This window comes from Paraflavitalea sp., from assembly GCF_059502485.1.
Window position 1 is genome coordinate 1 of the sequence record NZ_JCACET010000009.1, and the last position, 57671, is coordinate 57671.

General features: G+C 45.1%; 54 protein-coding genes and 1 tRNA gene (1 of these 55 running past the window's edge). 21 read left to right on the top strand and 34 right to left on the bottom strand.

The genetic code is table 11. The features are described 5' to 3' along the window. Nucleotides 1-645 precede the first annotated feature (645 nt). The 5 genes from AC5JBY_RS15830 to AC5JBY_RS15850 are packed head-to-tail and all read right to left on the bottom strand — an operon-like array spanning nucleotide 646 to nucleotide 7694. Nucleotides 646-1056 carry a DUF2846 domain-containing protein gene (locus tag AC5JBY_RS15830; RefSeq protein ID WP_495905592.1) on the bottom strand — a complete coding sequence of 137 codons (411 nt, stop codon included), beginning with the start codon at nucleotides 1054-1056 and terminating at the stop codon, nucleotides 646-648. A gap of 36 nt (nucleotides 1057-1092) precedes the next feature. Then, complete coding sequence (locus tag AC5JBY_RS15835; protein ID WP_495905593.1) at nucleotides 1093-3552, bottom strand: mechanosensitive ion channel family protein; 2460 nt, start codon at nucleotides 3550-3552, stop codon at nucleotides 1093-1095. Nucleotides 3553-3564: 12 nt separating this feature from the next. Next, nucleotides 3565-4416: a hypothetical protein gene (locus tag AC5JBY_RS15840; protein ID WP_495905594.1), complete on the bottom strand. Its 852-nt coding sequence runs from the start codon at nucleotides 4414-4416 to the stop codon at nucleotides 3565-3567. A 59-nt stretch (nucleotides 4417-4475) separates the two neighbouring features. Next, entirely contained in the window at nucleotides 4476-6659 is a 2184-nt protein-coding gene (locus tag AC5JBY_RS15845) for a GAF domain-containing protein (protein WP_495905595.1), read from the bottom strand. Nucleotides 6660-6662: 3 nt separating this feature from the next. Continuing rightward, nucleotides 6663-7694, bottom strand: a complete 1032-nt coding sequence (locus AC5JBY_RS15850; RefSeq protein ID WP_495905596.1) for a DUF4421 family protein — start codon at nucleotides 7692-7694, stop codon at nucleotides 6663-6665. 201 nt (nucleotides 7695-7895) lie between these two features. On the opposite strand from AC5JBY_RS15850, the gene AC5JBY_RS15855 reads away from it, so the two are divergent. After that, complete coding sequence (locus tag AC5JBY_RS15855; protein WP_495905597.1) at nucleotides 7896-9188, top strand: spondin domain-containing protein; 1293 nt, start codon at nucleotides 7896-7898, stop codon at nucleotides 9186-9188. Between the two features lie 134 nt (nucleotides 9189-9322). Here AC5JBY_RS15855 and AC5JBY_RS15860 read toward each other — a convergent pair whose 3' ends face one another. After that, the gene (locus AC5JBY_RS15860; protein WP_495905598.1) at nucleotides 9323-9598 is read right to left on the bottom strand and encodes a hypothetical protein; all 276 of its coding nucleotides are present in this window, start codon (nucleotides 9596-9598) and stop codon (nucleotides 9323-9325) included. Between the two features lie 216 nt (nucleotides 9599-9814). Between AC5JBY_RS15860 and AC5JBY_RS15865 the strand changes: the two genes are divergently transcribed. The 4 genes from AC5JBY_RS15865 to AC5JBY_RS15880 all read left to right on the top strand — a co-directional run bounded on the left by AC5JBY_RS15865 (nucleotide 9815) and on the right by AC5JBY_RS15880 (nucleotide 14060). Next, on the top strand, nucleotides 9815-10504 hold the full coding sequence (locus AC5JBY_RS15865) for a response regulator transcription factor (protein ID WP_495905599.1): 690 nt from the start codon (nucleotides 9815-9817) through the stop codon (nucleotides 10502-10504). 11 nt (nucleotides 10505-10515) lie between these two features. Further along, nucleotides 10516-11226, top strand: coding sequence for a haloacid dehalogenase type II (locus tag AC5JBY_RS15870; RefSeq protein ID WP_495905600.1), 711 nt, complete (start codon nucleotides 10516-10518; stop codon nucleotides 11224-11226). 85 nt (nucleotides 11227-11311) lie between these two features. Then, nucleotides 11312-11755, top strand: a complete 444-nt coding sequence (locus AC5JBY_RS15875; RefSeq protein WP_495905601.1) for a multicopper oxidase domain-containing protein — start codon at nucleotides 11312-11314, stop codon at nucleotides 11753-11755. Between the two features lie 88 nt (nucleotides 11756-11843). Next, entirely contained in the window at nucleotides 11844-14060 is a 2217-nt protein-coding gene (locus AC5JBY_RS15880) for a bifunctional alpha,alpha-trehalose-phosphate synthase (UDP-forming)/trehalose-phosphatase (RefSeq protein WP_495905602.1), read from the top strand. On the opposite strand, the gene AC5JBY_RS15885 is transcribed toward AC5JBY_RS15880, so the two are convergent. From AC5JBY_RS15885 to nhaA, 3 genes are all read right to left on the bottom strand, one after another. Next, nucleotides 14050-15369, bottom strand: coding sequence for a TIGR00341 family protein (locus AC5JBY_RS15885; RefSeq protein WP_495905603.1), 1320 nt, complete (start codon nucleotides 15367-15369; stop codon nucleotides 14050-14052). The genes AC5JBY_RS15880 and AC5JBY_RS15885 overlap by 11 nt on opposite strands. A 229-nt stretch (nucleotides 15370-15598) precedes the next feature. Further along, nucleotides 15599-15940 (bottom strand): four-helix bundle copper-binding protein, encoded by a 342-nt coding sequence (locus AC5JBY_RS15890; protein ID WP_495905604.1) that lies wholly within the window; start codon nucleotides 15938-15940, stop codon nucleotides 15599-15601. A 76-nt stretch (nucleotides 15941-16016) separates the two neighbouring features. Next, nucleotides 16017-17207 carry a Na+/H+ antiporter NhaA gene (nhaA, locus tag AC5JBY_RS15895; protein WP_495905605.1) on the bottom strand — a complete coding sequence of 397 codons (1191 nt, stop codon included), beginning with the start codon at nucleotides 17205-17207 and terminating at the stop codon, nucleotides 16017-16019. 115 nt (nucleotides 17208-17322) lie between these two features. On the opposite strand from nhaA, the gene AC5JBY_RS15900 reads away from it, so the two are divergent. Further along, complete coding sequence (locus AC5JBY_RS15900; protein ID WP_495905606.1) at nucleotides 17323-18252, top strand: sodium:calcium antiporter; 930 nt, start codon at nucleotides 17323-17325, stop codon at nucleotides 18250-18252. Nucleotides 18253-18276: 24 nt separating this feature from the next. Further along, on the top strand, nucleotides 18277-19410 hold the full coding sequence (locus AC5JBY_RS15905; RefSeq protein ID WP_495905607.1) for an alpha/beta hydrolase: 1134 nt from the start codon (nucleotides 18277-18279) through the stop codon (nucleotides 19408-19410). A gap of 52 nt (nucleotides 19411-19462) precedes the next feature. On the opposite strand, the gene AC5JBY_RS15910 is transcribed toward AC5JBY_RS15905, so the two are convergent. From AC5JBY_RS15910 to AC5JBY_RS15935, 6 genes are all read right to left on the bottom strand, one after another. After that, nucleotides 19463-21931, bottom strand: coding sequence for a PAS domain-containing protein (locus AC5JBY_RS15910; RefSeq protein ID WP_495905608.1), 2469 nt, complete (start codon nucleotides 21929-21931; stop codon nucleotides 19463-19465). Between the two features lie 469 nt (nucleotides 21932-22400). After that, complete coding sequence (locus AC5JBY_RS15915; protein WP_495905609.1) at nucleotides 22401-23360, bottom strand: NAD-dependent epimerase/dehydratase family protein; 960 nt, start codon at nucleotides 23358-23360, stop codon at nucleotides 22401-22403. Between the two features lie 18 nt (nucleotides 23361-23378). Further along, on the bottom strand, nucleotides 23379-23852 hold the full coding sequence (locus AC5JBY_RS15920) for a DUF2147 domain-containing protein (protein WP_495905610.1): 474 nt from the start codon (nucleotides 23850-23852) through the stop codon (nucleotides 23379-23381). 78 nt (nucleotides 23853-23930) lie between these two features. Further along, nucleotides 23931-24587, bottom strand: a complete 657-nt coding sequence (locus AC5JBY_RS15925; RefSeq protein ID WP_495905611.1) for a Crp/Fnr family transcriptional regulator — start codon at nucleotides 24585-24587, stop codon at nucleotides 23931-23933. 543 nt (nucleotides 24588-25130) lie between these two features. After that, the gene (locus AC5JBY_RS15930; RefSeq protein WP_495905612.1) at nucleotides 25131-25955 is read right to left on the bottom strand and encodes a hypothetical protein; all 825 of its coding nucleotides are present in this window, start codon (nucleotides 25953-25955) and stop codon (nucleotides 25131-25133) included. A 137-nt stretch (nucleotides 25956-26092) separates the two neighbouring features. Further along, nucleotides 26093-26950 carry a trypsin-like peptidase domain-containing protein gene (locus AC5JBY_RS15935; protein WP_495905613.1) on the bottom strand — a complete coding sequence of 286 codons (858 nt, stop codon included), beginning with the start codon at nucleotides 26948-26950 and terminating at the stop codon, nucleotides 26093-26095. A 202-nt stretch (nucleotides 26951-27152) separates the two neighbouring features. Here AC5JBY_RS15935 and AC5JBY_RS15940 point away from each other — a divergent pair, with 202 nt between their 5' ends. The 6 genes from AC5JBY_RS15940 (at nucleotide 27153) to AC5JBY_RS15965 (ending at nucleotide 31411) form a co-directional block, all read left to right on the top strand. Next, the gene (locus AC5JBY_RS15940) at nucleotides 27153-27869 is read left to right on the top strand and encodes a hypothetical protein (protein ID WP_495905614.1); all 717 of its coding nucleotides are present in this window, start codon (nucleotides 27153-27155) and stop codon (nucleotides 27867-27869) included. Between the two features lie 103 nt (nucleotides 27870-27972). Then, nucleotides 27973-28302 (top strand): helix-turn-helix domain-containing protein, encoded by a 330-nt coding sequence (locus tag AC5JBY_RS15945; RefSeq protein ID WP_495905615.1) that lies wholly within the window; start codon nucleotides 27973-27975, stop codon nucleotides 28300-28302. Between the two features lie 49 nt (nucleotides 28303-28351). Then, a complete protein-coding gene (locus AC5JBY_RS15950) occupies nucleotides 28352-29299 on the top strand; it encodes a DUF8464 domain-containing protein (RefSeq protein ID WP_495905616.1) in 948 nt (315 codons plus the stop codon). A 118-nt stretch (nucleotides 29300-29417) separates the two neighbouring features. Next, the gene (locus AC5JBY_RS15955; RefSeq protein ID WP_495905617.1) at nucleotides 29418-29810 is read left to right on the top strand and encodes a plasmid mobilization protein; all 393 of its coding nucleotides are present in this window, start codon (nucleotides 29418-29420) and stop codon (nucleotides 29808-29810) included. A gap of 89 nt (nucleotides 29811-29899) precedes the next feature. Further along, complete coding sequence (locus tag AC5JBY_RS15960) at nucleotides 29900-30832, top strand: relaxase/mobilization nuclease domain-containing protein (RefSeq protein ID WP_495905618.1); 933 nt, start codon at nucleotides 29900-29902, stop codon at nucleotides 30830-30832. Nucleotides 30833-30859: 27 nt separating this feature from the next. Beyond that, the gene (locus tag AC5JBY_RS15965) at nucleotides 30860-31411 is read left to right on the top strand and encodes a hypothetical protein (protein ID WP_495905619.1); all 552 of its coding nucleotides are present in this window, start codon (nucleotides 30860-30862) and stop codon (nucleotides 31409-31411) included. 114 nt (nucleotides 31412-31525) lie between these two features. On the opposite strand, the gene AC5JBY_RS15970 is transcribed toward AC5JBY_RS15965, so the two are convergent. Genes AC5JBY_RS15970 through AC5JBY_RS15980 form a run of 3 tightly spaced genes read right to left on the bottom strand, consistent with a single transcriptional unit; the run spans nucleotide 31526 to nucleotide 32992 of the window. Further along, nucleotides 31526-31903, bottom strand: coding sequence for a SymE family type I addiction module toxin (locus AC5JBY_RS15970; protein ID WP_495905620.1), 378 nt, complete (start codon nucleotides 31901-31903; stop codon nucleotides 31526-31528). A gap of 11 nt (nucleotides 31904-31914) precedes the next feature. Further along, nucleotides 31915-32466, bottom strand: coding sequence for a hypothetical protein (locus tag AC5JBY_RS15975; protein ID WP_495905621.1), 552 nt, complete (start codon nucleotides 32464-32466; stop codon nucleotides 31915-31917). A gap of 16 nt (nucleotides 32467-32482) precedes the next feature. Further along, nucleotides 32483-32992: an RNA polymerase sigma factor gene (locus AC5JBY_RS15980; protein WP_495905622.1), complete on the bottom strand. Its 510-nt coding sequence runs from the start codon at nucleotides 32990-32992 to the stop codon at nucleotides 32483-32485. A 385-nt stretch (nucleotides 32993-33377) separates the two neighbouring features. Here AC5JBY_RS15980 and AC5JBY_RS15985 point away from each other — a divergent pair, with 385 nt between their 5' ends. From AC5JBY_RS15985 to AC5JBY_RS15995, 3 genes are all read left to right on the top strand, one after another. Continuing rightward, complete coding sequence (locus tag AC5JBY_RS15985) at nucleotides 33378-33599, top strand: helix-turn-helix transcriptional regulator (RefSeq protein WP_495905623.1); 222 nt, start codon at nucleotides 33378-33380, stop codon at nucleotides 33597-33599. Between the two features lie 205 nt (nucleotides 33600-33804). Continuing rightward, nucleotides 33805-33942: a hypothetical protein gene (locus AC5JBY_RS15990; RefSeq protein ID WP_495905624.1), complete on the top strand. Its 138-nt coding sequence runs from the start codon at nucleotides 33805-33807 to the stop codon at nucleotides 33940-33942. Next, complete coding sequence (locus tag AC5JBY_RS15995) at nucleotides 33935-34636, top strand: ATPase (protein WP_495905625.1); 702 nt, start codon at nucleotides 33935-33937, stop codon at nucleotides 34634-34636. Before AC5JBY_RS15990 ends, AC5JBY_RS15995 begins: the two co-directional genes overlap by 8 nt. 32 nt (nucleotides 34637-34668) lie before the next feature. On the opposite strand, the gene AC5JBY_RS16000 is transcribed toward AC5JBY_RS15995, so the two are convergent. The 9 genes from AC5JBY_RS16000 to AC5JBY_RS16040 all read right to left on the bottom strand — a co-directional run bounded on the left by AC5JBY_RS16000 (nucleotide 34669) and on the right by AC5JBY_RS16040 (nucleotide 42588). Continuing rightward, nucleotides 34669-35886 carry a site-specific integrase gene (locus tag AC5JBY_RS16000; protein WP_495905626.1) on the bottom strand — a complete coding sequence of 406 codons (1218 nt, stop codon included), beginning with the start codon at nucleotides 35884-35886 and terminating at the stop codon, nucleotides 34669-34671. Nucleotides 35887-36149: 263 nt separating this feature from the next. Beyond that, nucleotides 36150-36234 (bottom strand) — tRNA-Ser (locus AC5JBY_RS16005). Between the two features lie 208 nt (nucleotides 36235-36442). Beyond that, nucleotides 36443-36910 (bottom strand): T6SS immunity protein Tdi1 domain-containing protein, encoded by a 468-nt coding sequence (locus AC5JBY_RS16010; protein ID WP_495905627.1) that lies wholly within the window; start codon nucleotides 36908-36910, stop codon nucleotides 36443-36445. Next, a complete protein-coding gene (locus AC5JBY_RS16015) occupies nucleotides 36907-37989 on the bottom strand; it encodes a hypothetical protein (protein WP_495905628.1) in 1083 nt (360 codons plus the stop codon). The genes AC5JBY_RS16010 and AC5JBY_RS16015 overlap by 4 nt, the downstream gene beginning before the upstream one ends. A 621-nt stretch (nucleotides 37990-38610) precedes the next feature. Beyond that, nucleotides 38611-39675 (bottom strand): NADPH dehydrogenase NamA, encoded by a 1065-nt coding sequence (gene namA, locus AC5JBY_RS16020; RefSeq protein ID WP_495905629.1) that lies wholly within the window; start codon nucleotides 39673-39675, stop codon nucleotides 38611-38613. Between the two features lie 111 nt (nucleotides 39676-39786). Continuing rightward, the gene (locus AC5JBY_RS16025; RefSeq protein ID WP_495905630.1) at nucleotides 39787-40683 is read right to left on the bottom strand and encodes an alpha/beta fold hydrolase; all 897 of its coding nucleotides are present in this window, start codon (nucleotides 40681-40683) and stop codon (nucleotides 39787-39789) included. Nucleotides 40684-40769: 86 nt separating this feature from the next. Beyond that, complete coding sequence (locus AC5JBY_RS16030; RefSeq protein ID WP_495905631.1) at nucleotides 40770-41300, bottom strand: hypothetical protein; 531 nt, start codon at nucleotides 41298-41300, stop codon at nucleotides 40770-40772. A gap of 186 nt (nucleotides 41301-41486) precedes the next feature. After that, nucleotides 41487-41933 carry a response regulator gene (locus AC5JBY_RS16035; RefSeq protein WP_495905632.1) on the bottom strand — a complete coding sequence of 149 codons (447 nt, stop codon included), beginning with the start codon at nucleotides 41931-41933 and terminating at the stop codon, nucleotides 41487-41489. A gap of 187 nt (nucleotides 41934-42120) precedes the next feature. Beyond that, nucleotides 42121-42588 carry a pyridoxamine 5'-phosphate oxidase family protein gene (locus AC5JBY_RS16040; RefSeq protein ID WP_495905633.1) on the bottom strand — a complete coding sequence of 156 codons (468 nt, stop codon included), beginning with the start codon at nucleotides 42586-42588 and terminating at the stop codon, nucleotides 42121-42123. 493 nt (nucleotides 42589-43081) lie between these two features. Between AC5JBY_RS16040 and AC5JBY_RS16045 the strand changes: the two genes are divergently transcribed. The 3 genes from AC5JBY_RS16045 (at nucleotide 43082) to AC5JBY_RS16055 (ending at nucleotide 46613) form a co-directional block, all read left to right on the top strand. Continuing rightward, complete coding sequence (locus tag AC5JBY_RS16045) at nucleotides 43082-44080, top strand: MBL fold metallo-hydrolase (RefSeq protein ID WP_495905634.1); 999 nt, start codon at nucleotides 43082-43084, stop codon at nucleotides 44078-44080. A 135-nt stretch (nucleotides 44081-44215) separates the two neighbouring features. Continuing rightward, the gene (locus AC5JBY_RS16050; RefSeq protein ID WP_495905635.1) at nucleotides 44216-46048 is read left to right on the top strand and encodes an ABC transporter ATP-binding protein; all 1833 of its coding nucleotides are present in this window, start codon (nucleotides 44216-44218) and stop codon (nucleotides 46046-46048) included. Nucleotides 46049-46172: 124 nt separating this feature from the next. Continuing rightward, a complete protein-coding gene (locus AC5JBY_RS16055) occupies nucleotides 46173-46613 on the top strand; it encodes a DUF3276 family protein (protein WP_495905636.1) in 441 nt (146 codons plus the stop codon). Nucleotides 46614-46935: 322 nt separating this feature from the next. Here the strand turns inward: AC5JBY_RS16055 and AC5JBY_RS16060 are convergent, their stop codons facing one another. The 4 genes from AC5JBY_RS16060 to AC5JBY_RS16075 form a co-directional block, all read right to left on the bottom strand. After that, nucleotides 46936-47364 (bottom strand): hypothetical protein, encoded by a 429-nt coding sequence (locus tag AC5JBY_RS16060; protein ID WP_495905637.1) that lies wholly within the window; start codon nucleotides 47362-47364, stop codon nucleotides 46936-46938. A 48-nt stretch (nucleotides 47365-47412) separates the two neighbouring features. After that, the gene (gene pgi, locus AC5JBY_RS16065; RefSeq protein WP_495905638.1) at nucleotides 47413-49065 is read right to left on the bottom strand and encodes a glucose-6-phosphate isomerase; all 1653 of its coding nucleotides are present in this window, start codon (nucleotides 49063-49065) and stop codon (nucleotides 47413-47415) included. A 412-nt stretch (nucleotides 49066-49477) separates the two neighbouring features. Continuing rightward, nucleotides 49478-50491, bottom strand: a complete 1014-nt coding sequence (locus AC5JBY_RS16070) for a threonine aldolase family protein (protein WP_495905639.1) — start codon at nucleotides 50489-50491, stop codon at nucleotides 49478-49480. 257 nt (nucleotides 50492-50748) lie between these two features. After that, the gene (locus AC5JBY_RS16075; RefSeq protein ID WP_495905640.1) at nucleotides 50749-53766 is read right to left on the bottom strand and encodes a DUF8202 domain-containing protein; all 3018 of its coding nucleotides are present in this window, start codon (nucleotides 53764-53766) and stop codon (nucleotides 50749-50751) included. Between the two features lie 312 nt (nucleotides 53767-54078). Here AC5JBY_RS16075 and AC5JBY_RS16080 point away from each other — a divergent pair, with 312 nt between their 5' ends. After that, nucleotides 54079-54252 carry a hypothetical protein gene (locus AC5JBY_RS16080; RefSeq protein WP_495905641.1) on the top strand — a complete coding sequence of 58 codons (174 nt, stop codon included), beginning with the start codon at nucleotides 54079-54081 and terminating at the stop codon, nucleotides 54250-54252. An 84-nt stretch (nucleotides 54253-54336) separates the two neighbouring features. Here the strand turns inward: AC5JBY_RS16080 and AC5JBY_RS16085 are convergent, their stop codons facing one another. The 3 genes from AC5JBY_RS16085 to AC5JBY_RS16095 form a co-directional block, all read right to left on the bottom strand. Then, a complete protein-coding gene (locus tag AC5JBY_RS16085; protein WP_495905642.1) occupies nucleotides 54337-54732 on the bottom strand; it encodes a VOC family protein in 396 nt (131 codons plus the stop codon). 37 nt (nucleotides 54733-54769) lie between these two features. Continuing rightward, entirely contained in the window at nucleotides 54770-55468 is a 699-nt protein-coding gene (locus tag AC5JBY_RS16090; protein ID WP_495905643.1) for a hemerythrin domain-containing protein, read from the bottom strand. 349 nt (nucleotides 55469-55817) lie between these two features. Next, nucleotides 55818-56567 (bottom strand): hypothetical protein, encoded by a 750-nt coding sequence (locus tag AC5JBY_RS16095; protein ID WP_495905644.1) that lies wholly within the window; start codon nucleotides 56565-56567, stop codon nucleotides 55818-55820. A gap of 153 nt (nucleotides 56568-56720) precedes the next feature. Here AC5JBY_RS16095 and AC5JBY_RS16100 point away from each other — a divergent pair, with 153 nt between their 5' ends. After that, nucleotides 56721-57671, top strand: partial view of a ligand-binding sensor domain-containing protein gene (locus AC5JBY_RS16100; protein WP_495905645.1) — the 5' end (the start) only. The gene runs 2205 nt beyond the window's last position; only the first 951 of its 3156 coding nucleotides appear in the window; the start codon lies at nucleotides 56721-56723; its stop codon lies beyond the right edge, outside the window.

Sequence of the window (57671 nt, forward strand, 5' to 3'; positions counted from 1 at the left end):
GAAATCAGGCCGCTTAAAATCTTAAAAAAAAGTCCAACTTTTTGGGGTCACTTCAAAAATCAGGGCTTTTACTATTCGTTTACTTAGCAATTTCTGTTGACGACTTCCGCCAGAGAACGTTGCGATAGCAACTTTGTGGGCGGAGAGAGAGTTGTAAACCCATGTTTTAGTAGCTGAAAATCAATTGTTATTTACCTGCAAAACCTCGTAACTCCACGAATGACGCACAAAACATATTTACTTCACGAGAACTATTTACCTAAATAAAGATAAGTAAAACAGCTTGAATGTATGTTTGTCTTTTAATTAAGTTCCTTAACAGGTGCAAACACGCAACCTGGCCTATAAACAGGTTACCCTATTATATCTTGTTTCAAAACGAAAAAATAAATAGTAGCGTGCTTGGAATATTTTCTGATTCCGTTGTAACAATTATCCAAAAGTCAAATGTCCCTTAATGGCACGTTATCTGGTTCAGACCTTTAGCACTACAAACATGCTATCAACACCTGAAAAAATGGATATTACATCCAATATCCGGTAAAGCAGGATAAGAGAAATTCGTCTGAAACCTTTTTAACCCTCGGTTGGGCACTTTTTTATTGCTTTACTGGCGAAGGTATTCAGCCAAGCATTTTCCTTTACCTAATCATTAGACGAACAATTCGTTGCCTGTTTAATACCCTTCAATTTGCTTTGTGCAGAATTGGCAGTAATCTCCTGGCAGGATACAGTGTTAGCCCACACGACATCAACGTAGGTGGTCTGGCCTTCTTTCACTTCAACTTCAAAAGGTGCTGATTTTTTGTGACTGGAAAGACCAGTATTCGCGGCTCGCACAGTATGCTTACCAGCCTTGACGGTATGCACAGAATACGTTTTGTTCTTTAGTTTGCAAACAAGGGAATCATCAAGATATACCCGGAAGTTGACCGCACTGCTCACATAACCGGTGGCACGGATAAAATATACCTGGCCTGTTTTTTCCTGGGAAAAACAAACTGAGGAAATCAAAAGCAATACAGTAAGTAAGGACAATAGGCTGATTTTTTTCATACAGGGATAATTTAATTGGTTTAATAATATATTCGTTTACTTACCATCATTGATAATATGAATATCTTGTTGTGGGAACGGCACCGTGATGCCTTCCCGCAAAAACGCTTCATTCACCAGCGTAATCACGTCGTTGCGCAGACCCAAAAAGTCCCGCACATGACCCACCCAGAAATAAAGATCGATATCGATAGAGCTATCCTCAAAAGCTTTCACAGATACAATGGGTTCAGGAAACTGCAACACCTTCTCATGACTTTTTAGCACGCTTTCCAGTACGGCCTTCACCTTTTTCAAGTCACTGCCGTACGCTACACTGATCAATACATTCAGCCTGCGTCTGTTATGCCCCATCGTCCAATTGACGAGGTGATTACTTAATAAGTCACTGTTTGGTATGATCAGGCAGGCGCCGTCGATTAGGCTTACCACACTGCTCCGGAAGCCAATAGTTTTCATCGTACCCAGTTGGCCATTCACTTCGATGATATCACCCACGTTCACAGGCTTCTCAAAGGCAATGATAAGTCCACTCACCAGGTTGCTCACAAGCCCTTGCAATCCCAATCCGATACCTACGCCCAACGCTCCCAATACAATGGTCAGTTTGTCGATAGGAATACCGGCGGCGGCAAAAGCAAAGAACAACCCAAGCGCCAGCACGAAGATCCTGATAAGCAGCAGCCAGCTTCCTACGCCAGCCCGGCGTGTCAGTTTATCCTTATTGCGTTGGTCGCCCGGATCACTGGCAAAGAAGGAGATGACCTGGGAAAGAATGACGGAAACCAGAAGAATCACAACGAAAATAAAAATGCTATTGATCGTGAAAGTATAATTGCCCAGCACTCTTTCTGCCGTCAGAAATTCCATAAAGGGCGTAGCCGCTTCCTGGAAGGCATAAAAGTTCCGCGCCACGAGGATGAACCAGCCCACTACAAGAAATACATAAAAGAAACGGGGCACACGTTCACCTATCCGGGTAAAGTCAATGTAAAACAACTTTCTGTCAGGATGTTTATAAACATTTGAGATCATCACCAGCCCCTCATTGATCAGCCTCACCGTCCATAAGAACAGGATCGCAATCACCAATCCGGCATAGCCGCTTACCAGCATCGTCTTGGCAAGGTTATACCTGCCGGTTAAGTTCAGCAGAATGGACACCCCTTCAGCAAATACGACAAAGCCGATGAAATATACAATGCCTTTTTCCTTTAGCTCCTTACGCTGCGGACTGCGCAACACATATATGCTATAGGAAACGCCGGTTAGCGACAACAATAACATCCACCATCTTTCAGGCCGGGAAGCCTGCAGCTGCATATTGGTCAGCGCAGCCAGCACAAACAACAAGACCATCACTACCCAAAAGCGCATCCAGAATCCAGCAATGAATCGGTAGAACAGGATGCCAAGACAAATCGCACTGATTAGCCAGATGCATGCCCCAAACACAAAAGGCGGTTGCAGAAAAAGGAACTGGAATATGTTCAGCACCAGTAAGATGGCTGATAATAACGGATAACGTACCACCAATTGTCCCTTGAATTGCGGATCAAGCCCTCGTTCCTGTACCCATTTCTTTTTCAGTGAATGTAAAAAATACCAGGACGCAAGGATCAGCAGCAACACAATCACCAGCCGCCCCCGGAAATCATGCAGATAATAAACAAGCGCCAGCCTTTCCTTGGCGGCTGATACGGCCACAATCTCCCCGAAAGCCCGGTGTCGCAACGGCGCTTCCCATAATGCAGGAAACTCGGCATCGAAACTATGCTCGATCTGTTCACCCCGGTATCGCTCCACATCTTCCAGGTTCGAGCGGATTTCCACCACCATCATGTCGAGGCCGGTTTCTAACACCTGTAGCGAACCGACAGTTTTGCGCAAGGCGGTATCGGTAGGGCCCAGTTCGCGGGCCAGCACAGCCAGCTTACGCACATATTGTATCGTCTGCAACGAATCGCCGGCAAAGGTATACAACACTGAATCCGCCGATACACTGTCTATATGATCTACAATATCAGTTAGCGTATTTACATAGCGCCCCAGTTCATTCCGGCGCTCCGTCATCTTCAACAACAACTCGCTCAGTATACTCGATGTCACGGCAAGGTTGCGCGTCGTCTGTGCACTGCCCGGATGCTCGAATATGCCATCGCGCACCAGTTCCAATTCCGAATGTGTAATCTTCAATTCGGTTTGATAAAAAGCCGTATCGATCCCTTTGCGCAACAATAATTTGGCCCGCTCCACAGTGTGCCGCAACTCCTGCAATAGCTTTTCCTGCTCGATGGCCAGATGCCCTACACGGTATTTCTCGATACTTCGAATGGCCTCTGCCTGACCAAACGCCCTTGCTTTTTGTAAAAATTGACCTGCACGCGCAGGTAACCGTTGCGTAGTGTCGGTCTGTTGCGCCGGCACAGTGATGCACAGGCAGCAAAAAAATAACCATAAACAAAAAACGCTACAGGAAAAGAAGCGATATGTCATGAGCAAGGATCATTATTTCGTGTAAAGCGGAGAGCGCTTCAGCAGGTATTCCAGCGTATTCTTATACGCATCCTGTGTGTTCCAGAACGATGTGCGGTTTTGGCTGTACACACTGCTACCCTTATCATTATACATATTCAACGTCAGGTTCGTTTGATAATTCTGCCTGGCTGTACCATAAGAATAAGAATTGTATTTCCTGTCCCTGTTATCATTCTTATTGTTATCCTTAGTAGTGGAAGAGCCGGAGTTCGATTGATAGTTTGTTTGGGTTGTCTTGTTCATCGATACAACGCCATCTACTACATATTCCACGCCGAGAATATTACAAAGATCTTCCATCGTATATCCTTTGATAGTTTCCTTATCCACGCCCGCTTTGATCAGCAGCGCATTGCTGGTGCGTGGGTCGAGGATGGAAAAAATACCCGAATGCTTGCTCATGAAAGCATAACACTCATTTTGAACCTGGTCGCTGATGGCATCGGCGGCAGATTGACCATCGCGAATAAAAGTAAAGGGAAGAATAGCTACCTTGTTATGATGGTCTTCCAGGCCCGGTCCACTTTTAGATACGCCAGCTGCCGGTTCGTTTTTTGTCTCAGAAGGTAATGCGGGCTTGTTGAATACCTGGATGCGGCCGCTGCTAAAAGTGATCTTGATAATGTCGGTCTTTTTGATCGTATAACTTAGCGTTTCTCCGGCATAAGCAAACTCGATGTCGCCATCATTGATCTTAAGCACCTTACCGGTAAGCTCTTCACCGTCCATTTTTAATACCACATCATTTTTAACAGTAGTTTGTTGTGCAAAAATGGGTAAACTGCTCATCAGCAGTAAACAAAACACAGTTAGCTTTCTCATGATAGGTAATATTTAAAAGTTTAACAGCAGTTAACTAAAGATAAGCAATTCGTTACATTTTAATATACAAATACAGCTCGCAGTGCCTTCAGGCCGGTAACGTCAGGGAGGTCTTCCAGCTCCAACGTTTCCCAGCCCTTCTCTGTCCATCCAGCCCGGTACAGTCTGTTTAGCAACTGACCATAAGCCTGTTCATCCTGTGCACCGGCATATACGATCGTAAGTCTACCCGGCATAGTTATACGCTCACCAGTTTGTTTGACCGTCGCTTTGTCAATACGCTTTTTCAATACTTCAAACTTTACATTATAACTTCCGTCTACATCGAAATGCTTTTCGTCTGTGCGAAAACGGAGCGTGAGCGGATGCTGCCAGGCAAGCACGAGGCAAGTGACATCCAGCGGATAAGGCAATTGGGGCATCAGTGTATGGTGTGATCGCTCCATTTTGCAAATCGTTTCGAGTTGCCAGTATCGCAACGCCTCAATTGTATCGTGGCTAAAGGGCAAATGCGGGGTTATCGCCCGGCCAGCGTATAACACATGCTCCAGGCCATCAGTCTTGTAAAATTCACAATAGTGTGGCACGATCTGCTGGGCTGCTATCTGCGCTTCGTTCAGCACTGCCACCAGGTTGTTATTTACCGAGGCCACCGTGTGCAGATAGTCCCTTCTCCGGCGGTGGAAAGCGCCTTTTTGCGGGTCGCAATCTGTCAACCAGGTCGTTATCGCTGAGTCCTTTCGCCCACCCTTGACCATCGTAACAAGTTCCCGTTGTATGATTGCCAGGTATCCTGCAATACTTTCTTCAGTATAGGCTGCGTAGACTGATTCGATCTGCTGTCGCGACTTTTCGATGACCTTCCGCTGCTCCGGAAGCAAGCCTGTATCATGCAGTAACCGCAGCAGCGCGTCCATTTGTTGCAGCAAATCCAGTTGCACACATTCATTGCGCTGTCGCGAAGATCCCCTCAGATCCACCTGCCCATAAAATGGCGTCACATCTTCAAGCACAATTTCGGCCATCGGAACCGGTTTACCCAGTTCCTGGCTGTACAACCATTTTTCTACTTCCTGCACAAATCGCCATTTTACACTCGGATGTATAGCTGTATAGCGTTGTTGTATAATCGCATCCGCCTGTAATTGAAAGCGGGTGATCAATCGCAGGATGGCATCCGCCAGGAAAGGCATCACAACGTCCAATTTCTGAGCACCGATCGAATGCAGGTCGCCCCGTCCGGGCGCCACCACCTCCAACAGACCTGCCACCTGCCCATCTTTCACCACGGGTGCAAGGATAAAGCTTTGCCATCCCTGTCTGCTGAACAGCCGGGCAGCACTGCGGCCGATAGCACTTTCGGCAACCTGCTGTGCATCAGCCACCACCCACTTTTTCCGTCCATGGATTAATTGTTGGTATTCTTCCGGCCCCAGCACACGCCTGCCTGGCAATTCCTTCGCATCCGGCAGTAGAAAACTAAGCTGCTGACCATTAAATATTGCCTGCCGCAATCGCCGGGTCATCGGATCAAATAGCGTGAAGCCTACTTCAATGCCTGCCAGTCCAAAGACCGAACGAAAGATGGAGGTTACGCTGTCGCGAAAATTGTCGGTATGCAGCGCCAGCAGTTTTTCTTTGAACACTGATACGGCATTCTCTACAGTTACGTCAATTAATGTAAGAAATGCAAAACCTTTCAGCAGCCAGCTTTCTTCGGGAAAAAAAAACTTCCACAGATCCAGGTCATCGTAGCTATTAATCAGTCGTTCAATGTCCTCGCTGTGGATGGCCATAGCTTTCTCAGTAGGCGCTACTTCAATAAAACGGGTATTGTACAGCACCCGGTAATATTTACTGATGCCATCAGCGTCAGGTATTTCGTAGAGCAATGGCTTTTGAAGGTCAATGTGGGTACCGTAATATTTGTTGAGAATAAGGCAGCAGCAGGCAATGTAGCTGTGATGCGGATCTGGATCTTTAATGGTGAAATGAAATGCAGGACCGGCCTCTTGCAGCAGCCTCACAAAACGTGGCGTGTGATTGAATAAGGCATCGCTGAATGGAATACACACGGCACGGATATCACTTTCACCCAGTTCAGGTGGAAAAAACCTTTCGATCAGCCGGCTTATATCGGCAGCATCAGGTGTGCCATGATCCGCTGAGCCTGTCAGGGCGTCAAATGACCATTCAACCCGGAAGGGCCATTGATGATTGGATATAGTCGGAAGTACTGCCATGCGTTAGTCGATGCCGATTATTTTGCCGGCTTTCTGGACGGGCTTGGCTATCCAGCGCGGTGCCCGCAGGCGATAGCCAACAAATAACTGCCACGCAGTCCGGTCGTCTTCTGTGTTCACCCTGGTATGCTGCTGGTTGAAGGCGGATAGACCGAGATCGGCATAAAGGCCTGCAAAGAAGCGGCCACCATTATAGCCCGCACCGGCTCTGCTATCCAGGCGCCACACTAAGTTGTGTTGGTTGCCTTTCATTGTTTCTGTGGCATAGCGCGTAGCAATACGCGAATAAAGGTAACCTACCCCCGGTGTTAGGGCCAGCGAAGCATAAAAACGCTCCCGCGCTACAAATGTATAGTGATAACCAGGGCCAGCTATTATTTCCAGGTTGCGGGCTTTTTGGGTGAAGCCGTTAGGCAGGGGGATTGACTGATCATCATTAATAAAATAGCCGTAACGTATTCGGGGAATGAAGCTGCCAGCGCTCCGTAGCTGTCTTTCGGTTTGGAAAGTGACTGCGCTCAGGGAATATTGCATATTGAAATTATAGGCCGTTATTCCCTGGAATTGCGTCAATACAAGTGCAGGAATTTGGACATACGGCTGTCCGGATGTCCAGTTGGTGTTGAAGTCTCTGGTGTTTGTGAGGTAATATCCGCGGGTTTTGGCATACGTAAACTCATTGTACCAATGCTTGCCTCCCAAACTGAAAACCAGACCTGTGTTGCGCGTCCTTCCTTTTTTGATATCATCGTTGTTGCCTGGCAAAAATCTGAGGACGGTGCTGATACCGAAGTAGATATACCGGTAGCTAAAGGAAAGGCCGGTAATGGACGCTGCATTCGGGCTCAGGCGAATGTCCCGGGCGCCGGTTATCACCGCCAATTTCTCCACGTCTGTACTTTGTGTAACCTTCAATACGATTAGATGGCTAAGCTTTTCGAGACGTAACCTTTGAATACCCGGCGTATCGGCCTGCGCATAAGCACAACTTGCAAATGCAATAATTATAAATACACTATTGCGTATAGGCCCCATACAATTTATTTATATAAAAATAGGAAATTATTATCCCACGTATTATTCCGGGGCTACAGGAGATAGGCACGAACAGTTCAAAAGCTTTGTTGAAATGAAATGTTAAACCATCATTTTCGGGTTGTTTAGACAACCCGGCGGGAAGAGTCGTCATTGCCTGCCCTCATTGTGTCGGATAGTTTTGTCCGAAACAAAATAATGATGAATAAAACAATTATCCACACCGTACTGGGCGCCGGCATCCTGCTGGCAGCAACAGCCTGTAAGAAAGACAAAGAAGAAGAGATGCCTGCATCCGGCGCCATTACCATTGAAAACGTATTGCAATCCAAACCACTCGTACAGTCGGGTACTTTTCAGGGTGCTGGTACGCCCGCAGTGATACTGCCCGGTCAATCGACCACGATCCGTTTTGCAGGAGCCAAAGGCGAAGCCCTTTCCTTTGCTACGATGTATGGATGGTCCAACGACCTGTTCTTTGCACCGGAAAACCCCGGCATCACGTTGTATGATGCAGGCGGCAACCCCATCCAGGGCGATGTGTCTGCACAGATAAAGCTGTGGGATAACGGCACGAGAATTAACCAGGTGCCGGGCATGTTGGTAAACCATCCGGGTACTGCGGACAATAAGAACATCACAGAGGTAAACGGTACAGATGCACAAGGCAATACCTACCTCGCAGCCGCTAAATTGATGAAAGCTACACTGGCTTATGAAGGCAATTCTTATTTCACCCTCACGATCACAAACATTTCCGGAGGCACGGCTAACGAAACACCTTTCAGCCCGGGCGTGTGGGCAGTTTCTTACATCGCAGGAGGAACCCTCCTGAACGCAATGCCATTGTATACTAAAGAGATGCCAACATCCAATGGGCTGACGTCAATCGCGGAAGCGGGCAACAACGGTCCACTGAGCACTTATGTGTCGGGCATCACGGGCATATTCACACCGCTGTCACCCGTATTGGTAGTCGTTTACAATGGTATCGACAATCCGGTATATAAAATTGGTGAGAACGACCGGGGGCAGGGATTGAAAGAATTGGCGCAGCAGGGCAATGCAGACATACTGGCGGCCGCGCTTAAAACAATGAAAGGAGTGAAAGAAGTATATGTATTACCGGCGCTTGGTACCAGAGTATTGTTACCAGTGATTGGTGAACAGGTAGGCGGTAAGGTGTCACAATCCATTATGTACACCAAAGGCGACAGGTTGGCCATCGCCACTATGTATGGTTTTTCCAATGATTGGTTCTTTGCTACCCCGGCAAGCGGGATAGATCCTGCAGTCAAAGGGGATGTGTCCACCAGTATCGGGCTCTACGACAATGGCACGGCCATCGACCAGTTTCCGGGCGCCGGCATCACCCAGTTCAATCTCGCTGGTACGCCATTAGCAGAAAGTAAACCCATACAGGCAGTGCCCAATCCCAACCCATTCACTACGTTGCCCCCTATTAAGGATATTATCCGGGTGACGATTAATTAAGTCTGGACAGCCACCACTTGGCAACGCTCATACAAAATATTAAGAGGCCGCCTCGATTTAGAGACGGCCTCCTCATTGATAAAAGAACCATTGAAAAACACCTATGTAACCTATAAAACCGGTAATGATGTCATTTATTCCTCATCCAGCTTTTTTTCAAGAATGGCAATATATTGTTTGGCGTCCTGGTTGGCAGGGTCCAGTTCCAGAATGTCATTAAGGTGATCCAACGCTTGCTCATAATTTTGCTTTTCATTCGTTTGATAAGCTGCCAGGTAACCATAAGCCTCTACCAGCCATTTTTTATGAGTCGCTGAAGCTGTATCTGCTGTTAATACATCCACCAGTTTCTCATAGTGTGCAACAGCCAATCCCTTTTCCATCGCAGAGTCCGGCAAAGGCCACCACACCCACTAATATGTTTATTATCTTTTTCATTGTTACTGTTGATTATACACATAGCTATATGCGGTTAATAAATTGATTTCTTTTGGATGTCTTAAAATTACATCCGTACTATTAGCAGCCCGTTAGCCTTGTATTAGAATTACATTAGAGCGGGTTTTAACATATTTTTGGCACGGCTTTCTCTGATTGTTGTATATCGATAACAATTATTTTAGATTATGGAAGAGCGAAAAGTTTTGATTGTAGAAGATGAACACAAGATCGCGGATACATTGAAAACTGGTCTCATGGAACATGGATACCATGTAGAAGTAGCTTATGATGGAAAGCTCGGTGAGCGATTATATTTTGCGCATTCATTTAACCTGGTTGTTTTAGACATCAACCTGCCAGGTGTCAATGGTTATGAGCTTTGTCGCATTATCCGCAATCACAATGCCCAAATGCCGATCATTATGCTAACAGCACTGGGCAGACTCAATGATAAAATTGAAGGCTACGATTCAGGAGCAGATGATTACCTCGTAAAACCCTTTGAATTTCAGGAACTGTTGGTAAAGATCAGGGTATTGCTCAAGCGCACCATGTCTCAGCATTTGCCGGTAGGCAATCTCTTGCAGGCTGATGACCTTACCATGAATCTCGATACCAAAGAAGTAAAAAGGGGAGAGGATATCATTATCCTGACAGTTAAAGAATTTCAGTTACTTGAATATCTCATTCGTAACAGAAATAGGGTCGTATCCCGCGCCGATATTGCAGTCAATGTCTGGGATATTGACTTTGATACCAATTCCAATGTCATTGATGTGTACATTAACTACCTTCGCAACAAGATTGATAAAAAGTATGAAAAGAAGCTGATCCTCACACAAACAGGTATGGGATATATGTTGAAAGCTTCATAATAAACGATCGTATGAAAGATAATAATTCCTATAAGGAGCGGCCCAAATTGATCCTGCTGGATGTATACGAAACATTGCTCGATATGGGCGAAGTACAAAAAAAGATAAATGCCATTTACAACAACAGGCATGCCTACACCATCTGGATGGGCCAGTTTATGCAATACTGCTTTGTCGATAACTGCATCGAGCAGTTCAATGACTTTCCGGCCATAGCCGCAGCCACGATGCGCATGACCGGACAAATATTGTCCAAAGAAGTTACAACCGTCGATATCAACAGGATTTTGGAGCTGCTGAAGCACCTGCCACTCAATCAGGGAGTGCAGGAAGGGCTCTCCCTCCTTAACGATGAAGGGTTTCTGATGGCCGCATTGACCAATTCACCCCAAAAAACCGTGGTTGATCGCATGGAGCGCACGGGATTGATCTCCTATTTCAGCAAAGTAATGAGTGCTGAGCACGTTGGCAAATACAAACCCTATATGGGTGTATATACTTGGGCGCTTGAACAAATGAAGGTCCGTCCCGAAGAAACACTCCTCGTTTCAGCCCATGGATGGGATATTGCAGGTGCAGTAAATGCTGGAATGCAAACAGCATATCTCCTGCAGTCCGAACAAATTCTATATCCTTTAGCGCCCGAGCCGGATTATACCTGCAGTAATCTGTTGGAACTCGCCAACATTTTTACTACATCCACAAAAACGTGGATGGACTGATATGTTAACCAGATTCTAATATTATACTAATACATAGCTTAACAGAGTGCAGCAAATTGCAGGTTTGTCACCAAAAATTGTTGCTATGCCAATATTATTTACCATCGCCTGGTGGGCAACGTTGCTGATGCCCGGTAAAACAGGGCAAAATGCCATTCATCCAACTCAAAGCATTGAAAAGCAAGGCACCTTCCTTTTTGTAATAAAAGATACAACCCTCACCTCAGGCAAAAGCGTAATTCATTCCTTTTCAGTTAATAACCTTGTACCTCCTAAAATCCTGGAACTGAAATTGAACGAATTATCTTCCATCAGTTTTCGCAACAATACCCGCCAGGAATTGATCCTGATGCTGCCCACTGTGCTGATGCCCGAAAAACCACGAAGGGATTGGGTCACCATCACAGCCGGACAAACCTTTGCAGCACCATTGCAAAAGAACAAGACGGGTGTGTACAAATACCACATTACGCGTATGGAACAGAAAGACAATGGTGTAGTAGGGCTAATGGTGATCAAAGCAAAGTAATAAACCCTGTCACAGTCCAGGCTGCTTTCTAATCTCATTCTAATATAACTCTAATTCACTCCTATGATCGCAGGTGTAGTTTGTGAACATGGAGAAACGATTATTCATTGTATCCAACCGGTTGCCCGTAATGATTGATGAGGAAAAAGGCATCCGGCCAGTGTCAGGTGGTTTGGTCAGTTCCCTGGGCAATTATGTGCAAAACGTAAAAGATAACACCTATGCAGAAGTGTATTGGGCGGGTGTACCGGGCTGTCAGGTGAATACTTGGTTTGCACACAGTAAACAACTTGCACCAGGTTCCTTCACCTATTTGCCTGTTTTTGTCCCCCCCGTTGAGTACGAAGATTATTACAGTGGCCTTTCAAATGCTGTCATCTGGCCCTTGTTTCATTATTTCCCGTCCTTTGCAGAATACAATGCAGAGTCTTATTCGGCCTACGAGCAGGTCAATCAACGGTTTGCAGAAACTTTGATAAAGCATTTGAGGCCCGGCGACAAAGTGTGGATACATGATTATCATCTGTTGCCCTTAGCCGGTATGCTGCGCAGCGCCATACCGGAACTGACAATCGGGTTCTTTTTACATATACCTTTCCCTTCCTTTGAATTGTTCCGTTTGTTACCCAGGAAATGGCAGGCAGACCTGTTGAAAGGGATGCTGGGTGCAGACTTGATCGGGTTCCATACGATCGACTATGCATCCCATTTCCTGCAAAGCATCCTCACCGTACTGGGCCTCGACCACGAGCGGCATATCATTAACTATGAGAACCGGCTCGTCAAAGTAGATGTGTTCCCCATCGGCATCGATTATACAAAATACAATAAAGCATATCTGGATGTTGGCATTGCAGCCCACCGCGATAGGTTGCTGGCGCAAATGAACAACCGTAAAATTATTTTTTCAGTAGACAGGCTCGATTATACCAAAGGCGTGCACAATCGTCTGCGGGCATTCGAGTATTTTCTGCAGCGCTATCCGGAGTATCACAATAAAGTAGTCTTTATACTGGTCATTGTTCCATCGAGAGATAACATACCCAAATATATAGAACGCAAAAGATTGATTGATGAGCTCATCAGCAATATCAACAGCAAAACAGGAAACATCAATTGGATTCCTGTCATTTATCAATACAATCACCTGGAGTTTGAAGAAATGATGGCCCTCTACAGCGCTTGTGACCTCGCTTTGATCACACCCCTGCGCGATGGAATGAACCTGGTGGCCAAAGAATTTGTGGCCAGCCGGCAAGATAAAAAAGGCATACTGGTACTCAGCGAAATGGCAGGTGCTGCACGTGAGCTGACGGATGCACTCCTTATCAATCCCAATGACGTGGTAGAAATAGCCGTAAAGATCAGGGAAGGACTTGAAATGTCCGTCCGGGAACAGGCCATGCGCATAGAAACGATGCAAAAGCGTATCGCCACGTATGATATCCATGCCTGGGCAGAAGATTTTATGAATGAACTGGAGCACATCAGACAAAAACAACAATCCTTCCAGATAAAGTTTATGGATGAGTATACCCGGCGCGACATGTACGATAGTTACAGACATGCCAGTAGCAGGTTATTGCTCCTCGACTATGATGGCACGCTCGCCCCCTTTACAGCCAATCCCGATGATGCCATTCCCAACCCCGGCCTGCTGGGATTGTTACAATCACTGGCTGAAACCCCGGGCACAACAGTTTGCATCATCAGTGGGCGAAGCAGCGCCTGGCTCGAAAAACATTTGGGCATGATTGACGTAAACCTCGTAGCAGAACATGGCGCCCGTTATAAACGAAACGGCGAATGGATCACGGAAGTGCAAACAAACCAGGATTGGAAAGAACGCGTGCAGCACATCATGGAAATGTACGAGCGGAGGTGCGCCAACACATTTATTGAAGAAAAAGACTTCTCCATGGTTTGGCACTATAGAAATGCCAATATTGACCAGGGAAAATTGAAAGCATCCGAATTAGCCAACGACCTCAACGACTATATTCATCACCGCAACCTGCAAGTGTTGATGGGCAACAAGATCGTCGAAGTAAGGCAAAGCGGTTTCAACAAAGGCAGCTTTATAAAAAACATCCTCCATCAAAACGCATATGATTTTATTTTAACGATCGGCGATGATAAAACCGATGAAGATATGTTCAAAGTTTTAGTGAACCATAAGGGAAGCTTTACCATCAAAGTGGGCATGGAAGCGTCCTATGCACATTACAACCTCCACACGCCCCAGATGGTTATTTCATTGCTGGAAGGAATGAGTTACCTGCCGGCTAATACCACTATTCAATGACAAGTTTAATCGTATCGGCTTTGAGGCGTTCCTTCATCCATTGCTGTAGCTTGAGTTGGTTGCTGGTTGATAACCTGTTTTTAAACCGGGCCACCAGTAAGGTAACCGTATCGGCTTTAGCTGAATCTGCTTGCAAAAATATCGACTGTCCAATGGAGTAATTGACAAGATCGGGATACAATACTTTCAATTCCGGGCGAAGGTCTGGAAAAACTTGTTTGCTATTCCGGGAATCGAGACTGTCATACCCCCTGGCTTGCTGGTTGTTGATGACATCCTGTAAGATGCTGGCCCTGATTTGTGCGAAATCGATATCTTGCCGGTCATCAAGCCCCTGATGAACGGTGAGGCGGACATCTTTCAAGCCATAATAAGGCATTTTACGTTGCAGTGAATCGATCTTGTCAGCTTCCAATTCTTCCCCCAGCAATAACACTTCAATCCGGTTGGGACTTCCCAAAATAAAGTTCCTGTTGATCACTTGCGTGCGGGTAAAATGAAATTCATGTTGAATGAATTGTTTGGCATTACTTTCAAAAATACTGCGTTCCACAATGCGGTAAGCAAGCCAGATGCTGGGAACGGTTGTAAGCACTACGGTTATCCATATGTAACGTATCACTTTCTTTTCCAGTTCCTTTGTCGTGAATTCCTTCTTCCGGAACTTAAGATGTTTTACAATTAAAAATGTAGCCAGGCAAATGAAAGAGCTATTGATGAAGAACAGGTAAAGCGCACCAAGCAGGTACATCCATTGTCCGGTAGCCAGTCCAAACCCGGCTGTACAAAGCGGTGGCATCAAAGCGGTAGCTATAGCTACGCCCGGGATCACATTGCTTTTCTGCCTTCTCGTGCCAGCCACAATGCCGGCCAGCCCGCCAAAAAATGCTATGAAAACATCCCATAACGACGGATTAGTTCTTGCCAGCAATTCGGAATTGGCGTCATGCAATGGTGTTACAGAAAAATAGATTGACGAAGTGATAATGCTGATAATAGCGGCAATAGCGAGGTTTTTCAGGCCCTTTTTCATCAGGTCGAAATCATTGGTAGCTATCCCCAGTCCGATACCCATGATGGGGCCCATGATAGGGGAGATGAGCATCGCGCCAATGATCACAGCAGTTGAATTAACATTGAGTCCAATCGACGCTATCAGGATGGCAAAGATGAGCGTCCATAAGTTGGTGCCCTTGAAGTGTACCTCTTTTTGGATCGACTCTACAATTGCCTCCTCTTCCGCTTTGTCTTCATTAAGGTTGAACCGGTCTTTAAAGAATGCCCGTAAAGCTGCCAGTAGTTCTTTCATATATTAGAAAATAGTAATAAAGATAAGCCAATAAAAAAACCGGGGAACGATAATTCCCCGGTTAGCATCAAAATCAACAAAAATTGAAAGTAAACACTAATGCTCCTTTTGTAAAATCAATCAAATCGATTAAACGAATTTCCTATACGCATATTAGCGATCCCTTAAACCAGGATTAGAAAAGCATTAAAGAACGTTATTTAACCATTCTGTATTGACACAAATAAGTTCAGGCAGCAGCGGATACCATCTGACGGCATTCTTCCGCACATTGATGACAAATGCGGGCGCATTTCTGACAGTGCTCGGTATCGTGCTTCATACATTCGTCTCCACAGGCCTGGCAAATATCAGCACAAATGAGACATATATCAGCAGCCTTCGCACTGCCCAGGCTCATTAACTGGGCTGCGGCATAACAGATTGCAGCACATTCCATATCCAATTGAATACAACGGGCCATCATCTTCACATCTTTTTCCTGAGTACAGGAAGAAGCACAATGATTACAAATCGATGCACAACGCAAACACGCGTCTATGCAGCTTTGATAGTCATGATAATTGTTCATAATAAACGTTTCGATAAAAAGCAGCAATTATCCTGCCTGCTGAGCAAACCAGAATTGTCATGGAGGAATAATACACTTAAAGGGTAGGAGGTGGTGCTTCGGTTGTATTATGGCGATTTAAGAACAATAACCAACAGCACCCGGAAATTGCAGACGCTGCCGAAGCGACCAATACGGCAAACTTTGCATCGGAACGGATACTTTCATCTGAAAAGGACAATAAAGCAATAAAAATTGACATCGTAAAACCGATACCGCCCAAAAGTCCAATTCCTCCGATATGTTCCCACTTCGCTTTGGAAGGCAGCTTGGCCAGTTTTAATTGCACCACCAGCCAGGATGAAAACAATATTCCCATAGGTTTGCCAATGATCAGGCCCGCTACTATGCCAAGGCCCAACGGTTTTACCAGACCAGCTTCAATGTTCGGCCCAAAATGAACATTGGTATTGGCAAGCGCAAACAAAGGCATAATTAAAAAATTGACAGGATGCGACAGGAAATGCTCCAGCTTCTCCAGCGGAGATACGCTCGAATCGGGAGTGGTTGGTATAGTAAACGCTGTTAATACACCAGCTATAGTTGCGTGAATACCCGAATGATGAACCAGATACCACAAAGGAAGTGCAGGCAAAAGGTATGCATACAGTTGCTTGACACCAAGGCGGTTCATCAACACCATAACACCAAATATCCCACCCGCATATAATAAGTTGGTTAAATGAAGTTGCGGAGAATAAAAGATCGCAATCACGATGATGGCAATTAGATCATCGGCGATGGCCAGCGCAGCCAGGAATATGCGAAGAGATGCAGGCACCCTGTTGCCAAGCAGCGAAAGAATGCCAATAGCAAAAGCAATATCAGTGGCCATGGGAATACCCCATCCGTTGGCAGAGAGGGTGCCCGCATTGATCAGAGAATAAATGATGGCCGGAATCACAGCCCCGCCTATTGCAGCAACAACGGGCAGTGTTGCCCGCTTGGGAGAAGAAAGCTCCCCTTCGATCAATGAACGCTTGATCTCAAGGCCCACCAGCAGAAAGAATATGGCCATCAGTCCGTCATTGATCCAGGAAAGCAAAGACATGCGCAAATGAAGCGAATCCCACCCCAACTCTTTTCCAAGGAAGGCATTAAAGCCAGCTCCGGCCGCTGAATTCGCAATCGCCAGAGATACAATAACACTCAGAAGCAAAAAAATACCACCAATTGATCCGGATTGGATGAACCTTTTAAAAAAGGCAGGATTTATTCTCAACATCATTCAATATACTTACTACATGACGATTTAGATTGTTGCAAAAATGGGCTATTTTAGCAAACATCCAAAACAACTTAGCCGTAAAAAGCGCTTTCACCCTTAAAACTTGCTCCCTTGTATGATCATTGATCTTACCATATTCATAATTGCGCTCGCTGTACTCATCCTTGCTGCCAGGTTTTTCACCAATGCAGCCGAACAACTGGGCAAATGGCTCTCTTTGCCATCATTTGTCATTGGCATTTTCATAGTAGGCATTGGCACCTCATTACCCGAACTCATTTCGGGCATTTTGTCCGTTCAACAGGGAGCCACGGAGATCGTACCAGGAAACATCATTGGCGCCAACATTTCAAACCTGTTACTGGTAACTGGCTTTGCGGTTGCGATGGGCAGAAAACCCATAGCCCTCGGAAGCACTTACATATTTATCGATTTGAATTTCCTCATCGGAAGCGTACTGATGTTTTACATCATTGCTTATGATGGCGTCATCCATGCCGGCGAAGCATTCCCGGCAGTGATGGTGTTTATTATTTATAGCATCTACCTTATCAAAAGTGGCACACCAGCCCTTGATAGCCAGCCCGTGGCAAAACCGCCCTTCCCGCTTAAAGCGGTACTTATATTGCTGATGGCTGCGGTTGGCATCTATTACGGAGCTGCTTATACAGTGGAGTCTATTCAAAATATCGCACGGGCCATCAGCATTCCAGAATCGATTATTGCACTCACCGCACTTTCACTCGGCACCACGTTGCCCGAACTGGCAGTTAACGTCACCGCAATAAAACAGGGAAAAGCAGAAATGGCCATCGGAAATGTCCTGGGGTCTTGCATCTTCAATACTTTGGTCATACCTGGTGTTGCATCGGCATTGGGACCTATCCACGTCCCGGGCGACCTGCTCACATTTTCATTGCCCGTAATGGCAGGAACAGCAGTACTATTCTATTTACTCGCACAGGATAAAAGAATATCTGTCTATGAAGGATTGTTGTTTGTTGTGATATACCTGCTGTTCATCCTGAAGATTGCCGGTATTTGATTACATACCAAACAATGAATGCCAATGGATAGAAAAATTGATACCTCAATTATCAAGAGAAAAAAGAAAAAACTAATAACGATTGTCGTTATTAGTTTCATATCTTTTATATTGATATTTCTGTCCCTTATTTTTATAAATAGGTTTGATGCTTATTATTCAGAGAAGGTGACATTTACCAACCCGGTCGACCATTTATCATTGGCAGGTACACTGACATTGCCAGCTAAAAAAGGCGTATTCCCGGTAGTGATTTTGATTTCCGGTAGCGGACCCCAATCCCGGGATGGAGAATTCGCCGGACATAAACTTTTCCTGGTATTGGCTGATTATTTAACAAGACGAGGCATTGGAGTATTGAGATATGATGACCGGGGATTTGGTCAGTCAACTGGCAACTTTTCATCTGGAACTTCACTCGATTTTTCCTACGATGTCCAAAGCGCTATTAAATACCTCAAGACACGCAAAGATGTTGATAAAACAAAAATCGGCCTTATCGGACACAGCGATGGAGCCATGATAGCGCCAATGGTAGCCGCCCGGTCCAGGGACGTAAGTTTTATCGTCCTATTGGCTGGCCCTGGTGTTCCTGGAGCTAAGTTATTATTGGATCGGCAGGAACTGATTGAAAAAAAGGTGGGATTGCCTGATTCATTAATAAAAAAATCCCGGAACCATTCAGAGCAAGTTTTTAAAATAATTATCAATGCCAGGAACACAGAAACGGCCAAAGCTGATTTAATGAAATTTAGTCGAGAGCATTACAATGATATTCCCGGTTATGCAATTCCCCACGGAGTTTCAAAAGATGAGTTTATCGCCAGGCAAATTGAAATGTTTTCATCTCCCTGGTTTAAATACCTGCTGGCATACGATCCGGCGCCGGTATTACAAAAAGTTACATGTCCCGTCTTGGCATTAAATGGAGATAAAGACGTTCAGGTGCTAGCCAAAGCAAATCTGGAAGGAATAAAAAAGGCTTTGGAAGCTGGCGGAAATACCAAAACAACCATTAAAGAATTAATCGGTATGAATCATGCTTTCCAGGAGTGTGAAACAGGTATGCCCGATGAGTACAGCAAAATAAGCCAGACTTTATCAACAAAAGCCATGTTGGAAATGCAACAATGGATTTCCATACAGTGCAATCGTTAACGAAACAGGGTAAATTACACAATTCAAAATGATGAAACCCAAAAGTTGCATGCTATTGCTTGGCAGGAAGTATAATCGTAAACACAGCTTTTCCTGTATCACTGCCCTCGGCAGTAATAATGCCACCATGAATGGTTACGATCTTGCGACACATCGCAAGGCCGATGCCGGTACCTTCATAATCCGTCCTTTGGTGCAGCCTTTGAAAGATTAGAAAGATCCTCTCAGCAAACCTCGGTTCGATGCCGATGCCATTGTCGGTAATGGTGATACGCAGGTATTCCTTGTCGGCAGATAGACCATGTTTCACCAATTCTTCAGGAGATGTATCATGACAGGTGATACGGATAACAGGATTTTCATGTTGCTTTCTGAATTTCAGGGCATTTCCAATGAGATTGAGAAAAAGTTGATACATCTGCAACGGAATGGCTTCGATCACAGGCAGTTTGTCCGCAAGTACGGTACCGCCGGTTTGTTCGATCAAAAGATCATAGTTCGTAAGCACATCGTGCAACGTTGCATCGAGGTCTACCCCTTCAAATACTTCCTCGTCATTGGCAAGCTTTGAGAAATCGAGCACGTCACGGATCAGCTTTAACATACGGTTGCCCGAGCTTTGAATTCTGTCGAGGTAATTTTTGCTTGTAGCGCTGATCTCAGGCCCTAAAGATCGGGTGAGTAGTTCCAGGAAAGTCGTAATCTTACGCAAAGGTTCCTGTAGATCATGCGAAGCGATATAAGCAAACTGTGCCAGGTCCGCGTTCGACCGTTGAAGATCGATATTCAGTTGATCGAGTTCACGGGTACGTTCAGCCACCAGCTCTTCTATACGCTTTAGTTGATTCACCTGGTCAGTAATGTCCAACACCGATCCGATAAAACGGATAGGTTTATCGGCAGCATCAAAATACACTTTACCCTTCGCCTTCACCCAACGCACACGCTTATCGTCAAAACCCACCGTACGGTATTCTACATCATAATTACCATCGGTTTTCGATTTGATAAAAACATCGTCTATAATGCGCAGGATTCTTTGCCGGTCATCAGGATGCAATCCCATGGTGAAGTCATGCTCATAAGTAACAGGATTATCATGACTAATACCAAATAATATCCTGCACCGCTTATCCCAGATTAGGGTGCCGGCTTCAAGGTCCATATCGAAAGTACCAAGATCCGCTGCTTCCTTCGACAGCCGCACCTGTTCCAGGGCACGCTCCAGTTCGGCGGTGGCTCTTTCTGTTTCAGTTTCGATGCGCTTGCGGTCGGTAATATCCACACACGCGCTGATATACCCGGCAAAACTGCTGTCCCTGTTGAACCGTGGACCTACATGAGCCAGGAGCCATCTGTATTCACCACTACCAGTAAGCACCCTGAATTCCCCGGAAAAAGCTTTTCGCTTCCCGAATGCATCCAGATACCTTTTTACATACGGCTCTCTTTCATCAGGATGCAACAAGTTGGCCCAATCGAATGACAGCATTTCGTCCATCGTTTTACCACTCAGTTCACACCAGGCTTTGTTGAAATAGACAGCGCCGCCTGAAGCATCTGCCACAGCTATGTAGATGGGACTGCTTTCTGCCATCGCACGAAACCTTTCTTCACTTTCCTGTAAGATGGTTTCTATATTCTTGCGCGCTGTAATTTCCTGCGAAATACCCAATAATTCCAGTGGTTGTCCGTCCTCATCGCGTCGGAGCCTGCCGCGGATATTGACCCAGTGAATAGACTCATCTGGCCAGATCACCCGGTATTCGATATTATAATCGATACCCTTTTCTATAACCTGTTGTACGGCCGATTGCATACGGGCCTGATCATCCGGATAAACACACGTGAGAAGATCCTGATAGGTAAAAGGTTGGTTGATAGGTTGCCCAAAGTTTTGTTTACAAATGGAGGAGGCTGTCAGTGTCAGCGTGGGTATATGTAATGTCCAGGAGCCAAGATTACCGGCAGTCAAAGAAAAACGCAGGCTCTCTTCATTCTTTTTGAGGTTAGCTGCCGTAATCACCTTGTCGGTTGTTTCGGTACAGGTCACCAGTACGCCTGCCGCACGTGAATGTTCATCACTTACCCGGCTGTAACAGAAAGTCCAGTATACGTTTTCCATCCGCCCATTCCTGAAAATAGGTACAAGCTTATCTTCAAACCAAACCGCCTCTTCGCCGGCAAGAACCTGATCGATGAGCGGTTTGATAAAGTCCCAGATTTCTGGCCAGGCATCGGCAGCCCTCATACCCAGTATCTGCGGATGCTTTCCATCCATGCCAAGACTCGGCCTGTAAGCATCATTATAGAAACAAATCAGTTCAGGTCCCCACCACAAAAACATCGGAAAACGGGCATTTAAGATAATGCTGATCGTAGTACGCAAACTCTGTGGCCATGTTGCAGGATCACCCAAATGCGTCGTTGACCAATTGAACCCCCTCGTTATTTCACCCATCTCACCACCCCCTTCGAGGAAATGCAAACTGGTAGCAGTATCGTTCCCAGGTCTCACCATCGGCATAAAATATAATTACGACCCATAGTCACTTAGAGGTTAATGAATGCGGTTTTAGTGTCAAATGTAAAGAAATAATCGGGTGGAGATGTCTAATACCCATGTCGCCCGTCCTGCTACCCCGTACACTGGTGCCAAAGCGGGGACTGAGGCCTCACAGCAGGACTTTTGATCGTAGTTTTCCTATTGTTTTTGTAAGCTGCAATGCATAGCTTTAGAGTAGTTGATACAAGCGGCTAATTATGATTGCACCTTAAGCCCTAAATCGTCCAATATCCGCGAAAAGCGATCTTTATAATCCGTATCCTGTCAATACAAGGTATTGACCGCTTAAAATCCAGATCCGATCCAATGTCCCCGAAAACCAGGTTAAGAGAGCTCGTCCGAAAATTTTGAAGGCCCCCGGTTGGGGGCCTTTGTGCATAATGAACCTAATTGAAAGCTATTGCTGTAGAAAGTTGTCCTGCTGTTACATCAGCTTCAATCCTTGCTCAATCGTGATGAATGTTTTGTAACCCAGTTCTTGCCTTGCCCTGGTGTCGTTGGTGATGAACTCCAACCCCAATGTATTTACCAGACCTTTATAAAGAGGCGGGTGCCCCTTTAATCTGAACGTTTTCCAAACAAACTCCATTACTGATGCCACCCTTTTGGCCATGGCCAATGATACTGCTTTGTCGGGAACAGTTACCCCTTGTGTGGCTACATATCTTTTGATGAAGTCTTTGAAAACAGGCGTTTCGCCATCTGTTAAAAAATAAGCTTTTCCGTTTTGAGCTGCCTGGTCTGCCAAAATTAAAGCGTGGCAAACATTGGTAACGTGGCAGGTTACAAAACGATGTTTGCCACCCTCAATGAATTGCATACGCCCTTTTTTTACCGCGTCAATGATGGCAGGCAAGGTGTTGGGATCGCCCTTTCCCCAAATCAAGGGAGGTCTTAACGAAACGGTTTGAAAGCTTTTACTGTTGGCGCGCAAAACCAATTGCTCAGCCTGAAGTTTGGTTCTTGAATAGCCGTCAATAATATGATCGGAGATAAATGTTTCGTCTGCCTGCGCAATAGGTTTTCCGTTCATAATGACCGAAGCTGCACCGAGATATACAAACTTTTGGACGTTGGCATTTTTTGCAATAGTCAAAAGTAGTTCCGTTGCATCAACGTGCAGTGCTTTCAATGTCTTTTCCGAAGCAAAAAAATCAACCGAGGCGGCTAAATGAAATACAGTGGCACAATCTTTAACACCTGATGCTAAAGCCCGTTCGTCATTCAAATCACCTTTTATGGCAGTTGCTCCTAATTTTTCCACTTTTTGAATAGCTTGTGCAGAGCGTGCCAATGCTTTTACCTGGTAGCCTTGCCCTATGAGCATCGGGATTAAGTTTTGACCCACAAAACCAGACCCCCCTGTTACAAATACTTGTTTCATTGGTTTGATTTGTTGTAGTTAATTGACTTTTGTCCAGATATTCGTTTGGCCCAATAAGGAGATGCCCCAATAACCCCTTACTTTCAGCGTTTTGTCTGCCTGTAATTTTAGGTAACAGGAATAGGTCTTACCACTTCGGGCATCATAGAGGGTGCCATCTTCCCAGGTTGATTTACCGTCAAAGGCAAAATCTTTCAACATCACCAACCCTATAATCGGGTCATTATGCCTTGCTTTATCGGGATTTTTATTGTCGGTTTTGGGTTTACCGTTTTCGGTAGGTTCTTTGAGCCAAATGATTTTGCCGGAAAATTTTTCTCCCTGTTGGTAAATTTCAATTTTGGCAGCTTTTTCCTGGTTGAGCCAGGTGCCGACAATAGCGGTTTTAGTAGTTTGAGCAAAACTTGTCAGGCTCAGCAGTAACAAGCCTGTGAGGAGTGTGGTGAGCTTGCCTTCATGGGGGCTGCTACACCTTGAAATAAGGTGATCCATACTTTGAATTGTTTAATATTTACAAGGCAAAGTTGGATGAGGAAGCAGGTAAAAAACGTTTACAAAAGACAAGAAACACTATGCCTTCTCAAAAATTCTTTTTCTGATGCGGCTCAAAGAAGTAGCGGTAATACCCAAATACGTAGCAAACATATGTTGCGGAACGCGTTGCAGGATTTCGGGATGTTGAGTGAGAAGCCTGGTATATCGTTCTTCGGGATTATCCAAAATAAATGATGCCAAAGCATGTTGAAACTGAATCAGGGTCTGTTCTAAGATCTTTCTTACAAATTCATTCATCAGGGGAATTTTTTTGTACAGTTGGTCCAGGTCTGCCTTTTTCAATAGGAGCAACTCACAAGGTTCAAGACATTCAATGGTTTCTTTACTTTTTGCACCCGTAATGAAACTGTCCATCGCCCCGATGAAATTATTTTCAGTCATTATATAAATAGTGATTTGCTCACCGTCTTTCGTATAATATTTTCTGATGCAGCCTTTGAGCAAAAAAAATAATTCATCTGTCCGCTTGTCATAGGAAACCAATTCCGTTTTGGTGGCCACTTTTTTAAAAGTCAATACGGAACCCACCAGGTCTTTGTCTGCGGGTGAGAAATTTACAAACCTATCGGTATACGAAAAAAATGCTGCTGTCATGGTTGAGTAGCTGCTTTTTTTAATTGCCTGCAAATTAAGATACTCAAAATTAATCATTAAACCTATGAAGGAAGCCACCTTTGATTTTTAAATCAGATGATCAGTTAAGAATATCCGATAGCCTACCTAAACGGAGCCTACAACATAACCACCCTCACCTCCCAAAGCAGCCCAGGCCTGGCAGGTAAACCATATACTGGTAAAGACAACTGCCGCCAACAATGGCGCATCGGTATTACACCTGCAACTGTAAAAAGAATAAACTTTGAATTAAAGCTAAAAAGCTCCAAAAATCAGGGCTTTTAGTCTTCGTTTACTTAACAAATTTCTCCTGACGACTTCCGCCAGAGAAACGTTGATTGAGCAACTTCGAGAACAGAGACGGCGAGTTGTGAACCTGTCGACAATGATATTGAAAATCACTGGAAAATTACCTTAATCCCAGACTACTCCATGAATAACGGTAGGAGACTTATAACTAAGAAAACAACTTTCTAACATTTCCGGCTAATTGTTCTGATTATTCTCCTGTAAAATAAGCAAGTATTTTTCAGGTCGACTTTCAGTTCAATATGCAAAGAACCGAACGGTCAAACTTTTCTTGGGTTCTGATGATTTTAGTTATTGCTGTTTAAAAAAGCTTCCCAATTCTCTCAAAACCTCGTTTGGTTTAACAAATATTCCTGTGTTGTTATTAGGATTATAAGCTGACACTAAGCCACCAAACAACCAATACTCTCCTTTTGTTTCCTTAATAAAGATAGGAGAGCCAGAAAAGCCGCCAAGGAAAACTCCATCTACAATCTTACCACGAAAATTGAGCATGTCATAGTTGCCATGTCCAATATCCAATACCGTTTCAAACTTTGTTGTCAATTCCATCTTTGCCAACGATGGAGGAAGTGCCATTAAATCTTCAAATGTCGGGGAAGAAATTGAAGGATATCCGAAGATATATGCCGTTTTCTGAATCGTAGAATCAAAAATATTAGGTTCTAAATACAATTCTAGCGAATTTACTTTAAAGTGTTTGTCATCTTTTAGTTCAACAATAAAGACATCGGGTTTTCTAAAATATAGATCCATCTTTGCTGATATCACTAGAGGTTTAATGTATATATTCCACAATGTATCTTGGTTTGAAACCGCAGACTTGACCTTGACATATAAAGTGTCAGGATAAAATGGATCAAAGGTGCTATCTATCGGATTAAAAGGAGTAAGCACATGCTTAGCTGAAATTAAAAATAGCCTATTATCGACTTTTGCAAAGAAACAAGTTCCGTTAACAAAATGAGCAATTGTTCCGCTGCTCCTATTGAAGTACCCACCGTTGGTTCCGAAAATAAAATATGAGAATGATTTAAGCGAATCAACGGCGTGGGCTGACTTCTGTGCATTCGTTTGAGTAGTAATGAACAACAAAAAAGGAACTATTATACGCATACATAACTATTATATGATTGTCGAACTACCTGACTCCGGAGATAATAAATGACCTTAACCTAGTTTTCAAGCTTTAATCTTATATCGTATAAATACTTTCATACGGTTAGCTAATTATACTTAATTAAACTTTCGCATTACCTAAGGCGAGAGATAACTGAAAAAATAAAATTGGTTGGAATGATTACAGAATATCCAGAATTTCGATAGTCTATGCTCCTTTGATTACCACGTTTATCAAATAAGGACTCATCAAAAGGAATAAATTGTGAAACTAATCCAATTAATTTCAAGCCAAATAAACCGTTTGAAAAATGGACTGCTACAGCTATACCTCCGCTATTACCAAAATATACAGCACCATCACCAATAATTCGCTTACTCTTTAAATCTTTCCCAGCGACTATGCCTTTTCTCATTAAAGGCCGATTCATATCGAAGTTCCCTTGAAGGCCTAAAGACTGAGGGAAACCAATTACAAATAAATCAGAGCCTGGTTCTATATCATTAATAGCAAGCGAAAGAAATGATGGCCAACTTTCAATCTTTGTGTCTTTTGTTAGTTTCTTTACAAAGGAAGGATAGATAATTGAGTTATAATTCCCCATTTTCTCAAGTTGAGCAAATTTCATTACCGCAACATCATTATGCAAATCAACAAGTAAGGCTCCCGAACTAAGACAATCACGGATGCTAATAGTAAATTTAAACGTAGAATCTGTATCAACGTTTTCCCGATAGCCAGTAATCAAAATCGAATCTGGTGGTGGAGATGTTGGGTTATTGTTATGGACGAGCACATGGCTGGCGGTAACAATATAAAGAGCTTTTGCAACTGTATCTTGCAGAAAAAAGCCTGAACCTGTTCCAACCGAAGATTGAATTAAGATGGACGATGCTCTAACTCTCGGGTCAATTGAATACTGTGTAATCCCAAATTTTGATATACAGACTAGTGCGCAAATGATTGCGATTAATTTAATAGCTGATTTCATATTAAAGCATGTTAGGGGTATTTACGAAAATATTTCCAGATGTTTTATCTACGTGTCAAGCAATAAAATATGTAAAAGTTGATTGCGGTGCTGTATACTCTAGGAAAGGCAATTAGACATTAAATTATATATTTTTCATAATACTTTCACATCCAAATCATGACTTGGATCAATTATTGTAATTTCAAGTAAAACTACGGTTATGCAGCGCATGAATTTGAAGGGATTGATTTCTGTCATTTACTTTGACCAGCCATTGCGTACAAACTACGTTGCAGCAGAATTTTCCATCCAGCACCAGAAATATCAACGACAATATTCTAATTGGCCATTCGGTGCCACCCGTCGTAAAATGGTGACCCGATACTGGTTTCAAGAAGCGTTTCCAAATTTCGTAATGATATTTATAACTGGAATATCATTGACACTACCTTTTTATTCGACTTGGAGAGAATTTTTACCATCGACATTTTTAGTCGGATTTATCAGTTTCCTAACGCTAACAGGGTTTATCTATTTCCCGGCATTTTACAGCGACTTCCTGCCGAAACTGGATGCCATAATTGCCGACCAGGAAAAGCTCGCCAGCCACTCCGAAGACACCAAACGGTGCAAACGCACCCAATTTTCTATTCCAACCCTAACGGTTATTTTCTACGTTTTCTGCAAAACCGGTAACATTCCACTCCCGGCAGCCAACGATCAGTCAGCCGTTTTACTCAACAAAATCTTCGGAACAACCAACGGTTCCCTCAAAGACAACCTTTCCCGGTTGTACAATATTTCCAGGCTTTCTGTGAAAGAACGCGCGGAAATCCGAAAAGGCATCGAGGCTGCCAGAACCTTCTTTGAAGAGTTAGACAGCCCACCAGCTTTACAGGTTTTAGACCAGCTGGAACTCAAAATACAGAAGACCTAACGGTCCTTTTTCCTTTTGGGCAGCGATCTTCCCATTTCTAAGTATACTTAGCTTGTTTTCAGCTTTCGTTTTAGGTAGGTTGCCAGCCTAAAACGGAAAGTGTATGAATGATTCAGTGAAGAATGGTAACAACGTTACCCCCATGTTATTTCCCATCGAGCCCGGACAGTTTTGGTCGCAGGTCCGGCTCATTGTCCGCGAAGAAATCCAGAAGCTGGAAATCCCCTCACCGGCACCGCCCACGCCATTACTGGAAACTCCCGGCCTGACGCACAAACCACTCCTGAAGATCGCAGAAGTCTGCCAGTTATTCCAGGTCTCCAAACCGACCATTTATGACTGGATCAAACACGGCAAACTAAAGCCCTTTAAAGTTCGCTCACGGGTATTTTTCCTGTGGCAGGACGTGCAGCAGCTAATCCAGAGCGCTTAGACAAATTCTTTCTCTTTTGACAATTTTCAACGCTTTTAAACTTCAGTACATGGAGCGAATGATTTCGTGTGAACAGGCAAAAAAAGTGGATCTAGTGGAGTTTCTGGATAAACTCGGCTACCAGCCCCAAAAGATCAGGAACAGCGATTATTGGTATTTATCGCCGTTCAGGCAGGAAAAGACACCCTCCTTTAAAGTCAACACAAAACTGAATGTCTGGTTTGATTTCGGTGGAGGACAAGGTGGCAACCTTGTTGATTTCGGTATCCAATATTTCCGGTGTTCCGTGAGTGAATTACTTCAAAGAATAAAAGACATGGGTTACACCCATGATCTTTCTTTTCACCAGCATTTGCCATTATCCGCCAGCCAGCCTCCGCAGCCCGGTCAGGGGGCGGGTGAAAAGAAAGAGAACGAGCAGGGCAAAATCGTTGTCCTGGAGGCTGGCCCGCTGAGTTCGCCAGGACTGATTCAATACCTCGAAAACCGGCAGATTCCATTTGAAATTGCGCAAGCCTGGTGCCATGAAGTTGCCTTTGAATTGTACGGAAAAAAGTACCTGGCTATCGGTTTTCAAAATAGTACCGGAGGTTATGAATTACGTAGCGAAAACTTCAAAGGCAGCAGCTCGCCCAAAGACTGCACTTTTATAGAAAACAAGCAGGAAAGTATTGCCGTATTCGAGGGCTTCTTTAGCTTCCTTTCTTTTCAAACGCTGGTGCATGAACGCGACCTGCCCCTGACAAATTATCTGGTACTGAATTCCCTTGCTTTCTTTCAAAAAGCCCGCTCAATTATGGACCCGTACGGGCAGGTTCAGCTGTACCTGGACAGCGATCCACCGGGGCGAAAACATACCCTACAAGCCCTGCAATGGGATAAAGAAAAGTATATAGACCACAGTCATTTTTATAAAGGGCACAAGGATCTGAATGATTGGCTGATTGAAAGGGATTCCCACCGGCAACAGGTCACCCGGAAGGGCAGGCGTTTGTAGTCGTTCGGGAGCCAGCTATGTTTCGGTATAACCGAAACGTGGTTCCTCATCCCGTGACCGGGATTCAGAAGGTTCGTTTTGCTCATTCCGCCTGCGGGGCGGGATTCAAAAAACTAATGTGAAGAAGGATATGGAGGAGAAGAAAGCAACTACAAAAAACAAAGGCGGCAGGCCCAAAGCCACCGATAAAAAAGACCAGTTATTGGGCGTAAAATGTTCTACTGAAGAGCGAAAACTGATCGAAGAAAAAGCAGGACTCGCCAATCTTTCGGTATCAGAATACCTGCGACAAATGGGGCTGGCCGGTAAAATTGACAGATATGAAAAGTACCTTCCCGCAGAAGTTTTGCAGCTTACCGGAACGCTCAATCACACCGCCGCCAACCTCAACCAGATCGCCAAAAAACGAAATGGCGTCGAGCCACTCAATGCCGTTGAAAGAGCCCAATTACAAACCCTCTCCGGGCAGGTAAAGCAACTCGTCTGGAACATTAAAAACTATCTGCAATGATTGGTAAGTTTATTACTGGAAAATCTTTTCGCGGTTGTCTTGCTTATTGCCTGCACGACAAACAAAAGGCTAAACCTGGAGAACATCTAATGAAAGACCGTTCAGAGGTAATTATGTACAACCATTGCGGAGGAACAGAAAAGGAATTATTACGCCAGTTCAACGATGTCCGGCAGCTTAATCCCAAACTTGCCAAACCAGTCTTGCACATAATGTTGAGCCTGGCGCCGGGAGAAATACTCGGCAAGGACAAACTGATGGAGTTGTGTGAAGATTGTGCCCGTGAGATGAGTTTCGCAAATAATCAGTTTGTAGCCATTCTCCATAAAGATACCAATCAGCAGCATTTGCATATTGTAGTCAACAGGGTAGGGTTTAATAAACGAACGGTAAGCGACAGCAACAGTTTCAAGAGAACAGCTGAATTCTGCCGGAAAATGGAACTAAAGCACGACCTGAAACAGGTACTCAGTCCCCGGCCTTTTTTGTCGAATGAGGAAAGAGTATTGCCCAGGCTGGACAGTCGTAAGGAGAACCTGAAAAGGCACATTCAGCAGACTTTGCAAGCAGTTTCAGGCTATCGTGAATTCGAGAATCAGATGAAAGCATTAGGATACCAGGTACTCAAGGCACGTGGAATCGCTTTTATTGACGATAAGCAAGTCAGAATAAAAGGCAGTGAGGTTGGCTTCCCTTTGCGAAAAATCGAACAAATATTCGAACTGAAACAAAAGTTATTCAAACAGCAAACGTTCGAGCAAATGGCCCGGATTAAGCAACCCGTCAATACTGGTGCTACTTCCAATAATGGGGAGATCTTGCAAAGAAAATATGTACAGCATGATCAGGGAGGATTAAGTAATCTGCATCAATCTTTATCCTTCCAATATCAAAAAGCGCTTAATACGCTAATTTTTGAATTGATGGCTCCTGCCCAGCAACAGCAGGAAGGCGTTACCCCGGATTGGCAACGGGAAGAAATGAAAAAGAAAAAGAAGAAAAAAAGAAAGCATAAGCTGTAACGATTACGGATAAAATGTAAACTATCAATGGATAATTATAGTGGAGAAGATTACCTGGACGAAAAGACCATTAAGATGGTTTTACAGGAATATGGAGAGCAGCAGCAGGAATTGATCAATGCCATTCAGCAGCAACAAACTTCTATTGATACGCTCATCCATCGGCAAGCCAAGCTGGAACAAAAATGGACGGCAACGGACCAAAAGCTGGCCGATGACCGGGGTGCTTATAAAGTGACCTTGAAGGGTGGAATTGATGCAATCCATGAGACAATCCGCCAACAACCCAAAGCAGTGGTTAGGCAATTTCGGGTGCAATTGTTCCCGGAATACAATGCCGGTGAATATTACCGGATCGTGTTTAGTCGGGTAATAGGCTGGCTGGTGCTGGTCACAGTAGCCACGTACCTCTTTTCTTTGGGTAAGCAATATATTGATCGGAGCCAGTCAGTAAGGGAAAAAGAACTGGAAACAAATCAATACAGAAAAGCCTGGAATTATCTGTACGAGCGTGAATCAAAAACAGCTCGGCGTAAGATGGATTCGGCATGGCAAAAGAGTTGGTTGCTGCCGGAATAAAAACAGGGGAAGTAACCAAATTGGTTATTCCCCTGCCGCTGAAACCACAGATCCCCCAATCTGCGGACGTAGTGATACCCAGGTACGGATTAAAACCGGGCTTTTTTGGCTGCCTTACAGTCTGTACTGCTTAGGTGGCAGTCCGGTAGTGAGTGGAACGGTCCTTGAAACTTCTTGCGGCGTCAGGATGAGTAGTCTGGGCAGGGTGATTACACTCACTCTATCACCAATCGTAAATCCCCAATTTTCCAGCCACCTCCCATTCAAACGTATGCTTGGACGATGACCATAACCATACTTTAAGTCATAAAAATGGGAGGCAATAGCAAGATTCCTGACAGCTACTTTATCCCTGAACATCTTTTTGACTTCCAGGTTATATTCAAGGATTTCCTGAATTTTTCGTGATTTTTGAGTGATATGTCCTATACTTTTTACGACAACCTCATCAGCATAATCTTTCGGGTATGGATCAAACGATGGTATTTCCATTGTTATATAAATTAATAATCAATAAAAGGATTGTCAAGGCCATGTGCAGCGGCAATTAAGGCAGCACATAGTTGATAGTAGTATAATATTGCATCTCGATCAGCTTGGGATTTATAAATTGCTTGATTTGAAAGGCCTCTATCCATCCAATCCCATAAGCGTATTCTTGCATAATTAGCGGGGCAGGCCTTTAATAACTTCTTTAAAAGTTCCGTAGGATGATGCATGGAGGATATCACAATCTTTTTATTAGTTTCCGACTTAATAAAAGAAATTGGTGATGCCTTCAATGTTTTGCTTCCACTTAATAGCTGTGTCTTTTTATCACAATAAATAACATGCAGTGTGCGAAATAACATTTGCTGCCATCGATTAAATTTTCTGAACTGTGTTTGCTCTTTTTTCGAATCACATTTTGGTATAGCTGCGGTAAGGAGATATGACATAGCCGAATTAATATCTTTTAAATACACTTTGTCAAATATTAAGATTAAAACATCCATCGGTCTGACCAACGCAGCATATGGTAAAAGTTCGTTTTTCTGATCAATTACAGGATGCATATTATGAATGATGTATTTATTGCTGATTGGTATAAGCATCCAATCTGAGATGAAGTTGTGCCATGCCCTGATTGAATAAATTGTTTACAGTATCGAGCGAAATATGGAGGGTTTCCGCAACCTGACTTTTAGAGAACCCTTGATAATACATTAACTCGATCACCCGCCTTTGACCGCTATCCATATCTTTTAATATAGTACGCAGTCCTCCGGCGATTTTTTCTAATTGTGATGCGGATGGCCATGCATTAATAGAGCGTAGGGTTTCAATGGAAATACGCCGGGCAATGTGCAGCATCCAGGTAAACAGGTTTTGTTTGCTTTGATCATAACTGTTGATGGTTTCCCAGGCTGTGAAGAATGCCCTTTCCAAGATTTGAGCTGCCAGTTCTTTATTAGCTACAATATCGATTATACTACCGTGCAGGCTGGGAGAGTAGGTATCATAAAGAAGCTTGAATGCTTGAGTATCTCGCCGGATAAGCAGATCAATCAATAGCTGATCATTGATAGAATAGCTTTTCATATTAACACCATTGGAAATAGTAGAAGAGGAGAGAGAAGGATGAGTAAGGACATAAAAATTGCGTGGGTTGGTCCTTACCGTCTCGAGGGCTGCGACACCCTATCCCGAATAAGAACGCCCACGCAATGGCGTGAGCGATTTACCTTACTTCTCGGGATCTTGAATGTCGCAGTTCGAGACGAGAATAAAGCAAACACGCTTAAATATCTTATGTGCTTGCAAAAGTAACTATGTCAAACTAATCATCCTGATAGTAGATACACATATTTGTGCTTGATTATAAACGCAATATTAATCATTAATAATGATATTAATTGCGCTTATAGCGCAATAATTGTTATTAAAATTACAACTAATTAATTTTCAGCCAGAAAAGAATACCTAAATGGCTGAACGAAAAATAAACAGAATTAAAATAGTATTGGCAGAAAAGGACTTGACTAACAAATGGCTTGCGGAAAAACTTGGCTATACCGAAGGCATGATATCACGGTGGGCTTCTAACACAAAACAGCCTCCATTAACCGTACTTTATGATATTTCCCTAATTCTTAAAGTAGACATAAAAGACTTGATTGAGTCTAACGCACACCTAATTAAGAGATGAATCAATTATTGAATAAATTCACGAGATACGGCCTAATGCGAAATATTATTTGCTTAAATTTGATACAAACAAAGATAAGATGACGCAGGGACAAAGGTTGGCAAGTATCGGACACAGTACTATTCTAAAAGTTCGGCTGAGCAAGTTGAAACGTGGGAAGCCTTTTATGATTAATTCTCCTGATCTTCCTTCGTTTCAATGTTATATGGAATACTCAGACGGTACCATAAGAATAGAGCAAATCAACGATTCAGGTACCGATTTCAAAGTGGTGCGTGAGCTTTCGAAAGATGAAGCGGCGCAATTGCGCATTTCCCTGGGCCTAACTCCATTCCATGCCTGATTTGTATATCATTACCGGCTCAAACGGTGCCGGCAAATCCACCATTGGACAGGATTATATTCCAGCAAGAGTTCTCGCAGATTCTCCAATCTTCGATGGTGATAAATTGTACTTGCAAAAGCATTTAGAGCTCTGGAAATCTGGTATGAGGGTTGACAAACAAATTCGGGAAATAGCTAACGAATATGTTATTGCAACGTTTGACCGACTAGTTGATACAGCAATTCGTGAGAAAAAACATTTTGTCTACGAGGGCCATTTCACTGAAGATAGTTCTTGGGATGTTCCCCGCCTTTTCAAAAAAGAAGGATATGCTATTCATCTTATCTTCTTTGGACTAAGTAATACCGACCAGTCTGAACTTCGCGTACTGGAACGTGCTAAAGATGGTGGCCATAATGTACCGAGACTCATGATTGAAAATAATTTCTATGGAAATCTACATCAACTGAACCGCCATCTTTCACTCCTCGACTCTTTCATGGTTTTTGATACATCAACACTCATTCCAAAGCTTCTCGCAGAGATGAGTAGTTTGAATGTAACCTTAGCTTCCGAAAAGGAAAAACTTCCAGAATGGTTTCAGAAATACCTTCCGGAAATTGTCAACAAAGCCACTATAGAGCTTAAACTATTACGACGTGACAAACTTTTAAGACCTGATAGCGTTAAAAAGAATAAGCCAAGACGATGACTTCTATGGCATTAGCCATTCCACATTACACATCATTGGTACTTCTCCCTCACCGCCTTCATATCTTCACTTATCTTCTTATCTAGAATTTTCGCATAATGTTGTGTAGTACGTAAATTACGGTGGCCGAGCATTTTGGAAACCGTTTCAATCGGAACACCATTACTCAAGGTAATGGTTGTAGCAAAAGTATGTCGGGCAATATGGAAAGTGAGGTTTTTATGAAGACTTGCCTTATCAGCTATTTCTTTCAAGTAGGCATTCATTTTTTGATTACTCAAAACCGGCAATACCCTGTCTTGGAAAAGGCATTGAGGATGGTCGGTATACTGCTCAATAATTTTTAATGCAAGGGGTAGCAAGGGAATACGAGCTGAAATATCCGTCTTTTGTCTTTTGCTCACCAGCCATTTTTCTCCATCAATGCCGATTATGATCTCCAACCGCTTCAGCTTTTTCACATCGGCATAAGCCAACCCCGAGTAGCAACTGAATAGGAAAATATCTCTAACCAATCGTAGCCGCTCAGTAGGGAAGGAGAGGGCTGTAATTGCCTCCAATTCCAACTCTGTTAGAGCAGTCCTTTCCACCTCACGCTTGGTCATTTTAAAGCCCAAGAACGGATCCTTCTGCAGCCAGCCATTTCGTATACACCGGTTAACGATCTTGCGGAAATTGCTGAGGTACTTCATAGACGGGTTGTGACTGCACTTGCGCACACTTTTCAGCCAAAACTCATATTCACTGATGAACTCATAATTGAGCTGAGTAATATCCATATCATCCACTTTATATTTCCATTGAAGGAAGGATCGCGTATGCCGCATCGACGTCTCGTATCGTTCAAGCGTCCCGGCAGAATATTCACTACCCACTAAAGCAGCCATCTGCTCATTATGCTGCTTAAAGATTTCCATGATCATGTACCTGTGTACCTTGATTTTATCGCCTTGCAAAAGCATTTTGATATTTTCAGCCGTCACCGGATGACTATCATCTTCCAAACGCTTTCGTAAGTCGTATACTTTTCGCTGAAGCACTTCCAGGTATGAATTGAGAGATTTGGCAGCTTCTGTTTTTCCTTCAGCCCTCCCTGCCTGGATATTCCATTTTTCCGGAGCCCATTTCCTTTTTGTACTTACATCACATGAATTGCCATTAACAGTAATTCTCAAATAGATAAAATACTCGCTCGAATTAGCTGTTTTGGGCTTCTTGATGAAGAAAATTAAACCGAAACTCTTTTCCATTTTACAACACTTTAAAGGTTTTCAAATTACGCCGGTGGCGCAGTGAATAAATCGAGTTCAGTTCTTACAAAGTGTTAATAATCTGCCGTTTGCGTCAAGTTTTGCGCGTCTTTGTAAAGTTTGATAAGACGCCACGAATGACGCGCTGGACATAGGCCATAAAATGGAGTAAAGTGCAGGAAGGCTAAAAAAGCAAAAAGCCTGCAAATCATTGATTTTGCAGGCTTTATTACTATTAGTTGATCTAACTTAATTGATTTCAGCGGAGAGAGAGGGATTCGAACCCCCGGACCTGTTACAGTCAACGGTTTTCAAGACCGCCGCATTAAACCGCTCTGCCATCTCTCCGGCGCGAAAGTAGTATTAGAATTAATTCATGCCAAAAAAATCACAGAAATTATTTTAAGTCAGTGATTTATACCGGAAAAACAGCCTCCTCCGGAGCCCGGGAAAAAGCGCAGAAACCGCTACACGCGGCATTTTCAACCCCATCGTATGATGAAAAAATAACCAGCAAACTATTTTAACGGAGATAGGAGGGTAGGTGGGATCACCCTCACTTTTTATAATTCACCTTCACTTTCGTCCCGTCAGGCAGGTTCTTGATCTGTTCACAGATCTGGCCAGAGAAGGTAAAATGAACATCCACATCTGTAGGTGCTATGTTTTCCACAGCGTAAGTGCCGCCAATCACAGGAAGCTTCAGATAGCTATAAACCTGTCCCGCCTTCAATACTTTACCGGCGTTGACCAGCTTTTCTACCAATCCGGGCAGAAACCAGTCATCAACCTTCTCTTCATCATGAAGAAATTGTTCAAATTGAGCCAGGTCATCAGCTATCCGCGTTAAATCCCCACAATCAGTCTGCAGCCAGTAAATCCCACCATCATCCCCCACATAAAATACATCTCCCAGACAAGAAACCAGCACCACAGATTGGACATTGGGAATGCGCCATTTCCAGCTCGACAAAACATTGTCGAAATCGATACCTGCAATATTTATAGTTACATCTATATTCATAACAAACTGTCTTCAAATATAGCAGGCATTTCCGATAAAATATCGTAACACCAACGAAGCGCACACTCCGAATCTTCAGACTCCGGGTTGCCGCTTTGCTCCATGTCCACAGGAATTAAATCTTCCTTCCGCACGGAGCTCAACTCCGGACGCCCGACATCCACATGTTGATCTGTACCCTCAAGAACCAACAAGCCTCCGCCTTGGCCCGTGTCGTCACACACCAACAAGCTCGACTCACATACATTGTCTTCAATTTGTGTTTCGTCTTTTAGCACTACCTCGTTGCCTCCTTGCCTTTCTGCCTCGAGGCCTTTATTCCCGACTCTGAACTCAGAACGCTCGACTTTCTTCCCCACCTCTACCATCCGCATCGCACTCCCTTTCACCAACACCTCCTGCCCATCCACCACCTTATAAAAATCCATCCCCAATACCTGCACCGCCACCTGTCCATCGGCCACTTCCAGCTTGTGCTCAAAGCCAATCGCTCCCGGCGTCTTCTTCCTCAACGGCAGCAATTCACTCCGCTCGATGACCTGTTCATATTTTCTTCGCCCGAAATCAATGACCACCATCGTCGACACCAACCGGAAATGAGTAGCTTCCGCAGGAAAACCCTTCCGCTTCCGGGCAACAAAAGAAGGCGCCTCCACCTTACACGTTCCGGCCCCCACATCCAGCGAATGAATCAATGGCACAGGCAATGCATACTCCAGCGACAATTGCTTATTGAAATCAAAACCAGTCAGCACACCAATATCTCCCTGCGCGGCACGCCTGAAACCAAGATCGTTCGTATCATCACGCCGGGCGGCCTTGTAAAACAAACCATTCATGCTCGACCCCGTTCGCCCATCCAGCACCATGCCCATTGCATGACGCAACAACTTCGCATCCTTGATAGCCAGTTGAAACTCTTCCGCATTGCGCCGCGTAAGCGAGAAATTTTCATGCGACATTACCCGCTCCCGCGTAGGGCCGGGCTTCATGCCGGCAATAATACCGTCCTGTGTTTGGCGGAACGTCAGATCATCGATCGACCCGCGAAGCTTGAATAAGCCAATAACCCTGGCCATAATCGTAAGATGTTAGTTTATTAAATAGATATTGGATATAGCTAAGATTGGTTTCCCCTCATCAACTTGTCAACCCATCAACCCATCAACCACAGCAAAGCTCGAAGCTTATCTAATAATTTCCAAATCATCACTGTCCGTTATGACCGAAAATGGTCGAATTGACCGAAATTACCGTTTTGTCCGGCCAAAAAAATTCGGTTTCAATTTGATAGCGCTGAAATAACCGCGACAAAATACCATCGGGCCCAAACGCTGTATATATGCGTTAGAATTTTCCATCCAATCCACTAAATCCAATGAATCGTGGTTCAGATAGAGATCCTTGCAGGATGTTCAAAAGATCAAGACTTACAGAAGGAAGCCAGAGACAAGACAGTAGCAAGATAATAGCAAGACAGAGGCAAGGGAACAACTATCAAATGAAGGCTGGACGCGGAAATGCATGCTCAGCATGTTGAGCACCAGTAGGAGAGAAGACAGAAGAATTGAAATATAAACCGCTATAATTCATACAACAGTAAGGTACAAAAAAAAGCACAAAGACGACATTAAAAAAACTGAAAGTATCCGGTACATCAACACCCTCGTTGCCTCAATGCCTTATTGCCTCGTTGCCTGCTACAACTTCGCCCTTTCATACTGCACCGGCCACTTTGTCTCCGCCTTCAACACATGCGCGGCCTGCAACGGGAAATAAGGATTACGCAACAGCTCCCGCGCCATAATGATCATATCGGCATCACCATTCACTAAGATGGTCTCCGATTGCAATGCATCGGTGATCAGGCCAACAGTACCAGTCATGATCCCCGTTTCCTTTCTGATGCGCGAAGAAAAAGGCACCTGATACGCAGGTCCAACAGGAATATGTTGATGAAGAGACAAGCCACCGGATGAAACATCGATGAGATCAACACCCTTTTCTTTCAACAAACGTACCAATGCTACTGCCTCATCAGCGTTCCAGCCACCATCCACCCAGTCAGTAGCAGAGATACGAACAAACAAAGGAAGCTCAGCAGGCCACACCGTTTGAATACCATCAATGATCTCAAACAACAACCGCGTGCGGTTCTCAAAACTACCACCATATTCATCCGTACGCTGATTGCTGAGCGGAGAAAAGAACTGATGAACAAGATAGCCATGCGCCCCATGCACCTCAATCACTTTGAAACCCGCACGCAAAGCCCGCTCCGCAGCAGCTTTAAAATCATCGATCACTTTTTGTATGCCAGCTTTATCCAGCGCTTCAGGCATAGGATAACTGTCAGAAAAAGATAACGCAGAAGGGGCAACCACTGTCCAGCCACCATGCGCCACATCCACTTTACCACGCCCTCTCCACGGCACATCCGTGCTGGCCTTGCGGCCGGCATGCGCCAGCTGAATACCAGGCACACAACCCTGCTCACTGATAAAAGAAGTGATCCGTTGCAATTGTTCAATATGCGCATCCTTCCAGATGCCCAGGTCATCAGGAGAGATACGCCCTTCCGGCGACACTGCTGTAGCCTCTGTGATAATCAGTCCAGCCCCGCCAACAGCACGGCTGCCCAGATGCACAAGATGCCAGTCAGTAGCAAATCCATCCTTCGAAGAATACTGACACATAGGAGACACCACGATCCTGTTCTTGAACCGCACACCCTTTATTTCCAGTGGAGAAAACAACTTTGACATAACAGACACAATATGCTTGCAAGCTATGGCTTTTTTCGCTGGCGCGCAGCCACATTCTATAGCCTCTTTCATGGATTATGTTTTCCGAATACTGGATACACAATACACTTGCTATTTCCCATTCTTTAAAAAATCAAGCAGAAGATCATTGAACGCCGCAGACTTTTCCATATTGAGCATATGCGCAGTGCCAGGTATGGTTTTACGCACAGCACCCGGTATCTTCTTTTCCAGGACGCCTGCACAATAAGAGATCAAAGGAAGATCCTTATCACCATCTATTATTAATACCGGCTTTTTAATAGAGGAAAGTCGCTCAAACGCAGGAGGGGAGGACTGCAACCGTGGCCCGGTTCCCATTTTATAATGCCGTAGATTGGCCAATGTAGTGTTGAATACCTGTTGTTCCATCTTGGCGCGCACGCTGTCGGGTTTTTCTTCGCGGAGCCCGGTAGCCCAGATCCTGGTGAATGCACGGACAGCTTTCACCGTATCCTTTTTATCATACGCCTGCATAAACAAGTTATACCGGGCCTTGCTCACCGAGTCGACAGGCAAGTCATTAGCGTTGATGCTCGGCGAAACAAAGATCGCCTTATCAACCCGTTCAGGATAAGCAATAACAAAATCCTGCGCCACCATACTGCCAATCGAAGAACCACCAATAGACACTAGTTGCATACGCAAACTGTCGAGAAGAATTTTAATTACATCACAGCCCAGCAAGTTAGTATCGGCGCCAGTGGTCTGGCCATGATAGGGGAGATCGGGAGTGATCACTTCATAAGTGGCCGACAAGGCTTTCACCTGTTCATCCCACATGCTATGATCCTGCAGCCCCGCATGCAGCAACACGAGAGGTTTGCCATAGCCCGTACGTTGATAATATATGGAGAAGTTACCAGCCTGTATAGAACCAGAAGATTGTATGATCTGAGCAACCGGCTGTCTACAGTTCAGTAAAAGAATAAGAGGTAATGTTGTAAAAAGGATAAGCAATCGCTTCATCCCTCCCAATATACTCAAAACCCTGCTAAAAAGGAAACGTGAAAGGAATTCCAGCATACTTTTAACCTTTCACGCTTCCCTGCTCATCATTCCGGAATACCATATTCTTTACATATCTCCTCATACGAGCGCCTGGCCATCCGCACACCTTTGGCCCCGCCAGGAATGATGATATACCTGAACTGATGTTGAGTAGCGATAACATTATACTCATTGAAATCATTCACAAAGCGGATCTGCACATTACCCGGCGACACACGCGAGCTCCAGGTATCGGTGTTCGTATTACCACTCTGTTTGTAAGTAATCTGGATCGGCAATTGCTGCACTACGTTAGTGGGCCACACAGCAGGATTATACCCCAACAACTTGCCAAACGTAAGCACAGAGCCACTGTCGAGAATTTGCTGCGTGATCAAAGGAGCAGCCTTGTTGTACTTGAATCCCCAGATACCAAAGATCGTATCCTTGATGTATGGACTCGGGGTAAACCATTCTGAGTAGATCACATTGGCTGTGCCCGGAGGACCCTGCGGTCCTGTATCGCCTTTCTTACATTGAGTTGCCGAAATAGCCAATACGCACAATAAGGTAAGGATGGAGAATGTTTGCTTCATGGTTAGTCATTTTTTAGTGGTGGAAAACAAAACACCAAAACTACCGGAGAAGCAAAAGCAGATCAATCACTCAAATGAGGGAGCCCCACTTGAGTGAATAGCCATTATCCATCAATGATTGACAGGCAAGACATCAGCTAACGAAGCATAAGCATTGCCGATTGCCGCCACTGCCGACATTGCCGATTAATTACCAACGATAAATTGATTGATGGGCGGATAATACATATACCGCTTCCATTCTACAGTGAAGATCCTTTTCAGGTTTTCTGCGAGATCAACGATCGATTCAGTCTTGAGCAGGTAAAAATTTGCGCCATTCTTGTAGGCAGCTTCAACCTTTTGAGAGTGATTGTAGGAAGTATACATGATCACCGGTACATGGTTGTACTCGGGATTCTGGCGTATCTCAGAGATACAGGTCACGCCATCTTTACAAGGCATATTGATATCGAGGAAAATAATATCGGGAATGGCTTCCTTGAGTAAAAGAAACAATTTATCTCCATCTATTGCATGACGTAGATTGATAAGTATGCGTGCTTTTTCAATTGCCAGTTCAAAGATTAGTACATCATCTTTGTCGTCTTCTGCCAAAACTACATCCCAACTATTCTCCTCTTGATTGATCATGTGCCAGTATTTAATGAATGAAGATACTGCAACATACCAACTAATACTGACAATGCATGATGATTTTTTTCAAGAAGAGGAGCTTATAGGAGATATTCGTAATACTATTTTTAATGCCACGTTAATCGTGCAATAAAAACGGGGAATCCATGTAAATCCGCTACACATGAATTCCCCTTGTTTCCGCTTATGAGAAGAAGAAGTTGCTCAATGCTTTTGTTTGCTGAAGCCAGCCTGAAGCAGGTTTAGGAGTAGCAGTGCTAAATACTTCACTGTTCTTGATTACAACCTTGATCGCAACAAGAGATTTGATATGCGGTCCATCAGTACCAGCCAATTCTTTCACTTTGGTATTACTGTCAACGATAGAAGCGACACCCTGAACTTTAATGTGGTAAGACATACCCTTCTTGAAGAACTCCAGTTTCGCAGGTAACTCGGCATCAAACTCCGTAAGCGCTTGAGTAGGCCGTTGGATCAGGAACCAGATTTGATTGTCATCATCAACCTGTACGTTATTGATAACGTGCACAGGCAATTTCAGTAATGATTCGTTCTCGGAAAAGAAGAGAGCCGAGCCCAGTTCCATGATCTGAGTTCTCAATTCGATGGCAGTGTCCAGTGTGTCCTGTTGTGTGAAGAATTTGGTGATCATAATGTCCGTTTTAAACTGTCCTTGGTTAATGTTTGTGAATTGTCCGTTGTGCCAGATAAGACAACCGGCATACCAAAACACAGAACACTGGAAATTAGCCCATTGCAGATCCGCCCCGCCAAATGCCATTCCCAAAAACGGACAGCTTTTCCAAAATAACCCTCCGGAAGCCCCAAAACCACTTAAAAACCGCCTGCCATTCCGCCGCAGACTGCCTCTGAATTGCTGTCACCCTGAGCTTCTCGAGGGGCTATCGAAGAGTTTGTCATTTCGAACAGAGCCATTCGGGACAATAAAAAAGTAGACTGTAACGGCGGAGTGAGAAATCTGCTTGCGAAGTAAAAGACTCGAAAAATGTGAATTCGAAGCAAAAGGAATTGCCCGGCCCTTCAGGGCCGGGAACAGCATCAAGTTGGTCTTTTCGGGCTTTAGCCCAATACCCAAACCTTCCCTCTTATTTGATTGTTCTCCCTCCAAAACAGTACATTGCACCATGAGCACACTGCACACAGCCCGCAAAGAAGGCAACAAGTTTCAGAACCCCGTACCCACAGCAGTAATGTCGGAAGGAGGCATGGCCCGCGTGCTCATGGCCTACCTGCGCAATAAAAACGAAGTAATCCCCCGCCACAAACCAGGCCCCTTTACAACCGATACCAACATATATCAAACGCCACCGGCCACAGGACTGCGCATCACCTGGATAGGCCACAGTACATTACTCATCGAAATAGACGGCAAACGCATCCTTACAGACCCCGTATGGAGCAACCGCGCCTCCTTTTCAACATTTATAGGCCCCCATCGATTCTTTGCGCCCCCCATTGCCCTCAAAGACCTCCCGCCACTCGACGCTATTATTATATCACACGACCACTACGACCACCTCGACGCAGCCACCATCCGCTGGTTTAGCAGCAACACTAAACTCTCCTTCTATACCTCCCTCAAAGTAGGCCGCTACCTGGAGCAGTTTGGAATAGCACGCGAACGCATCACAGAAATGGATTGGACCAATCAGGTCACCGTGGCCAATGATTTAACCCTCACGGCCCTTCCCGCCCGTCATTTCTCAGGCAGAAGCCTCTTAAACAGGTTCCAGACCCTCTGGTCATCCTTTGCCATCCGCAGCAGCCAACACAACATCTACTACGGCGCCGATTCTGGCTGGTACAGCGGCTTTGCCGATATTGGCCAGGCCTATGGCCCATTCGACCTCACCATGCTCGAAATAGGAGCATCCAACACATATTGGGCCGACATACACATGGGACCCATCCATGCAGCAGAAGCCCACCTGGCCTTGAAAGGAAAACTGATGATGCCCATCCACTGGGGCACCTTCAACCTCGCCCTCCACGCCTGGAAAGAACCCATCGAAACACTCCTCAAAACAGCCACCGAAAAAGGCATCCGGCTATTCGCCCCCCGTCCCGGCGAACCAGTCACCGTCACAGGAACAGAATATATAAACCGCTGGTGGGAACAGTAGAAGGCCCTGGTAAAGAGGGGAACGTTGAAAGAAAGTTAAAGGTATTCACTCGCTGCCTTGTTGCCTGTTTGCCTTGATCCCTTTCTACATATCTTTGCAACCCACTCAATAGAGTGATTTCTATCTTAAAAAGTCATGAAGCACCTAAAGGCGATCAATAAATACTTCTGGAAGTACCGCTGGAGACTGGGATTAGGCATCCTCTTCATCATTATATCCAACTACTTTGCCATACTGGCCCCACAAGTTACCGGCTATGTGTTTGAAGTCGTGCAGCGATCATTAGGCGTAGCCGTCAAAGAAAAATCCCATCCGGAATACGATTGGCTGGTCAACTGGTTCATCAGGTTTGCAGAGCAATACAAAGGCATTTCCGTAGTAGCACTCTGCGGTATTACGATCCTGGTGTTGGCACTCATACGCGGCATCTTCATGTTCCTCATGCGGCAAACCATCATCGTCATGAGCCGCCACATCGAATTCGACCAGAAGAACGAAGTATTCAAACACTACCTGAAGCTCGACACCAACTTCTACAAGACACACAATACCGGCGACCTGATGAGTCGTATATCCGAAGATGTGAGCCGTGTGCGCATGTTTACCGGGCCCGCCATCATGTACCTCATCAACCTGGTAACACTGATCGGCCTGGCACTCTACTACATGATCAACAAAGACAAGCTGCTCACCCTCTATGTACTAGCGCCATTACCGATACTGGCCATCACGATCTATGTGGTCAACAACATCATACACAAGAGGAGCGAACACATACAATCACTCCTGTCCGATCTCACCACCAATGCACAACAATCCTATTCAGGCATCCGTGTCATCAAATCCTTTGTGCAGGAAAATGCGATGTATGGCTTCTTCGAAAAGAACAGCGAAGACTATAAAAACAACGCCATCGGGCTGGCCAAAATGGAAGCCATCTATTTTCCTTCCATGACACTCATCATTGGCCTCAGCACACTCTTCACCATCATGATTGGCGGCATATACGCCATCTATGGCACCCACGATGTAGGCATCGGTACCATTGCAGAGTTTGTAATGTATATTAATATGCTCACCTTCCCGGTGAGCGCCATTGGTTGGACGGCCAGCATGATCCAGCGCGCTTCCGCATCACAAAAAAGGCTCAATGAGTTCCTCGATACGGAGTCGGCAATCGTCAACCCTGCCAAACCAGCCAACACTGTGTTGCACGGACATATTGTTTTCGATCAGGTAGACTTCATATATCCCAACACCGGCATCCAGGCATTAAAACATTTTAATCTCACCATCCAAAAAGGGCAGAAGGTGGCCATCATTGGTCACACAGGCTCCGGCAAAACCACCATCGCACAACTCCTCCTGCGCATGTACGATCCCACTGCAGGCAACATCACCATCGATGGCGTAAAAGTGAGCGACATGGACCTGCAAAGCCTGCGCAAACAGATCAGCTATGTACCCCAGGATGTGTTCCTCTTCAGCGATACCATTGCCAACAACATCAGCTTCGGATTGGGCGAAACACCGGAGCCCATGGTCCAGCAGGCCGCCCGCTATGCAAGCGTAGAAAAAGAAATTCAGGGTTTCCATGGGGGTTATACAACCATGGTAGGAGAGCGGGGAGTAACACTCAGTGGAGGACAAAAACAACGCATCTCCATTGCCCGCGCACTGATCAAAGACCCACAGATTGTTGTATTCGATGATTGCCTCAGCGCAGTAGATGCTAAAACAGAAAAGGAGATACTCGGCAACCTCGGACTCTTCCTTAAAGACAAGACCGCGATCATCATTACGCATCGGATTTTTACCTTATTTGACTTCGATAAGATCGTCGTGATAGAGGATGGTACCATCAAAGAAATGGGCACACATAATGAATTACTATCACGTAACGGATATTACACTTATTTGTATGAACAACAGCAGCAGGAACGTGAAGACATGGCCGAGGAGAGATGATCATACAAAATATTTCATGTCATTGCCCAATTAAATGCCCGGAAATTTTGTCGGTTCCAAAACAATATTATATTTGTGACTGCTTTTTTGTAGAATTGCCAATTATTAAACTGCAAAACTTTAAATGACTGTGGCGTACGAAAACAATGACAAAAGAATGGAAAGCGTTTATAGCAAACGCATCAGGGCTGGAAAAAGAAGAACCTACTTCTTCGATGTGAGAGCTACCCGCGGTAACGATTACTACATCACCATTACTGAGAGTCGCAAAAAATTCAACGAAAATGGTTATGACAGGCACAAGATCTTCTTGTACAAAGAAGACTTCAACAAGTTCCTGAAAGCGTTGACCGAAGCAGTAGACTACGTTAAGACCGACCTGATGCCCAACTTTGATTTCGACGCCTACAACCATGATCAGGTGGCAGAAGGTGAAGACACTGCAGATGTTGCTGTAGATGTTGACGTTGAAGCTGCAGAAGAAGTGATTGTTGCAACAGCTACTCCCTCCAGCAATGGCACCACAACCGCTGCCGCTGCCAGTGATGAAGTAGACAAATGGTAATAATAACCCTTACTCAACTGTACATTACAATATTGAAAGCTCCCTCCCGGGAGCTTTTTTCATTACCGGTCAGAGTCTATCCCGCTCCGCGGGACCGCTCCAGGCAGCCAGACCAAAAGCAACGAAGCAAAGAAAAATGTTTGCTCTGCGAGGCTTGCAGCCTCGCAGCTCTATTCCAGGGCCTTTGGCCCTAACAAAGAAAGGGGCAAAGACAAGATGGTTATCGAAGAAAAAAAATTGCCCGGCCCTTTAGGGCCGGGACACTATGATTAATATTTTCTTAGGGCTTTAGCCCAACGCTGAACGCCCGACTCAGAACCCACTACTCCTTCTCCTTAGCTTTATCTTCTTTAGGAATGATCCGCTGCCTGGGAAACCTGTTCATCTTATCATCGACGATCACACCGCCCCCGGTCGGCATCGGCGCCACTGCCTTCATGTCAGTCACCAGGCAAGGCATATTATCTGGACTGAGTGTATACACCTTACCACGCGCTGTAGTATGAGAATAAGTCCCTTTTACCAGGCCACCCTGTTTCACACGTTCAGCCTCCAGCAACTTCTGTAATAACTCCACTTTACCGGTATCACGTAAAGGCAGCACTTTGACCACAGCCCCGTTGGCGCCAGGCTCAGCATACAGACGTTGCCGCTCGGCCAGCCTTTTCTGAACATCCAGAGAAAGCGGCTGCTGGGCCATCACTAAAGACACCGCGGAAAGCAGGAAAACTAAAAGGATACAACGTTTCATACAAAGGGCTTTTAGAGACCGATGCACGAATTACGCAGATTACATAAACTACCCCTTCATTTTTTTCCAGGCATTGATCAGGCCATTCGTGGAAGAGTCATGCCCCTTCACCGGCTTATCATCCTGCAGCTCAGGTAAGATGTTATTAGCCAATTGCTTACCCAGCTCTACACCCCATTGGTCGAAGCTGAAAATGTTCCAGATAATACCCTGAACAAAGATCTTGTGCTCATACAGCGCGATCAATTGACCCAGCGTGTAAGGAGTGATCTTTTTGACCAGGATCGAGTTGGTAGGCCGGTTGCCGGCAAACTCTTTGAAGGGAGTCAATTCCTCGATCTCTTCTTCACTTTTGCCCGCCTTTTTCAACTCGGCTTTCACTTCCTTCTCAGTCTTACCATTCATCAAAGCCTCAGTCTGCGCAAAGAAGTTCGACAACAACTTGGCATGATGGTCGCCAATAGGATTGTGGCTGATAGCAGGAGCGATGAAATCGCAGGGGATGAGGACCGTACCCTGATGGATCAGTTGGTAGAAAGCATGTTGCCCGTTGGTGCCAGGTTCGCCCCAGATCACAGGACCGGTAGCATAACTCACTGGCTTGCCTTTGCGGTCTACACTCTTACCATTACTTTCCATATTACCCTGCTGGAAATAAGCCGCAAAACGATGCAGATATTGATCGTAGGGGAGGATAGCCTCCGTTTGAGAGCCGAAGAAATCAGTATACCACAGTCCAACCAGGGCCATGATAACAGGAATATTCTGATCGAAAGAAGTAGAGCGGAAATGATTATCAGTAGCATGACCACCCTTCAACAATTGCTCGAAATTATCATAACCGATGGTCAATGCAATAGACAGGCCGATGGAGCTCCACAGAGAGTAGCGGCCACCAACCCAATCCCAGAAACCAAACATATTGGCCTTATCGATACCAAACTTCGTCACCTCCTTTTCATTGGTAGAAAGCGCAGCAAAATGCTTCGCAACATGCGCTTCATCGCCAGCGAATTTCAGGAACCAGGAACGGGCCGTTTGAGCATTCGTCATCGTTTCCTGCGTAGTGAAAGTCTTCGAAGCGATGAGGAACAAAGTCTCTTCGGCATTGATCTTTTTGAAAGTCTCCGCAATATGCGTAGCATCTACATTCGATACAAAATATACCTGCATACCTTCCACCCAGTAAGGCTTCAGCGCTTCAGTCACCATATAAGGACCAAGATCACTACCACCGATACCGATATTCACGATATAACGGATCTTCTTACCGGTATAGCCAGTCCATTCACCACTGTGAACACGATTACAGAAGTTGCGCATTTGCTGCCACACAGCCTGCACATCAGGCATCACATCCTTGCCTTCCGATTGCACCGGTTGGCCGGAGAAATTACGCAGTGCCGTATGTAACACAGCCCGCTTTTCAGTAGCATTAATGATATCACCGGAGAACATGGCAGAGATGGCTTTATCCAACTCGCACTCTTCAGCCAGGTCCAGCAACAATTGAACAGTCTTCTCGGAGATCCTGTTCTTGGAATAGTCGAACAAAATATCTTCCAGCTGCAGAGAAAACTTGCGGAAGCGTTCAGGGTCTTCTTCAAACAACTCACGCAGGTGAGTCTTGCTGATCTTCTTATAATGATCTTCTAATTTACCCCAGGCCTTGGTACGATGCGGTTTAATAGTTGGTAACATATCCAATAGTATTGATTTCAAAAATAACGAAGCGTTTCAATATTCCCCTTTACAAAATCGTAAGTGATAACCTGTACAACGGTAAAATAAGCAGTGCAACTGTTGTTCACCATAAAAAATAATATTTACTTCATATCAGTCTTAATTGCGCGACCGGTTCATATCGCCTTGGATCGGAACAGCGAACAAAGAATTACGGCTCGCCTGACCCTCAACCGTGATCCTGCTTATACTACGGTTTTTACAGGTGTAATTGTTATAATAAGCTCTTTTTGTTTAGTAGCATTGGGTGGTCCTGCGGCCGCCCTTTTTTGGCTCTTCGAGGCTTGTAGCCTCGAAGCCCTATTAAGAGGCTTTCAGCCTCAAACTCCACCACACGCAGCCTGTTTTCCCCTTTCAACTTTTTAACCTGTTAACCTATCAACCCAATTACTTTAACCACATGCTCCACCATCTCCTTGCTCACATCCAGATGCAACACAAACCTGATCTGCGTCGGAGAAATAGCAATAGCAAGAATACCCTGCTGTTTCAACAAAGCAACAATATCGGCAGGTGGTCTGTTCACTTCAAAGATGATAATATTGGTCTCCACGGGTAAAACACTCGCAGTAAAAGGCGCTTTTTGCAGTGCCTGGGCAATAGCCTGGGCATGCACATGATCGATCGCCAGCCGCTCCACATGATGCTCCAGCGCATAAACACCGGAAGCCGCCATATAGCCAGCCTGCCGCATGCCACCACCAAACACCTTGCGGATGCGCCGCGCCCTTTTAATAAAAGCAGCCGGCCCGATAAGGATACTGCCGATAGGACAGCCAAGTCCTTTATTAAGGCAAATAGAAATACTATGAAACAAAGCCCCGTACTGGCGGGGCGATTCTCCACGTGCCACCAGCGCGTTGAATAGGCGGGCCCCGTCAAGATGCAGCTTCAGGTCCCGCTCATCACATACCTGCCGGATGGCCTGGATAGCAGCCAGATCATAACAACTGCCACCACCACGGTTCACGGTATTCTCCAGGCACACCAGGGAAGTGTGCGCCTTATGCACATCGTCGGGATTGATCCCATCGGCCACCTGTTGCGCCGTAATACGGCCATTAGCCCCATCCAGCAGCTTTACCTGCGCCCCGGCATTGAAAGCAATACCGCCACCCTCATATTGATAAACGTGGGCCGTCCGGTCGCAGATCACCTCGTCGCCAGGCTGCGTATGCACCTTGATAGCGATCTGGTTCGACATGGTGCCCGTAGGACAATACAGCGCCCCTTCCATGCCAAACAAAGCAGCGGCCATAGCTTCCAGCTTATTTACAGTAGGATCCTCACCAAAAACATCATCACCCACAGGCGCTTGCATCATAGCATGGAGCATCGCGGGTGTCGGACGGGTAACAGTATCAGAACGCAGGTCAACGATCATAAATCTAAAAGTTAGGCCACGAATGTATTAAAAAGAGACGACAACTGCTACCAGTCAAGCCGCTCAAAGCGGCCAGACTATCAAACAAAAAGAGGCGACAACTTTCACTGACGAAGTAAACGGAATTGCCCGGTCCTTTAGGGCCGGGACACTAATGAACAACTCCTGCTTTGGGCTTTAGCCCAATTAAAAGGAGGAGACAACGCTCGTGCAATGCAAACGAAAGTTGTCTCCTCCTTTATGATTATTAACCCAATTTATTTCTTGATTATTCTAAACACATGCGGTTCTTCATTAATGGTTACATGCAGGAAGTACATACCGGCAGTAGCACCAGGAATACGTACAGGCATATAATGAACACCCTTATCGAGAGCACGCTGACCAGTAAGCCCAGGCACTTCGATCCGGCGGCCCGCTACATCATACACACTAATGGTAGTTCGGTCTTTCTGCTGCAGCTGCAACATGAGCGTCGACTCACCACTGCCAGGATCGGTAGACAACTGGATAGCCGTCGTATTACAACCACTCACCGTAGTGATGGCAGAATACAGCGGCTCACCACTGGCTTTCGTTATTTTCAAACGGTAATACAGCGTACCAGGCAGGGGCGACAGGTCGGTCCAGCTATAATTATCAGCAGTGCTGGCAACAACAGTACCCACAGGTGAGAAATTCACCTTATCGGCGCTGCGCTCCACAACAAAGTCATATTCAGAAGGAGTAGCAGTAGCCCATTTCAGCTGAACCTCCTCATTTCTACACGCACCACTAAAAGCCTTCAGCTCCAACGGCAATACGGTGTTTGCCGATACAGAACCCAACGTAAAATAAGAGCCATTGGCCAATAACGAAGCAGGCACAGTAACAGTAGCTACACCCGCCGAAGTAGTGATCGTTACAGAAGGAGAGCCATAAATAGTAGCATTGGTGAAATTACCATCAGCATCCACCAACAGGCGCAGATCGGCCGCGTTGAGCGGAATAGTACCCGGCGTCACATTATTGAAGTTGAACTCCAGCTTGAGATCCGTATTGGTAAAATTAGTCTTCTGCACCAGCCACTCCCTGAAAATGCGGCAACAAATACCGGCAGGCTTTTCATTAGTACCCGGCCACTGATTAAGCGGATAAGCATTATTATGCCCCACCATAAAGAATGACAAGTCACCCGCAGTGAAGTTACCACTATTACTTTTCTGGTTCACCTGCTTGGTGCCAACATAGATAGTAAGAATATCAGGATTGGCATTCGTGCTCCGCGACTGCCGCTGCAGCAGCGCGCCGGTATTATCCCGGGCAATACCAATGATATTGCTATTATAAGAAGCATTGGTAGACCTGCTCCATACAGTAGCACCATTAGAAGCGATATAATCGTGCGGCAAGGTAATACCATACTTGATACCAAGATAGCTTTCCACCTTATAACGAGCAGTAGCGTCATGCGACACGTTGGCATAAGTAATGATCTCGGCAATACCGCCATCATAATACTCAAGATTAGCCGTTCGCTGGTAGCCAAGTGCATTATTATAACTTAATGCAACCCTCGGCGCACTCGTACGCGTACCGATGGAAGTGCCAGCCTTATAAGCTTCCCGACGCAGGATATTATAATCAAACGTGAGCATCAGGAGACTATCTACCGCCCAGGTATTGGAAATGATCAGGTCATTCATGTTCCAGCTATCATTCACAGAGTAATTACTCCTTACGTCGAAGGCATTGAAGTTATTCAGACCAGCCTCACCGGCAAACAGAAACTTACCGGGAGTCGTGAGATTGTAAGAGCCGGGAACGATCACCGCATATACATCATACGGCGTATTACCATTGGAGAGAATACCATTGTTATTGATATCCATGAAGTCCGCATTGGCTGTAGCCTGAGCAGCTTCATCAAACTCTACAATAGGGTTGAAGTTGAGGTTCTTGGTAGCATTGTCATAAAACGTCGGCTGATTAGCAGCAGTATTATTGGTAGCATGGCGGCTGCTGCCCGATTGATCACTCCACTGACTCACCAATGTACCATTAGTAGTTGTACCCGTGCCTACATCAGCTTTTATCCAGAAACTATGTCCGTTGATACCACCTGGCGCCGTTGGGCAGGCTACAATGGTACGAGTACCTGTCGGGTTAGATGTTGTCAGGTTTTGTGCATTTCCCCCAACTGTCACCTGTGTACACTGAGCATCCACAGTATTGTTTGTGGTAGCCGACGGATTAATATCATACGAAATCCAGAAATAATGCGTACCATGACTCAGTTGCTGTGTGCCGGTAACACTGATCACACCTGATGCAGGCGTAATATTGGTAGGGCCAAAGTTCTGTATAGGAGAAAAAGCAGCCACCTGGCCAGTATAATAAATATGAATGGCACTTACGTCTGCAATGGTAGTTCCGGTCATGTTGATCTTGAACTCCGTTACACTCATAGGATTATTACAGCCCTGCACCACTACCTGAACACCAATGATCTGCTGCTGCAGGTTATTACATTTAGAAATATTAGCAGTATTAGTCTGCGTAGCAGTAGAAGAAATATAACCCATATTCAGCGGCGTCCAGCGAAACGTGATACCACTGGCAGGCCTTGAACTGAGGTTATTGGTTTCAGATCCATAACTGGCAGTTGCACTCGTAGTAACACCATTTACTGAATAAAAATCGGTACTTAAAGAACCGCCACTGATGCCGATAGAGGCAGAACCATTATCGGCAGGTTCATCTTCCCGTTGATAAATAAACTCAATGATATTGGATGTTTCATACAATTTGATCTGAAACGATAGCACCGGATCATCTGCACCGGCATCCCAGTATGCTTCACGCCATTCGATAGTGAGTACCCGGTTCGGTGAGCTACCTGATAATTTCATTACAACTCCATCATCACCCGTTTCAAGGTCATCCCACAAGGGCGCGATGATAGGACCATTACCGGTAATGGAAAGTTGGTTACCCGACATGTTTTGCGTGGTATTGTCACCTAAACTGATCCAGCCGTTGGAGCTTGCTTTGAACTGCGTATAAGTATTACAACCATACACAAAGTTGAATCCGATGCTCGAGAGATTTGAAAGAGAGTTGTTCTGATTACCATTAACAATCGTTGTTCGGCCGCTTCCGGATAAGTAGCTGTAGGTTCCGGAGCTTGCTGCGAAGGAATACCTGATCTGACCTTGTGCCGTAGAGCTCAGTAAACAGTATAGCATGATCAAATAAAAGGCATTCGTCCTCCACAGAAGTAGAGATCTTTGCATGGGAAATTTGGATTTAGGGGTTTCCAGTTATGTAGGGGTCAGCTACACTTTTGTACCCCCTTAAAACGATTTTAAGCCAATTTCAATTGTCCCTGCATAATAAAAAACAATAAAGTATTATTGATCTATGTGTTAAAATAAGAGGTTGAAGCGCTTAGATAGGCCGATGAATTGTGATGCAAATCATTGCAGCCGGGGTCATATATGAATTTCTTTGATAAACGTCAAACCCGCAACAGGACTGGATAAAACCACTACGCAATTCTACGGAGGGACCGTTAGCGTTAACGTGTGACTTATACTGGGCCTTTTATGATGAGACCCTGGGGTTCTATTTTACTATTTTCTTATTACACCAGTGATCTTGAGAAGAATATAAACATTGTAACCGGGGATGATGGAGGCCCAGCCGGGCTGGCCTGCCTTTTCGAAGATATGCCACAGCAAGGCAATAACAAACACAACTACGAATACCTGAAGGGTTAGCGTAAGTAACATAGAGTACGGATTTAGTGAAGACCAATATAGTAGCCGTACAGCGTTTTTACAAGCTAAGCTCCGCCATTTAATTTATTGTGCATCCGCATACAATTCCAAGGGCAAACCGTCAGGATCGGCAAAAAAAGTAAAGCGCTTACCAGTATATTCATCGATACGTATAGGCTCAACAGCTACCTGCTGCGCAGCAAGCCATGCAACCGATGCATCGATATCGGCCACAGCAAAAGCAAGATGACGTAATCCGCAAGACTCAGGACGACTGGGACGGGGTGGGGGATCGGGAAAAGAAAACAACTCGATGATATATTGCCCGTTCAGGCACAGGTCGAGTTTATACGACTGCCGGGCAGCACGATACACTTCCCGCTCAACAGTGAAACCTAATACTTCCGTATAAAACTTTTTAGACCGCTCATAATCCGAACAGATGATCGCGATATGATGCACTTGCTTCAGAGATAACATGCCGCAAAGATACAACTTGCAAAGCGCGGCAGCAATCCTACATCCCAAATTCGAAATCCGGAATTGAACTCCCTTCAGTCAAAGCCTCCTGGATCTTCAGCCAGCGTGTCTCCGGCAACTCATTTTCAGCACTGCTGAAAAAAGAGGTAAAAATGGTGGCAATACATGTTTTCTCGATAGACCGAAGCCATTGAATGATCTCCCGGTTGTTCATACCCCGGATAATCCATTTACTCAACAGCGCGAGATCCTTCGCAGGAAGTTTGGCCACGATCTCTTTTTCCAACGCCATCAACTCGGCATCCTTATAATGGCGCCACAGCAAACTATTCAGCAAACTGTCTTCTCGCGCCAACCCTTCCAGGTGAGCCACCACAAAACCGGTAAAAGCCTTTTGAATAGCATGCCCTGCAGTATGCTTCTCATCACTGCTCACTGCATGCTCATAAGCAGTCAACAATCCCCGCAACCGTTGAATAAGCACGGCATTAGCCTGGTACTGCTGTTTGAAAGAAGAGATCAGCCCGGGATTGTACTCAACAACGAACGGAAATAACAACCTTTCAATATAAAACGCATGTTGACCGAACAGGTACATCGCTTCAGCGATCTTTTCCAGCGCCAGTTCAGCCTCATCCACGATGGTAAAATCCGTTTGCTGCGTCAACAAAGCCGTGTCATATAAAAAAGCCTTTAACCCCTTGTGCACCTGATTCAAAATATTATAGCGGTCCATAGTATACGAATTTTTGCTACTCCTCCAAATATCCGATCTTATAACAATAATAACTATCCTCAATGGTATGAACTGTAGCAACATTTGCATGATCTGCCACAATTACCCGCCAGGGTCCAGCCCCTGTCATTTCGAGTACACCCTTTTGTCATTTCGAACGAAGCGATAGCGAAGTGAGAAATCTGCCTGCGAAGCAAAGGCATGACGAAGCAAAAGGAATTGCCCGGTCCTTTAGGGCCGGGACACCAGCGACAACACCAGTTTGGGCTTTAGCCCAATTAAAAAGACACAAAAAAAACGGGGCCTTGAAAAGCCCCGTTGTACGCTGTGAAAAACTATACCTCAATGGTTATGAAGCCTGACGCTGAACAAAATCCTCCAGGATGATATCCGTCAATCCATCATGACGCTTGATGCTCATCTTGGTAGGATAATAACCGCTACGCTGGAACTTGGCCGGTTGTGGAATGGTCCGGCTAAAATTGGTAGTCGTATCGATAAAAGCCTTCGTGATCATGGGCTCCCAGAAATTGATCTTACCATCATAACTGCCAAAAATAAAAGTCTGTGTAAACACCTTACCACCGCCCAGCTCAGGAGAAGTAGGATCGAGCCAGTGCTTACCCATTTTGGGAACGCCGGGCGCAGGAGCAATATGCCCCGCCGGAATATAAGCCACATCAGGATGATTATTCATCTGCGTTCCTTCCACGATCCCATCCACCTGGGCAGGCGTCATATTGTAATAATGGAAATCAAAGTGAGGCAACATATACATCGGACCCTCATGACCACTCGGGTTCCAGTCCAGTTGAGCATGATCGAATGCCGTACCATGCTTGGGATGCAAAGAAAGCACCAGGTGGTTTTCATGACCATTATGATTACCGTCGATGGGAACACTGCTCAGCGCCGCATCGGTAATAGAGATGGCCAGCTTGGCAGGAGAGCCATCCGGCTTCAACTCAGACCACGCAAAAGCCTTACCGTTGTACAACTGCACAACGTTTCCTTTGAGAACTTTTTCATCATCCTTATCCTTCTTGCAGGCGGTAGCCAGTGCTGCCACTGCGAGGCAGCTCAAAAACACTTTTTTCATTGATTGATATTTAGGCTATACAATAATTTCCACAAAGCTGCCCCACAATAGCCCGCCCAACAATACAGCCTTGCATGAAATGCACCTACACATGGATGAGTTGTCGATAATTTTACAATCCCTGCCACGCCATGTCGCCAATCATGGCTATATTTGACAGATACTTTAACCCCCTCGTCGTTGTCTAAATATTGCTATTTCCTGGTAGTGCTTGTCCTGATGAGCACCACTTCCCTGGCACGTCAAAAAAAAGGACCGGGGAAAGTAGGGTGGGCACAACTCGTTCCGGCACAAACTACAAATGCCATTGCACGCGAATACGTATTCACACGCTTTAGCACTTTCAACGGGCTCGCCTCCAACACGGTCAACAACCTCGTACAGGACCGCAAAGGATACATCTGGCTGGCCACCCCCAACGGCTTGCAGCGCTACGACGGAAAGAAGTTCATTACATTCAAGCACCAGCACCGTAACCCAGGTACACTGCCCGATGATAACGTGGGCCGCATTTACCTCGACAAACAACAACGGCTATGGGTGTTTACAGCAGACAATAAAGTAGGCATCTTTGATACAGAACGCTTTTTATACAAAGCAGCCAACATTGGCTGGATAGCACCACCGCCCACCGTCTATGTAGGCAAAGCCATGGTAGAAAACAATGAAGGAGACCTGTTGATGATGATGGGCTGGCATGAGACCTACAAATATTCGCCCGACTCCAATAGTTTCCTGATCGACCAGACCGTCCAATACAAACCGGCCAGCTGGAAACGGTTTTGCCATTACTACGATACCATTACACGCCGTTCCTGGGTAGGTTGCGATTCCGGACTGGCCATGTACGACCCGGTCACCAAAAACCTGAATTACCGCGGCCACAATCCCGATAAGAACAAGATCATCGAAGCATTTGGCACCGCCCCGGTAGTGCTCAACATCCATGTTGATGAAAAACGCCTGGCCATCATGTCTACCTGGAACTCTATTGATGTAGGGCCACGATTGCACACCTATAATAACAATACCGGCGAAAAGAGAAAACATGCAGTCACTGAAGAACTATACGGTGGAGGATACAATGAGAACAATGGCGTACTC

Excerpts from the sequence above, each read along its gene's own strand:
- AC5JBY_RS15830 (WP_495905592.1), bottom strand. The coding sequence starts at position 1,056 with ATGAAAAAAATCAGCCTATTGTCCTTACTTACTGTATTGCTTTTGATT.
- AC5JBY_RS15835 (WP_495905593.1), bottom strand. The coding sequence starts at position 3,552 with ATGACATATCGCTTCTTTTCCTGTAGCGTTTTTTGTTTATGGTTATTT.
- AC5JBY_RS15840 (WP_495905594.1), bottom strand. The coding sequence starts at position 4,416 with ATGAGAAAGCTAACTGTGTTTTGTTTACTGCTGATGAGCAGTTTACCC.
- AC5JBY_RS15845 (WP_495905595.1), bottom strand. The coding sequence starts at position 6,659 with ATGGCAGTACTTCCGACTATATCCAATCATCAATGGCCCTTCCGGGTT.
- AC5JBY_RS15850 (WP_495905596.1), bottom strand. The coding sequence starts at position 7,694 with ATGGGGCCTATACGCAATAGTGTATTTATAATTATTGCATTTGCAAGT.
- AC5JBY_RS15855 (WP_495905597.1), top strand. The coding sequence starts at position 7,896 with ATGAATAAAACAATTATCCACACCGTACTGGGCGCCGGCATCCTGCTG.
- AC5JBY_RS15865 (WP_495905599.1), top strand. The coding sequence starts at position 9,815 with ATGGAAGAGCGAAAAGTTTTGATTGTAGAAGATGAACACAAGATCGCG.
- AC5JBY_RS15870 (WP_495905600.1), top strand. The coding sequence starts at position 10,516 with ATGAAAGATAATAATTCCTATAAGGAGCGGCCCAAATTGATCCTGCTG.
- AC5JBY_RS15875 (WP_495905601.1), top strand. The coding sequence starts at position 11,312 with ATGCCAATATTATTTACCATCGCCTGGTGGGCAACGTTGCTGATGCCC.
- AC5JBY_RS15880 (WP_495905602.1), top strand. The coding sequence starts at position 11,844 with ATGGAGAAACGATTATTCATTGTATCCAACCGGTTGCCCGTAATGATT.
- AC5JBY_RS15885 (WP_495905603.1), bottom strand. The coding sequence starts at position 15,369 with ATGAAAGAACTACTGGCAGCTTTACGGGCATTCTTTAAAGACCGGTTC.
- AC5JBY_RS15890 (WP_495905604.1), bottom strand. The coding sequence starts at position 15,940 with ATGAACAATTATCATGACTATCAAAGCTGCATAGACGCGTGTTTGCGT.
- nhaA (WP_495905605.1), bottom strand. The coding sequence starts at position 17,207 with ATGATGTTGAGAATAAATCCTGCCTTTTTTAAAAGGTTCATCCAATCC.
- AC5JBY_RS15900 (WP_495905606.1), top strand. The coding sequence starts at position 17,323 with ATGATCATTGATCTTACCATATTCATAATTGCGCTCGCTGTACTCATC.
- AC5JBY_RS15905 (WP_495905607.1), top strand. The coding sequence starts at position 18,277 with ATGGATAGAAAAATTGATACCTCAATTATCAAGAGAAAAAAGAAAAAA.
- AC5JBY_RS15910 (WP_495905608.1), bottom strand. The coding sequence starts at position 21,931 with ATGGTGAGACCTGGGAACGATACTGCTACCAGTTTGCATTTCCTCGAA.
- AC5JBY_RS15915 (WP_495905609.1), bottom strand. The coding sequence starts at position 23,360 with ATGAAACAAGTATTTGTAACAGGGGGGTCTGGTTTTGTGGGTCAAAAC.
- AC5JBY_RS15920 (WP_495905610.1), bottom strand. The coding sequence starts at position 23,852 with ATGGATCACCTTATTTCAAGGTGTAGCAGCCCCCATGAAGGCAAGCTC.
- AC5JBY_RS15930 (WP_495905612.1), bottom strand. The coding sequence starts at position 25,955 with ATGCGTATAATAGTTCCTTTTTTGTTGTTCATTACTACTCAAACGAAT.
- AC5JBY_RS15935 (WP_495905613.1), bottom strand. The coding sequence starts at position 26,950 with ATGAAATCAGCTATTAAATTAATCGCAATCATTTGCGCACTAGTCTGT.
- AC5JBY_RS15940 (WP_495905614.1), top strand. The coding sequence starts at position 27,153 with ATGCAGCGCATGAATTTGAAGGGATTGATTTCTGTCATTTACTTTGAC.
- AC5JBY_RS15945 (WP_495905615.1), top strand. The coding sequence starts at position 27,973 with ATGAATGATTCAGTGAAGAATGGTAACAACGTTACCCCCATGTTATTT.
- AC5JBY_RS15950 (WP_495905616.1), top strand. The coding sequence starts at position 28,352 with ATGGAGCGAATGATTTCGTGTGAACAGGCAAAAAAAGTGGATCTAGTG.
- AC5JBY_RS15960 (WP_495905618.1), top strand. The coding sequence starts at position 29,900 with ATGAAAGACCGTTCAGAGGTAATTATGTACAACCATTGCGGAGGAACA.
- AC5JBY_RS15965 (WP_495905619.1), top strand. The coding sequence starts at position 30,860 with ATGGATAATTATAGTGGAGAAGATTACCTGGACGAAAAGACCATTAAG.
- AC5JBY_RS15970 (WP_495905620.1), bottom strand. The coding sequence starts at position 31,903 with ATGGAAATACCATCGTTTGATCCATACCCGAAAGATTATGCTGATGAG.
- AC5JBY_RS15975 (WP_495905621.1), bottom strand. The coding sequence starts at position 32,466 with ATGCATCCTGTAATTGATCAGAAAAACGAACTTTTACCATATGCTGCG.
- AC5JBY_RS15980 (WP_495905622.1), bottom strand. The coding sequence starts at position 32,992 with ATGAAAAGCTATTCTATCAATGATCAGCTATTGATTGATCTGCTTATC.
- AC5JBY_RS15985 (WP_495905623.1), top strand. The coding sequence starts at position 33,378 with ATGGCTGAACGAAAAATAAACAGAATTAAAATAGTATTGGCAGAAAAG.
- AC5JBY_RS15990 (WP_495905624.1), top strand. The coding sequence starts at position 33,805 with ATGGAATACTCAGACGGTACCATAAGAATAGAGCAAATCAACGATTCA.
- AC5JBY_RS15995 (WP_495905625.1), top strand. The coding sequence starts at position 33,935 with ATGCCTGATTTGTATATCATTACCGGCTCAAACGGTGCCGGCAAATCC.
- AC5JBY_RS16000 (WP_495905626.1), bottom strand. The coding sequence starts at position 35,886 with ATGGAAAAGAGTTTCGGTTTAATTTTCTTCATCAAGAAGCCCAAAACA.
- AC5JBY_RS16010 (WP_495905627.1), bottom strand. The coding sequence starts at position 36,910 with ATGAATATAGATGTAACTATAAATATTGCAGGTATCGATTTCGACAAT.
- AC5JBY_RS16015 (WP_495905628.1), bottom strand. The coding sequence starts at position 37,989 with ATGGCCAGGGTTATTGGCTTATTCAAGCTTCGCGGGTCGATCGATGAT.
- namA (WP_495905629.1), bottom strand. The coding sequence starts at position 39,675 with ATGTCAAAGTTGTTTTCTCCACTGGAAATAAAGGGTGTGCGGTTCAAG.
- AC5JBY_RS16025 (WP_495905630.1), bottom strand. The coding sequence starts at position 40,683 with ATGAAGCGATTGCTTATCCTTTTTACAACATTACCTCTTATTCTTTTA.
- AC5JBY_RS16030 (WP_495905631.1), bottom strand. The coding sequence starts at position 41,300 with ATGAAGCAAACATTCTCCATCCTTACCTTATTGTGCGTATTGGCTATT.
- AC5JBY_RS16035 (WP_495905632.1), bottom strand. The coding sequence starts at position 41,933 with ATGATCAATCAAGAGGAGAATAGTTGGGATGTAGTTTTGGCAGAAGAC.
- AC5JBY_RS16040 (WP_495905633.1), bottom strand. The coding sequence starts at position 42,588 with ATGATCACCAAATTCTTCACACAACAGGACACACTGGACACTGCCATC.
- AC5JBY_RS16045 (WP_495905634.1), top strand. The coding sequence starts at position 43,082 with ATGAGCACACTGCACACAGCCCGCAAAGAAGGCAACAAGTTTCAGAAC.
- AC5JBY_RS16050 (WP_495905635.1), top strand. The coding sequence starts at position 44,216 with ATGAAGCACCTAAAGGCGATCAATAAATACTTCTGGAAGTACCGCTGG.
- AC5JBY_RS16055 (WP_495905636.1), top strand. The coding sequence starts at position 46,173 with ATGACTGTGGCGTACGAAAACAATGACAAAAGAATGGAAAGCGTTTAT.
- AC5JBY_RS16060 (WP_495905637.1), bottom strand. The coding sequence starts at position 47,364 with ATGAAACGTTGTATCCTTTTAGTTTTCCTGCTTTCCGCGGTGTCTTTA.
- pgi (WP_495905638.1), bottom strand. The coding sequence starts at position 49,065 with ATGTTACCAACTATTAAACCGCATCGTACCAAGGCCTGGGGTAAATTA.
- AC5JBY_RS16070 (WP_495905639.1), bottom strand. The coding sequence starts at position 50,491 with ATGATCGTTGACCTGCGTTCTGATACTGTTACCCGTCCGACACCCGCG.
- AC5JBY_RS16075 (WP_495905640.1), bottom strand. The coding sequence starts at position 53,766 with ATGCAAAGATCTCTACTTCTGTGGAGGACGAATGCCTTTTATTTGATC.
- AC5JBY_RS16080 (WP_495905641.1), top strand. The coding sequence starts at position 54,079 with ATGATGAGACCCTGGGGTTCTATTTTACTATTTTCTTATTACACCAGT.
- AC5JBY_RS16085 (WP_495905642.1), bottom strand. The coding sequence starts at position 54,732 with ATGTTATCTCTGAAGCAAGTGCATCATATCGCGATCATCTGTTCGGAT.
- AC5JBY_RS16090 (WP_495905643.1), bottom strand. The coding sequence starts at position 55,468 with ATGGACCGCTATAATATTTTGAATCAGGTGCACAAGGGGTTAAAGGCT.
- AC5JBY_RS16095 (WP_495905644.1), bottom strand. The coding sequence starts at position 56,567 with ATGAAAAAAGTGTTTTTGAGCTGCCTCGCAGTGGCAGCACTGGCTACC.